Origin of the sequence: Pseudidiomarina sp. (genome assembly GCF_048267825.1) — a bacterium.
Lineage (GTDB): Bacteria > Pseudomonadota > Gammaproteobacteria > Enterobacterales > Alteromonadaceae > Pseudidiomarina.
The window spans coordinates 1-57,671 of record NZ_JBLWWR010000010.1 but is presented as its reverse complement, the minus strand read 5'-3'; the positions used below and the strand labels follow the sequence as shown (position 1 = coordinate 57,671).

At 49.1% G+C, this 57,671-nt stretch carries 46 protein-coding genes and 5 tRNA genes (1 of these 51 running past the window's edge); 13 read left to right on the top strand and 38 right to left on the bottom strand.

Translation table 11 applies throughout. From position 1 onward, the window contains the following. On the top strand, positions 1–2,534 hold the 3' portion of the coding sequence (locus tag ACN0UN_RS08965; protein WP_417659680.1) for an insulinase family protein. 226 nt of this gene lie to the left of the window's left edge; the window shows 2,534 of its 2,760 coding nt (coding positions 227–2,760); its start codon lies off the left edge, out of view; its stop codon occupies positions 2,532–2,534. A 71-nt stretch (positions 2,535–2,605) separates the two neighbouring features. Further along, positions 2,606–5,203: an EAL domain-containing protein gene (locus ACN0UN_RS08960; RefSeq protein WP_417659679.1), complete on the top strand. Its 2,598-nt coding sequence runs from the start codon at positions 2,606–2,608 to the stop codon at positions 5,201–5,203. A 205-nt stretch (positions 5,204–5,408) separates the two neighbouring features. Here ACN0UN_RS08960 and fadJ read toward each other — a convergent pair whose 3' ends face one another. Beyond that, positions 5,409–7,532, bottom strand: coding sequence for a fatty acid oxidation complex subunit alpha FadJ (gene fadJ, locus ACN0UN_RS08955; RefSeq protein ID WP_417659678.1), 2,124 nt, complete (start codon positions 7,530–7,532; stop codon positions 5,409–5,411). Then, entirely contained in the window at positions 7,532–8,842 is a 1,311-nt protein-coding gene (gene fadI, locus ACN0UN_RS08950) for an acetyl-CoA C-acyltransferase FadI (protein ID WP_417659677.1), read from the bottom strand. Before fadI ends, fadJ begins: the two co-directional genes overlap by 1 nt. A 172-nt stretch (positions 8,843–9,014) precedes the next feature. On the opposite strand from fadI, the gene ACN0UN_RS08945 reads away from it, so the two are divergent. From ACN0UN_RS08945 to ACN0UN_RS08920, 6 genes are read left to right on the top strand one after another with little or no spacing between them, the layout of a single operon-like run. Next, positions 9,015–9,971 carry an AAA family ATPase gene (locus ACN0UN_RS08945; protein WP_417659676.1) on the top strand — a complete coding sequence of 319 codons (957 nt, stop codon included), beginning with the start codon at positions 9,015–9,017 and terminating at the stop codon, positions 9,969–9,971. Beyond that, positions 9,972–10,940 (top strand): DUF58 domain-containing protein, encoded by a 969-nt coding sequence (locus ACN0UN_RS08940; RefSeq protein ID WP_417659675.1) that lies wholly within the window; start codon positions 9,972–9,974, stop codon positions 10,938–10,940. Then, positions 10,937–11,443 (top strand): DUF4381 domain-containing protein, encoded by a 507-nt coding sequence (locus ACN0UN_RS08935; RefSeq protein ID WP_417659674.1) that lies wholly within the window; start codon positions 10,937–10,939, stop codon positions 11,441–11,443. Before ACN0UN_RS08940 ends, ACN0UN_RS08935 begins: the two co-directional genes overlap by 4 nt. Next, positions 11,436–12,422 carry a vWA domain-containing protein gene (locus ACN0UN_RS08930; protein WP_417659673.1) on the top strand — a complete coding sequence of 329 codons (987 nt, stop codon included), beginning with the start codon at positions 11,436–11,438 and terminating at the stop codon, positions 12,420–12,422. Before ACN0UN_RS08935 ends, ACN0UN_RS08930 begins: the two co-directional genes overlap by 8 nt. Then, complete coding sequence (locus ACN0UN_RS08925) at positions 12,415–14,199, top strand: VWA domain-containing protein (protein ID WP_417659672.1); 1,785 nt, start codon at positions 12,415–12,417, stop codon at positions 14,197–14,199. Before ACN0UN_RS08930 ends, ACN0UN_RS08925 begins: the two co-directional genes overlap by 8 nt. Positions 14,200–14,204: 5 nt before the next feature. After that, positions 14,205–15,914 (top strand): BatD family protein, encoded by a 1,710-nt coding sequence (locus ACN0UN_RS08920; RefSeq protein ID WP_417659671.1) that lies wholly within the window; start codon positions 14,205–14,207, stop codon positions 15,912–15,914. An 83-nt stretch (positions 15,915–15,997) separates the two neighbouring features. Here ACN0UN_RS08920 and ppiD read toward each other — a convergent pair whose 3' ends face one another. The 12 genes from ppiD to ACN0UN_RS08860 form a co-directional block, all read right to left on the bottom strand. After that, entirely contained in the window at positions 15,998–17,890 is a 1,893-nt protein-coding gene (ppiD, locus tag ACN0UN_RS08915; protein ID WP_417659670.1) for a peptidylprolyl isomerase, read from the bottom strand. A 106-nt stretch (positions 17,891–17,996) separates the two neighbouring features. Next, positions 17,997–18,073: transfer RNA gene (locus ACN0UN_RS08910), tRNA-Asp, on the bottom strand. A 7-nt stretch (positions 18,074–18,080) separates the two neighbouring features. Beyond that, the gene (hupB, locus tag ACN0UN_RS08905; RefSeq protein WP_055438316.1) at positions 18,081–18,353 is read right to left on the bottom strand and encodes a nucleoid-associated protein HU-beta; all 273 of its coding nucleotides are present in this window, start codon (positions 18,351–18,353) and stop codon (positions 18,081–18,083) included. A 314-nt stretch (positions 18,354–18,667) separates the two neighbouring features. Further along, a complete protein-coding gene (gene lon, locus ACN0UN_RS08900) occupies positions 18,668–21,016 on the bottom strand; it encodes an endopeptidase La (RefSeq protein WP_417659669.1) in 2,349 nt (782 codons plus the stop codon). Between the two features lie 144 nt (positions 21,017–21,160). Beyond that, positions 21,161–22,447 carry an ATP-dependent protease ATP-binding subunit ClpX gene (gene clpX / locus ACN0UN_RS08895; RefSeq protein WP_417659668.1) on the bottom strand — a complete coding sequence of 429 codons (1,287 nt, stop codon included), beginning with the start codon at positions 22,445–22,447 and terminating at the stop codon, positions 21,161–21,163. Position 22,448: 1 nt separating this feature from the next. Then, entirely contained in the window at positions 22,449–23,066 is a 618-nt protein-coding gene (clpP, locus tag ACN0UN_RS08890) for an ATP-dependent Clp endopeptidase proteolytic subunit ClpP (RefSeq protein WP_417659667.1), read from the bottom strand. A 107-nt stretch (positions 23,067–23,173) separates the two neighbouring features. Next, positions 23,174–24,472, bottom strand: coding sequence for a trigger factor (tig, locus tag ACN0UN_RS08885; protein WP_417659666.1), 1,299 nt, complete (start codon positions 24,470–24,472; stop codon positions 23,174–23,176). A gap of 154 nt (positions 24,473–24,626) precedes the next feature. Continuing rightward, a complete protein-coding gene (locus tag ACN0UN_RS08880) occupies positions 24,627–25,757 on the bottom strand; it encodes a diguanylate cyclase (RefSeq protein ID WP_417659665.1) in 1,131 nt (376 codons plus the stop codon). Positions 25,758–25,876: 119 nt separating this feature from the next. Beyond that, positions 25,877–25,953 (bottom strand) — tRNA-Pro (locus ACN0UN_RS08875). 41 nt (positions 25,954–25,994) lie between these two features. Further along, positions 25,995–26,070 (bottom strand) — tRNA-His (locus ACN0UN_RS08870). Positions 26,071–26,102: 32 nt separating this feature from the next. Beyond that, a tRNA-Arg gene (locus ACN0UN_RS08865) sits at positions 26,103–26,179 on the bottom strand. Between the two features lie 20 nt (positions 26,180–26,199). Beyond that, positions 26,200–26,276, bottom strand: a tRNA-Pro gene (locus ACN0UN_RS08860). 253 nt (positions 26,277–26,529) lie between these two features. Between ACN0UN_RS08860 and folD the strand changes: the two genes are divergently transcribed. Next, complete coding sequence (gene folD, locus ACN0UN_RS08855; RefSeq protein WP_417659664.1) at positions 26,530–27,393, top strand: bifunctional methylenetetrahydrofolate dehydrogenase/methenyltetrahydrofolate cyclohydrolase FolD; 864 nt, start codon at positions 26,530–26,532, stop codon at positions 27,391–27,393. A gap of 9 nt (positions 27,394–27,402) precedes the next feature. Here folD and ACN0UN_RS08850 read toward each other — a convergent pair whose 3' ends face one another. From ACN0UN_RS08850 to topA, 11 genes are all read right to left on the bottom strand, one after another. Further along, positions 27,403–28,125 (bottom strand): TadE/TadG family type IV pilus assembly protein, encoded by a 723-nt coding sequence (locus tag ACN0UN_RS08850; RefSeq protein WP_417659663.1) that lies wholly within the window; start codon positions 28,123–28,125, stop codon positions 27,403–27,405. Continuing rightward, positions 28,116–28,832: a type II secretion system protein gene (locus ACN0UN_RS08845; protein WP_417659662.1), complete on the bottom strand. Its 717-nt coding sequence runs from the start codon at positions 28,830–28,832 to the stop codon at positions 28,116–28,118. Before ACN0UN_RS08845 ends, ACN0UN_RS08850 begins: the two co-directional genes overlap by 10 nt. A gap of 21 nt (positions 28,833–28,853) precedes the next feature. Next, positions 28,854–29,093: a hypothetical protein gene (locus ACN0UN_RS08840; RefSeq protein WP_417659661.1), complete on the bottom strand. Its 240-nt coding sequence runs from the start codon at positions 29,091–29,093 to the stop codon at positions 28,854–28,856. 18 nt (positions 29,094–29,111) lie between these two features. Beyond that, on the bottom strand, positions 29,112–29,552 hold the full coding sequence (locus ACN0UN_RS08835; protein WP_417659660.1) for a type II secretion system protein: 441 nt from the start codon (positions 29,550–29,552) through the stop codon (positions 29,112–29,114). 61 nt (positions 29,553–29,613) lie between these two features. Continuing rightward, entirely contained in the window at positions 29,614–30,636 is a 1,023-nt protein-coding gene (locus ACN0UN_RS08830; protein ID WP_417659659.1) for a type II secretion system F family protein, read from the bottom strand. Next, complete coding sequence (locus tag ACN0UN_RS08825; RefSeq protein ID WP_417659658.1) at positions 30,627–32,015, bottom strand: GspE/PulE family protein; 1,389 nt, start codon at positions 32,013–32,015, stop codon at positions 30,627–30,629. Before ACN0UN_RS08825 ends, ACN0UN_RS08830 begins: the two co-directional genes overlap by 10 nt. 2 nt (positions 32,016–32,017) lie before the next feature. After that, the gene (locus ACN0UN_RS08820) at positions 32,018–32,431 is read right to left on the bottom strand and encodes a hypothetical protein (RefSeq protein WP_417659657.1); all 414 of its coding nucleotides are present in this window, start codon (positions 32,429–32,431) and stop codon (positions 32,018–32,020) included. Next, positions 32,428–33,576 (bottom strand): hypothetical protein, encoded by a 1,149-nt coding sequence (locus ACN0UN_RS08815; protein ID WP_417659656.1) that lies wholly within the window; start codon positions 33,574–33,576, stop codon positions 32,428–32,430. The genes ACN0UN_RS08820 and ACN0UN_RS08815 overlap by 4 nt, the downstream gene beginning before the upstream one ends. Beyond that, positions 33,573–35,054 (bottom strand): hypothetical protein, encoded by a 1,482-nt coding sequence (locus ACN0UN_RS08810; RefSeq protein WP_417659655.1) that lies wholly within the window; start codon positions 35,052–35,054, stop codon positions 33,573–33,575. The genes ACN0UN_RS08815 and ACN0UN_RS08810 overlap by 4 nt, the downstream gene beginning before the upstream one ends. Then, a complete protein-coding gene (locus ACN0UN_RS08805) occupies positions 35,051–35,476 on the bottom strand; it encodes a hypothetical protein (RefSeq protein ID WP_417659654.1) in 426 nt (141 codons plus the stop codon). Before ACN0UN_RS08805 ends, ACN0UN_RS08810 begins: the two co-directional genes overlap by 4 nt. A gap of 107 nt (positions 35,477–35,583) precedes the next feature. After that, on the bottom strand, positions 35,584–38,214 hold the full coding sequence (topA, locus tag ACN0UN_RS08800; RefSeq protein ID WP_417659653.1) for a type I DNA topoisomerase: 2,631 nt from the start codon (positions 38,212–38,214) through the stop codon (positions 35,584–35,586). 240 nt (positions 38,215–38,454) lie between these two features. Here topA and astB point away from each other — a divergent pair, with 240 nt between their 5' ends. Beyond that, the gene (gene astB / locus ACN0UN_RS08795) at positions 38,455–39,798 is read left to right on the top strand and encodes an N-succinylarginine dihydrolase (protein WP_417659652.1); all 1,344 of its coding nucleotides are present in this window, start codon (positions 38,455–38,457) and stop codon (positions 39,796–39,798) included. 37 nt (positions 39,799–39,835) lie between these two features. Here the strand turns inward: astB and purF are convergent, their stop codons facing one another. From purF to fabB, 10 genes are all read right to left on the bottom strand, one after another. Further along, on the bottom strand, positions 39,836–41,353 hold the full coding sequence (gene purF, locus ACN0UN_RS08790) for an amidophosphoribosyltransferase (protein WP_417659651.1): 1,518 nt from the start codon (positions 41,351–41,353) through the stop codon (positions 39,836–39,838). A gap of 15 nt (positions 41,354–41,368) precedes the next feature. Further along, complete coding sequence (locus ACN0UN_RS08785; RefSeq protein WP_417659650.1) at positions 41,369–41,860, bottom strand: CvpA family protein; 492 nt, start codon at positions 41,858–41,860, stop codon at positions 41,369–41,371. 73 nt (positions 41,861–41,933) lie between these two features. Beyond that, positions 41,934–42,470: an SPOR domain-containing protein gene (locus ACN0UN_RS08780; protein ID WP_417659649.1), complete on the bottom strand. Its 537-nt coding sequence runs from the start codon at positions 42,468–42,470 to the stop codon at positions 41,934–41,936. A 3-nt stretch (positions 42,471–42,473) separates the two neighbouring features. Next, positions 42,474–43,757 (bottom strand): bifunctional tetrahydrofolate synthase/dihydrofolate synthase, encoded by a 1,284-nt coding sequence (gene folC, locus ACN0UN_RS08775; RefSeq protein WP_417659648.1) that lies wholly within the window; start codon positions 43,755–43,757, stop codon positions 42,474–42,476. A gap of 3 nt (positions 43,758–43,760) precedes the next feature. After that, on the bottom strand, positions 43,761–44,624 hold the full coding sequence (accD, locus tag ACN0UN_RS08770; protein WP_417659647.1) for an acetyl-CoA carboxylase, carboxyltransferase subunit beta: 864 nt from the start codon (positions 44,622–44,624) through the stop codon (positions 43,761–43,763). Positions 44,625–44,723: 99 nt separating this feature from the next. Beyond that, on the bottom strand, positions 44,724–45,521 hold the full coding sequence (gene truA / locus ACN0UN_RS08765; RefSeq protein ID WP_417659646.1) for a tRNA pseudouridine(38-40) synthase TruA: 798 nt from the start codon (positions 45,519–45,521) through the stop codon (positions 44,724–44,726). After that, the gene (locus ACN0UN_RS08760; RefSeq protein ID WP_417659645.1) at positions 45,521–47,533 is read right to left on the bottom strand and encodes a FimV/HubP family polar landmark protein; all 2,013 of its coding nucleotides are present in this window, start codon (positions 47,531–47,533) and stop codon (positions 45,521–45,523) included. Before ACN0UN_RS08760 ends, truA begins: the two co-directional genes overlap by 1 nt. A 63-nt stretch (positions 47,534–47,596) precedes the next feature. After that, entirely contained in the window at positions 47,597–48,613 is a 1,017-nt protein-coding gene (locus ACN0UN_RS08755; protein ID WP_417659644.1) for an aspartate-semialdehyde dehydrogenase, read from the bottom strand. Continuing rightward, positions 48,613–49,800, bottom strand: coding sequence for a 4-phosphoerythronate dehydrogenase (locus ACN0UN_RS08750; protein WP_417659643.1), 1,188 nt, complete (start codon positions 49,798–49,800; stop codon positions 48,613–48,615). The genes ACN0UN_RS08755 and ACN0UN_RS08750 overlap by 1 nt, the downstream gene beginning before the upstream one ends. 111 nt (positions 49,801–49,911) lie before the next feature. Further along, complete coding sequence (gene fabB, locus ACN0UN_RS08745; RefSeq protein WP_417659642.1) at positions 49,912–51,123, bottom strand: beta-ketoacyl-ACP synthase I; 1,212 nt, start codon at positions 51,121–51,123, stop codon at positions 49,912–49,914. 134 nt (positions 51,124–51,257) lie between these two features. Between fabB and mnmC the strand changes: the two genes are divergently transcribed. After that, on the top strand, positions 51,258–53,114 hold the full coding sequence (mnmC, locus tag ACN0UN_RS08740) for a bifunctional tRNA (5-methylaminomethyl-2-thiouridine)(34)-methyltransferase MnmD/FAD-dependent 5-carboxymethylaminomethyl-2-thiouridine(34) oxidoreductase MnmC (RefSeq protein WP_417659641.1): 1,857 nt from the start codon (positions 51,258–51,260) through the stop codon (positions 53,112–53,114). Here mnmC and ACN0UN_RS08735 read toward each other — a convergent pair. Next, complete coding sequence (locus ACN0UN_RS08735) at positions 53,071–53,358, bottom strand: YfcL family protein (protein ID WP_417659640.1); 288 nt, start codon at positions 53,356–53,358, stop codon at positions 53,071–53,073. The genes mnmC and ACN0UN_RS08735 overlap by 44 nt on opposite strands. Positions 53,359–53,480: 122 nt before the next feature. Here ACN0UN_RS08735 and fldB point away from each other — a divergent pair, with 122 nt between their 5' ends. Further along, positions 53,481–54,014: a flavodoxin FldB gene (gene fldB / locus ACN0UN_RS08730; RefSeq protein ID WP_417659639.1), complete on the top strand. Its 534-nt coding sequence runs from the start codon at positions 53,481–53,483 to the stop codon at positions 54,012–54,014. Here the strand turns inward: fldB and ACN0UN_RS08725 are convergent. Beyond that, positions 53,989–54,462 carry an HIT domain-containing protein gene (locus ACN0UN_RS08725; protein WP_417659638.1) on the bottom strand — a complete coding sequence of 158 codons (474 nt, stop codon included), beginning with the start codon at positions 54,460–54,462 and terminating at the stop codon, positions 53,989–53,991. The two genes, fldB and ACN0UN_RS08725, sit on opposite strands and share 26 nt — an antisense overlap. A 32-nt stretch (positions 54,463–54,494) precedes the next feature. On the opposite strand from ACN0UN_RS08725, the gene ACN0UN_RS08720 reads away from it, so the two are divergent. After that, on the top strand, positions 54,495–56,882 hold the full coding sequence (locus tag ACN0UN_RS08720; RefSeq protein ID WP_417659637.1) for a zinc-dependent metalloprotease: 2,388 nt from the start codon (positions 54,495–54,497) through the stop codon (positions 56,880–56,882). A 92-nt stretch (positions 56,883–56,974) separates the two neighbouring features. Here ACN0UN_RS08720 and ACN0UN_RS08715 read toward each other — a convergent pair. Then, the coding region (locus ACN0UN_RS08715; protein WP_417659636.1) for a M20/M25/M40 family metallo-hydrolase at positions 56,975–57,671 on the bottom strand (697 nt) is incomplete at its 5' end.

Sequence of the window (57,671 nt, the reverse complement as noted above, 5' to 3'; positions counted from 1 at the left end):
TCCTAGAGCACATGTTGTTTTTGGGCACAGAAAAATACCCCGATGCAAACAGTTACCAAGCCTTTATTAGTGGCCATGGTGGCAATCACAACGCGTGGACTGGTACTGAATTCAGCAATTACTATTTCACTGTAGACGCGGCTTATTTTGACCAGGCACTCGACCGTTTCATGCGTTTCTTTTACCAGCCCCTGTTTGACGCAAAATGGGTAGAAAAGGAACTGCAATCGATTGAATCCGAATTTCAATTGAAACGCCAGGATGAATTACGTCGGCTTTACCAGGTGCACAAGGCCACTTCGAACCCAATGCATCCGTTTAGCAAGTTTTCAGTTGGCAACCTCTCGACACTAAAAGATTCACCGCAAGCGACCTTGCAGCAGCAATTGCAGCAATTTTTCCAGCGCTGGTATTGCGCACGTCGCATGACCTTGGTGTTAGTCGGCCCGCAATCACTTGAGCAGCTTGCTGAAATTGCCCAGCGTCATGCCCAGTCGATACAAAGTGGTTGTGCTGATATGTTGTATCTCAACGCCCCCCTGTATTTACCTGAACAACTTGGGGTTGAGCTTCATGTGAAGCCACTGAAAGATGCGCGGCGACTTATTGTAACATTCGCACTGCCCGGTATTGATGACGATTACGCCAATAAAACCACCAGCTACATTGCCCACCTGTTAGGGTACGAAGGCCCTGGCAGTTTGTACGGCTACCTGCGTGACCAACATTGGATCAACTCGTTAGCTGCCGGGGGCGGCATCAGTGGCAGTAACTTTAAAGACTTTAATATCAACATGCAGTTAACCGATCAAGGCATGGCCAATCGGGATGCAATAATTGCAGCAATTTATAGTTACATTCAAACCATACGCGAATCCGGTGTAACTCCCTGGCGTTACGATGAGCGGCGCGTTAGCGTTATGAACGCATTTCACTTTCAGGAACAACCGCGCGCGAGCGACCTTGCACCGCAACTTGCGATTAACCTGCACCACTATTTGGCTGAAGATATTATCTTTGGCGATTATCGCATGGACGGGCTGTTTGAACCCAAGCTCCGCCAATTCTTAGACTGCATGCAACCGGATAATATGCGCGTAACGGTTATCCATAAGGCGTTGGAAACAGACCAGGTCGAGCCGATTTATGGCACCCATTACGCCATACAACCGATTAGCGCAGAACGTCAAAAAGCTTACTTGAAACACCACCCCATACCGGCAAGTTTGCCGGAAGCCAATATTTATTTAAAAGTTCCGTGGCAGTTACAGACCATTGCACCAAACGAGGCCACTGAGTTTCCAGCACAACGTCTGGTCACGCCGGGATTAGAAAGCTGGCACCTGCATGATCTAGATTTTCGCCAGCCGAAAGCACACCTTTATTTAGGCCTGCAACTGCCTAAAGTTATCGCTACGCCCGCGAGCTTTGCGCAAGCGCGATTATGGTGTGAACTGATGCTCGATAAACTCAATGAGCAATGCTACGACGCGGAAATTGCTGGGTTGCATTTCAATCTCTATCCGCAGCAGCAAGGTATTACGCTGCACGTTTCGGGGCCAGCATATTACGTACCGCAGTTAGCTGAGACGCTAATTCACAGCATGACCGCGCCGAAATTTTGCCAGCAGCGTTGGATGGACTTACGCCAACGTCTGTTAACCAATTGGCGCCAAGCTCTCTTGCATAAACCATTAAACTTCTTGTTTTCATACTTGAATGTGCAACTGCAGCCACACACGTTTTCGGTACTGCAACTTGCTGACGAGCTCGAGCAGATGGACTTTGCCGTATTTAACCAAACCAGCGGGACATTATTCCAACAGGCAACAGCCAAAATGTTCGCCCATGGCGATTTACATGATTCTCAGCTCGAACCGGTGCACAGCGCACTGACTGACTGGCTGGGGCTGACCGAGCAAAGATCTGTGGCCGATTTGACCCCCGCACCATTGTCGAAGCTCCCGCAACCGTTAAGAATTCAAACACAGCACCCAGACCATGCTGTGATTGCCGTGGTGCAATCTCTCGATACAAGCACCGCCAATCAGGGCTTATTTATGCTGATGAACTATGTTTTGCAGCCGCGGTTTTTCGCCCAGCTACGCACAGAGCAGCAGTTAGGCTACTTAGTCGGCACCACGTATTTGCCCATGCAAGAACACCCTCACCTGCTATTTTATGTGCAATCGTCGCGAGTCGACGGCGACATGATTGAATCTGCCATTCGCGAGTTTTTCGGTGCAATGAATAAGACAATGGCTGAAATATCTGAAGAAGAATTCCACAAAGCGCAGCAGAGCTTAACGCAACAACTGACCGAAAAAGACTCAAGTTTACGCTCGCGAAGCCAGCGTTTGTGGAGTGCCATCACGCAACAAGATTTTGATTTTTCGCGCTTAAATCGTATCTCCGATGACATTGAACAGATGACATTTGAACACTTCTCAATAAGCGTAAAACAATTATTCAACAATAACTCAAGCCAAATGTTTCTCTCCGCAAGCCCCATGAACTTTGACAGATCCCGCTAAATTGTTTAATTTGATGAATAACATAACAAATAGAAGAGCTGTACAAAAAACAGCCTCATTTGGGGACGACCGTGTCGCTTTTGCAACAGCATTATTACAGTTTACGCAACGTAATCATGACAATTGTTATTGTCTGCGTGGTTGCTATTCTCGTTCCGACAGCTCAGGCCCAAGACTGGCAAGTCGAATTGATCAATTTACGGCTCGCCAATCAACCCGTAAGTGCCCAACAGCTCGACCCCAGAAACCGACCTCAGCTCTATAATACTGAAGTTCTTTACGTTCCAGCCATTCAAGACCCATTTAGCATTGAATTTGGTGCGCCCTATGCGCCCAACGCACGCATGCTTTACTACCGATACCAGTTAGAAGGCTTTGACCGCGGCTGGGTGTACACCGATACCGAATACCGCCGCGCCACATACACCAACCTAAGTTATGGTAACTATGTGTTTAAGGTTGAGGCCTCATATGACGGTAAAACATGGACCGGCACGCGGCAAATTATGTTGGACGTTGCTGCACCCGGCTGGCTATCGCCATGGGCAATAGCGCTCTATGCACTTATTTTCTTGGCAGCTATGGTTGCGGTGTTTTTTGTAATACGGGCGCGCCATCTTGCCATTGTTGAATTACGTAACAGTGAAGAACGCCTTAAACTTAGTCTTTGGGGAAGTGGTGATCAGCTGTGGGACTGGGATATCCCTCACGGCACCATTCATCGACATAACAGTTGGCGTAATCTCAACGAATTCCCGATTGACCATATTCGCTCCGGTAAGCGCGGCACTGCAACCAATATCCATCCGCTTGATATACGTAAAGTGCAGCAAAATTTACGCAAGCATTTAGACGGTAGCACCAACTACTTTGAGATGACCTACCGTGTGAAATCAGACCAAGGTTGGATGTCAATTTTAGATCGTGGCAAAGTGGTCGAGCGCGATGAACACCATCAACCCATTCGTATGACCGGTACCCTAAAAGACATCACCCCATTGGTTGCCGCTGAAGAGCGGCTGAAAATGCTAGCAACGTCCATCACGAATATTTCAGACGGTGTATGTATTTATGATGCCAGTTTCAACGTTATTGAAACCAATGCATCCGTGGCGAAAATAACCGGTTATTCGCGTGAAGATATGCTCGGTAGACCACTCGCACTGCAACTTTATAGCCCTGAATATATTGAACAGATAAAACGTTTATTGAATCAGCATGGCAGTTGGCGTGGCGAGGTGGAAGATTTACGCAAAGACGGCAGCTTGTATCAGGTTGAATTAACCTTAGATGCTATTCGTGATGACAGCGACCGCGTATCGCATTATGTTGCAACCTTTGCCGATATTACCGAACGTAAAGCTGCCGAACGTGAACTGCGCAGGTTATCAAATACAGATACCCTGACCGGCTTGCCCAATCGTTCTTACTTTCAGGTGAGCCATGCCAATTTGGTGCGTAAACGCATTCAACATGCGCTGCTGTTATTCGATTTAGACGACTTTAAGAAAATTAACGACTCACTCGGTCATGATATAGGTGATCAGCTCTTGCTTCAGGTTGCTGAGCGCATTGCTGAAGTGGGCCGGCCGCAAGACACATTCTTCCGCTTAGGGGGAGATGAGTTTGTTCTGATGCTTGAAGATACCAGCGATTTGAGTGTGATTACCGATGTGGCCACCCAAATCCTCGCCCATGTTGGTGAGTCATTCCATATCAATGACAACGATATTGTGGTGGGCAGTTCAATCGGTATTGTGGTTTACCCGAGTGACGGCGCATCGTCTCAAGAACTGTTGCAGAATGCTGATACGGCCATGTACCACGCGAAAAATCGCGGTGGTCACAGCTATCAGTTCTTCAATGACTCCATGAATAAAAATGCGGTGCGACGGTTACAGGTAGAAAATCAATTACGTCAGGCATTGCGCAATAAGCACATTCAAGTTATGTATCAGCCCAAGGTGTCGTTACGCACATACGAGTTCGTCGGTTTAGAGGCTCTGGTGCGCTTAAACATACCTGGCACTGGCGTTATCAATCCGAGCGAATTCATCCCGTTGGCGGAAGAAACTGGGCTCATTATTGAAATGGGTGAACAAGTATTGCGCCAAACCTGTCGTGATATGTGCTTATGGGTCAAACAAGGCATGGTGCAAGGTCGCGTCGCGGTCAATTTATCGGCCAAACAATTTATCCAGCCTGATTTAACACAACGTATCATGACTATATTACGGGAAGAAAAGCTGTCGCCCGAATACCTCGAACTTGAGATTACTGAAGGCGTGGTGATGGAAGACCCTGAGCGCGCCATCGAAATCATGACTGAGTTAAATAATTGCGGCATCCATTTAGCGCTGGATGACTTTGGTACGGGGTATTCGTCACTCGCCTACTTAAAACGCTTCCCTATTCAAACACTGAAAATCGATAAAGCCTTTGTCGATGACATCAATGGTGCCGATCGTGACCGCAATATGGTTGCGTCGATTGTAGCGATGGCGCATAACATGGGGCTGGATGTGGTTGCCGAAGGGGTTGTTAATACAGCTCAAGCGGCTACATTAAGCCGCCTGGACTGTGAATTTGCGCAAGGTTACCTATTTGCCGAGCCACTCAGTAGTGACGCATTTTTAGCGCACATTAGCGTACCAGCATCGATACACTAGTTTGACCCTGAGCTTTCAGCAGGCGCATGCGCTTGTGTGTGAAGAACATCGGCAGAATAAAGGGCCCAAAGAGCAACCCTAGAACACCCCACCGTTTCGCACCCATCGCATGGGTTAAAGCTTGAATGTATAACATCAGCGCAGACAGCAAACAACACAGCGCAATAAACATTGTAACTCCAGATATGTTTTAACTTACGAGCGCTTAATAAAAGCGCTCGTTATTCTCGACCATTTTTAGCAACAACGGTGCTGGCGTGTAACGATCGCCATGTTGTTGTTGGTAATCCTGTAAACGGCTTACTACTTCTTTAATGCCCAAAGCATCCATGTAACGGAATGGACCGCCGCGGAACGGCGGAAAGCCAATACCAAAGATAGCTCCGATATCACCATCGCGAGGGCTACGAATAATACCTTCGTCCAAACAATATACCGCCTCATTCAACATCAGCAATACAGCGCGCTGGGCTATTTCCTCTGCGCCGAGCTTCGCTGCAGGCGTAATGCCAAGCAAACCATAAACTGAATCATCCACTTGTTTACCTGGTTTCTTACCCGAGTAATTGTAAAAGCCCTTCTTGTTCTTTTTGCCCTTGCGATCGTCACCCAATAATTTATCAAATGCATCTGGGGCGCGGAATCGGTCACCCAGCTCATCCGCCATTATTGGTGCAACTTTCGCAGCAACATCAATACCCACTTCATCCATCAATTTCATCGGGCCAACCGGGAAGCCAAACTTAACCAAGGCATTATCAACCGCTTCAATAGGTTCGCCAGCCAGCACCAACCGTGCCGCTTCGTTCATGTAAGGCGCTAAAATACGATTCACATAAAAGCCCGCGCCATCGGTGACCACAATTGGCGTTTTGCCTTGTTTCTTGGCAAGCGCGACCGTCGTGGCAATGGTTTCATCCGAGGTACCCTTGTGGGTAATGATTTCAGCCAAAGGCATTTTATCAACCGGCGAAAAATAATGTAATCCGATGACATTTTCCGGACGTTGTGCGGTCGCAGCTATTTTTGTGATCGGTAAACTCGACGTATTGGTCGCAAAAATAGTGTTCTCACTTGCCACAGATTCGATATCTGCCACCATTTGTTGCTTCAACTTGAGATCTTCAAATACCGCTTCAATGACAACATCCACGCGGTCAAAGCCGCTATAGTCCAAACTGCCACTCAAGCGCAACATGGTTGCTTCAAGTTCAGTGCGCGTCATGTGTTTACGCTTCACTTTTTTGTTCAGTAAGTCATAGCTGTATTTCAGCGCATGCACGATGCCTGTTTCAGAAATGTCTTTGATGCGTGCAGTAAGACCTGCCTTGGCAGCGGTTACATAGGCAATACCGCCCCCCATTAAACCACCACCGAGTACCCCAACGCGCTCAACCTTGCGTGGTTTGGTATCCCCTGCACCGGTTTCTTTTTTCATCGCTGTTGTGGCAAAGAAAATGTTTCGCAGCTGTTTCGACTCAGGCGTCATTGCCAACTCGCCGAACGCACGAGCTTCAAATTCCAGCCCTGCTTCGAAGCCTTTATCAGCACCATAAGCAATCGTATCGATAATCTTATCCAACGCTGGATAGTTGCCTTTAGCCTTTGCTTGAGCCTGCTCGCGCGCCTTGCTAAAGATAATTCCGCGACCCACACTGGTGCCTTCAAGCACCTTATTTAACCACGAGTGCTTCACCTTTTTTACTCGCGCCTTACTGGCCAACGCCAGTTCAATCGCAGCTTCAAGCAGAATGCTCGACGGTACAACATCATCAACAATCCCGAGTTTCTTCGCCTGCTTTGCGCGCAACTGTTTACCCGTGAGAATTAATGGTAGCGCCTTTTGAATGCCAATTAAGCGCGGTAGACGCTGCGTACCACCTGAGCCTGGTAATAAACCAAGCTGAACTTCCGGTAAGCCAATAATGGTCTTGTTACTGTCGGTTGCAATACGATGGTGACAGGCTAACGCAAGCTCTAAACCACCGCCTAAACAAGCCCCATCAATTGCTGCCACAACGGGCACCTTCAGCGCTTCAATACGATCGAACATGGCTTGCCCCTGGCGTGCCAAGCTTTCAGTATCCGCTGCGTTTTCACACGCATCAATCATACTGATATCGGCACCGGCGACAAATGATCCTGGTTTGTCGCTAATCACCACCACGCCTTTCAAGTCGCTTTGATGTTCGAGCTGATTCAGCACCTGTGCCACTTCTTCGGCAAAAGATGCTTTTAAGGTATTCATTGATTCGCCTGGCACATCAATGTGAATGACCGCCACGTGATCGTCGCGTAACTCTAGCGTAAAGGCTTTTTGTTCGCTCATTATTCAGTCTCCACAATCATTGCTGCACCTAAACCACCGGCAGCACAGGCAGTCGTTAAGCCTACCCCACCGCCGCGGCGTTTCAGTTCATTTAAAGTTTGCGTAATCAAACGTGCACCGGTCGCTGCAAACGGATGGCCATAAGCCAGTGAACCGCCCATCACGTTAAATTTATCCATATCAATTTCACCAATGGCTTCATTGCGTCTCAGCTTGTCCTGTGCAAATTTCTTACTGGCGAACATCTTCATGTTCGCGAGCGTTTGTGCAGCAAAAGCTTCATGCATTTCAATCACCGTTAAGTCACTTAACTTCATGCCAGCGCGATCAAGTGCAATTGGCGTTGCGTACGATGGGCCCATTAACATGTCTTCCCACACGTCAATGGCGCTAAACGCATAGCTACGAATGTAACCCAGCACCTCATAACCTAACGCTTTGGCCTTGCTTTCAGTCATCAATAAGATGGCGCTTGCACCATCGGTTAATGCGGTGCTGTTGGCGGCGGTAACAGTGCCGTGCTTCTTATCAAATACAGGGCGTAATTTGGCGTAACCATCCAATTTCGAGTCGCTACGTACCGTGTTATCACGCTTAAGAAAATCGTTGTAGGGTTCAGCATAGGCCGTCATCACTTCGCCATCTAACTTACCGGCTTCCCACGACTCATGTGCCAAGCTATGCGAGCGATGTGCCAGCGCATCTTGATCGGCACGACTGATATTATGCGTTTTCGCCATTTGCTCCGCAGTATCGCCCATGGTTAAGCCAGTGCTGTACTCGGCAATAGCTGGTGGCACCGGCAATAAATCTTTGAAACGTAACTGTTTCAGAATTGACCAGCGCCGACCTAGCGTGCGGGCCTTGTTCAAATCAACCAAGGCATGCGCCAATGAGCGCGAAACACCAATCGGCAATACCGACGAAGAATCAGCCCCGCCCGCAATCCCCACTGAGATATTGCCAACCATCATGCTTTCTAACACGTTTACCGTAGTTTGGAAGCTGGTGGCACAAGCGCGTGATACACTGTACGCATCCGTTGTAACCGGTAAACTTGTACCCAAAACAATTTCGCGAGCAATGTTAGGTGCTTTTGGCATTTGAACCACTTGCCCGTACACCAATTGCTCAACCTCACGAGGGTCTAAGCTGTAACGATTGAGCAGCTCTTGTACAACCATTTTGCCCATATCCAAGGCAGGAACGCCATGAAAATAGGTCGCCTGCTTGGCAAACGGTGTACGCAAGCCTGCCACAATCGCAATGCGATCGCCTGAAGCAGTGGTCAGATTCTGACGTGCGGCCATAGATTTTTCCTCTGTTGTTTTGTTATGGTCATTCCTTAATCTGGTCTGACCTCATAGATAGTTACAAATTTTAACGGGTCTTTGGCGAGAATTAAACCGTTGTTTTCGGTAAAGTGCGAACTTAGAGTATAACGATAGTATAGCGGTATTATACAAACAGCAGAGGATTCTGATGGCAGCTGAACAGTTTCAAGCATTACGCAACTACCTTGACAGTCAAGTACTGGGGCAACCTGATTTCACTGAAAGCCTGCTCATCGCGCTGCTTGCCGATGGCCATTTACTGGTGGAAGGCCCTCCGGGATTAGCCAAAACGCGTGCCGTAAATGCGCTGGCCAAAGGCGTTGAAGGCAGCTTTCATCGCGTGCAATTCACCCCTGACTTATTACCTGCTGATTTAACCGGTACCGATATTTACCGTCCTGAAACTGGCGAGTTCGTATTCCAGCAGGGCCCGCTGTTCCATAACATTGTGCTGGCCGACGAAATCAACCGTGCCCCTGCTAAAGTTCAGTCGGCGTTGCTTGAGGCCATGGCTGAGCGACAAATTACGGTCGGACAAAAAACCTACCCTTTGCCGCCACTGTTTATGGTGCTCGCAACCCAAAACCCACTTGAGCAAGAAGGCACGTACCCACTGCCGGAAGCTCAGCTTGACCGTTTTGTCATGCATTTAAGCCTTGGGTATCCGAATGCCGAAACTGAGCGTGACATTTTGCGCCTAACCCGTGGTGAAGAGTTACAGGGCCAGGCAGCAATGCCGAAGCCACTAAAGCAGCAGGATATTTTCAATGCCCGCAAAGAGGTGTTGAGTATTTATATGGACGAAGCGGTGGAAAACTATCTGGTGCAGTTAGTGATTGCCTCGCGCGAACCCAGTTTTTATAGCAGTGATTTAGCCCGCTGGATTAGTTATGGCGCCAGTCCACGTGCGACCATTGCGCTTGATCGCTGTGCACGGGCGCGCGCATGGCTGCAACAGCGTGATTTCGTGACACCTGATGACATTCATGCGGTGTATGCCAAGGTGCTACGCCACCGCATCATTCTCAGCTATCAAGCCGAAGCTGACGGAATAAACGCAGATCACGTGCTGGATCAGATTATTCAACTTGTTCCAGCGCCGTAAATGACCATGCTTTCCCCTGCTAACGTGTCCCAATGGCTCAATACCTGGCGCAGCGACGGTGTGCATGTTACCAGTCACGAGCTGATGTATTACCGCAGCAAGGTCAATGCCTTTGCGCGGTTTCGTCGACTGAATCCACCGCCCGGCCGCACTGGCGCGTTATTGAGCAAATTTAAAGGCCGCGGTATGGAGTTTGACGAGTTTCGTCATTACCAGGCCGGTGACGATATTCGTGCCATTGATTGGCGCGTAACCGCTCGCACCGGTACGCCGCATACCAAGCTGTTTCGCGAAGAGCGTGAGCGGCCGGTATTTGTGGTGGTCGATTTAAGCGACAGCATGCAGTTTGGCAGCCAGTTACTGTTTAAATCTGTGCAAGCCTGTCATCTGGCGAGTGCATTGGCTTGGCTTGCTGCAGCCCGTAACGATCGCATCGGTGCAGTCATCACCAGTGGCCAAGGTCACGCCGAAATCAAACCCCAAGGCCGACATCATGGGGTACTGAATGTTATCCATCACTTAATTGAGCAACAGCAACTCGCCGTAGAACACTGGCAACAACAGCGTGGCACAAGCAACGTCTTTGCAGCTGCGCTTGAACGTATCCAGCATGTGGCGCGACCGGGCAGCCTTATTTACCTGATTAGTGATTGGCTAAGCGATGATCCTGCAATCTGGCAACATTGCTTAGCTTTGCAGCGGCATTGTCAACTGCTGCCATTTCAAACTATCGATCCGTTGGAACTCAAGCTACCTGACCATGCAGCCCATCAACAGTTGGCAATGACTGATGGCGAGCAACACCTGCTCGTTGACCCGGCTGACCAACATCAACGTCATGCCTATGCGCATGCGCAGCAACAGCGGCAAGCGCGTTTGGTGCAACAATGGCAGCAACTGGGTGCCGAGCTGCGTCAATTCAGTGCGGCCGATGCACTTGAAAGCCAATGGCCGGGAGTGGTGCTATGATCATGCTCGACAGCATCGTTCAATTGCACGACATTGTTGCAGCACCAGCAGCTAACTGGTGGCCGCTAGCCATGGGTTGGTATGTCGTTATCATTAGTGGCGCAGTGCTGTTAGTAACCAGCCTATTCGCAATACGACGCGCATACCGTATCCGCCATGCACGCCGCCTGGCACTTAGCCAATTACAGCAGCATCCACCGCAGTCGCTGGCAGCAGTATCGCTATTGCTCAAGCAAGCTGCGCTCGCCTACTTCCCGGCGCACCATGTGAGTAGCCAAAGCCAACAACAATGGTGGCATTTCTTGTTGCAACAGCTGTCGGCAAAACAACGGCAGCGCTTTGCTACCCTCGCGGAGTCTGTTAGCCAGGCTAGTTACCAGCCTGCCCTGCAGCAACAGCAGTGGTTAAGCGCCTATATCGAATTCGCTGACTATTGGTTGCGGCAAGCTTTACCGCCTTCACGCAAAAATTTACAGGCTTTGCAGGAGTCAACCGATGATTGATTTCGCATGGTTCTGGGCCATCCTTGCATGGCCGCTACCGCTCATTTACTGGCGCCTTCGCAAAGCCTATAAACAGCCTGTGCAGCCATTGCAGGTAACTTATTTACCAACCATGGCTTCCGCTTCGAGCCAACCTACCAGTGGTCGTCTGTCGCGCTATCTGGGGGTATTCATTTGGACGCTATTGGTGGTAGCTCTCATGCGTCCTCAATGGCTTGGTGAGCCGGTTGCAGCAAAAAATGAAGCACGCGAAATGATGATCGCAGTCGACTTATCCGGCAGTATGGAAATTGCTGATATGACTATTGCTGGCGAACAAGTTGACCGACTAAGTATGCTAAAGCACGTGATGCGTGATTTTATTGAGCGGCGCGTTGGCGACCGATTAGGTTTGGTGCTATTTGCGGATACTGCGTATGTGCAGGCGCCGATGACCTTTGATCGTGAAACCGTGAAAGATATGCTCGATGAAACGGTGTTGCGGCTAATCGGTGAACGCACGGCTATCGGTGATGCGATTGCTTTGAGTGTTAAGCGTTTTGCCGAACGCGAGCAAAGTAACAAGATTCTGGTACTGGTCACTGACGGTCAGAATACTGCTGGAAACGTGTCACCTGAGCAGGCTTTACAGCTTGCTAAATATTACGACGTCAAAATTTACACCATTGGTGTTGGTGCCGAAGAAATCATTGTCGATGGCTTTTTTGGCCAACGCCGCGTTAACCCCAGTCGCGATCTGGACGAAGGCATGTTGCGTCAACTGGCCACTGAAACCGGTGGTGAATATTTTCGCGCGCGCAGCACTGAAGAACTCGAGCGCATCTATACTCAACTGGACAGTTACGAACCGGTACAAGGTGAAAATCAGTTACGCCGCCCGCAAACTGCACTCTATTATTGGCCACTTGGGGCAACGTGGCTGGTTCTGATGCTCGCTTTATTCGCAAGAATACGAACCATTCGGAGGCAACATGGCTGATTTCCATCTATTGCGCCCGTGGTGGTTATTAACACTGATCCCTATTATGGTATTGGCGATAATCGTTTGGCGTAACGCCGGTCAGCAAACCGGTTGGTCACGATTGCTGCCACCCCATTTGAAACCTTTGTTACTGCCCGAAAGCGGGGGCCGCGCTGCGCGCTGGCCACTGCTGTTGGTCAATGCAGCCTTAGCGGTAACCGCTGTGGCCTTAGCTGGGCCGACGTGGCAACGATTGCCGCAACCAGTGTTTCAGTTGCAAGCAGGTTCAGTGGTTATTATGGACATGTCATTGTCCGTTTACAGTACCGACCTTGCCCCCAACCGGCTTACCCAAATGCGGTACAAAGCGACTGACCTTGTACGCGATAAACTGGACGGCGAGATTGGTTTGATCGCTTATGCCGGCGATGCCTTTACCATTAGCCCACTAACCGGCGATGGCGGGAACCTGACCAATCTGATCCGAGCCCTAAGCCCAGACATTATGCCAACCCCAGGCAGCTACCCGATTCGCGCATTAAACCTTGCCGATCAACTGTTGCAAGATGCCGGGTACCCGCAAGGCGATATTTATTGGTTCACCGACGGCATTGATAGCCGTGACCAGCAAGATATCAATGATTTCCTAAACCGCACGCAGCACCGGCTTAGTGTACTTGCCGTAGGCACCGCAGAAGGCGCACCAATAACGTTGCCAGATGGCCGTTTGTTGCGTGACGCAAGCAATAATGTGGTCATCCCACAATTGCAACCAGGTGCACTGCAAACGCTGGCTGCACGTAGTGGTGGTCGGTATAGTGAAATCCGCTCTGATCAACAAGATCTCGAATATTTATCGAATCAGCCGCCGCTGCAACGTGAAGGCGAAGCCAGCGCCATGCAAGCAGGCGACCAATGGCAGGATCAGGGCCCATGGCTAATACCTATTATTATGCTGTTATTGCTGCCGTTGGCGCGGCGCGGTGCGTTGCCTGTATTCGTTTGTTTCGTGCTTAGTAGCAGTTTTTGGTTACCGGCTCACGCCAATGAACGCGAGCCGTTATCATGGCAGGACAAGCTGTGGCAAACGCCTTATCAGCAAGCCGATAAGGCCTTGCGCCTCGGTGATAACGAACGCGCCGCTCAAATAGCGGAAGATGCATGGCAACGCGGCACCGCCAATTATCGTGCTGGTAATTATGATCAGGCCTTGGTTGACTTTTCTCAGCTCGACAGTGCAGAAGGCTTCTATAATCAAGGCAATACCTTGATGCAAATGGAGCGCTATGACGAGGCTAAAAACGCCTATGCTGCAGCGCTGGAGCGACGCCCCAATTGGCTGCAAGCGCAAGACAATATGGACCTCGCCGAACAACTCGCTGAGCAAAAACAGCAACAATCTGAAAATAATCAGCAAGGCGATGCACAAAATAATCATTCGCAAAATCAACAAGGCGAGCAAGGTGAGCAGCAGTCTGGTGAGCAACAACAATCCGAACCTGAACAAAACGACCAGCAAGCTGGCCAACAAGAGCAGCAACAGCAACAAAAGCAAGAGTCGAACGAACAAAGTGACGCATCGGAGCAGCAGCAAGCCGCACCTGAAGGTGAGCAAGAAAAGCCTCTGCAAAGTGAGTTCGGTGATGCCTCGGAAGAAGAATTGCAGCAGCAAATGCAGCAATGGTTGAATAGGATTGAGGATGATCCAGCCGTATTATTGCGCAATAAAATGCGTTATGAAGCGCAACAGCGCAGACGTCAAAGTCCGCCGCCAGGAGTTGAAAAACAGTGGTAAATTGTATGGTTAGAACAATTTTATTTTCGGTCTTATTAATTCTTGTAAGCCCGCTAGCCGCCGCACAAACTGCGGAAGTGATTGCTAGTGTCGATAAAAACCCGGTAATTCAAGGCGAACCCTTTACACTCACAGTCACCATCAATGACGATGTCAGCCAAGCGGCTTGGCAGCCCGAAGAGCAGTTGCGGGATTTTCGCGTGCTTAATGTTCGCTCATCGCGGCGTACCAGTGTAATCAATGGCGAAACCTCACGCACCACTTCGTTCATCGTAAACCTGCAGGCTCCTGACATGGCTGGTATTGTGCGTATTCCGCCATTGCAAATAGGCAACGCCAGTAGCAACGCGATTGAACTCACTATCTTAGACGCTGCCACATCGGCCAATGAACTTGAGCAACGCCCCGCGTTTATTCGTACGTCATTAGAATCAAACCAAGTGTATGTGCAACAGCAGTTTAAATTGGTCGCACGACTTTACCTGAGTGCTAATTTACACAGCGGCAATCTCGTCGCGCCCGAGCTCGATGACGCCGAAGTGAGCCAGTTTGGCCAAGACGAAGAGTCCTATGAAATTATCAACGGCAAGCGCTATCAAGTATTTCAACGCACCTATTTAGTCACCCCGCTGCGTTCTGGGGAATTAACGATTCGCGGCCCTATCTTTGAAGGACAAATAAGTCGCGAATCAGGGCGCTCGGTATTTTCATCAATTGCCACCACTCAACCTGTTAGCGCCGCGGCTGCATCTAAATCAATTAACGTACTTGCGCGTCCTGATAACTGGACGGGTCATTGGCTGCCGTCAGAGCTCGTCAGCTTGAGCGTCGAGCGGGCGAACCCCGAGGCACCTGTTGAAGTGGGTCAGCCAATAACTCTAACGTATCGGCTCACCGCCATCGGCGTAAGCCCCGAGCAGTTGCCTGAGCTTAACTTCGACGGCCTGACAGATGTATCGGTTTATCCCGAAGCTGCAGAATTTGCGAGTACAACCCGAAATGGGCGTGTCATTGCTCAACGCAGCCAAACGGTCGCGATTATCCCGCGCAGCAGCGGCGAACTCACACTGCCCGCTATCGATGTTGCCTGGTTTAATACGCGTCTACGACAAAAACAATTAGCGAGTTCGCAGCCGATAGTTGTCAACGTACAGCCGGCACCAAATGCGTCATATGAGGTTGAGCAGCAAACAGCGGAACCGAACACCGCTGTCAGTACCGACAACACAACTTCCGCTGAACACGATACAACAGCCGCATTGGCACCTCTGCAGTCACCCTACTTCATTTTGGCTGCCGTTTTCGCCGGGCTTTGGTTATTAACCTTAATCGTCTGGGCTTGGTGGTGGTTGCGCCAACAACGTAATCCGTCTGTCGGCGTACAAGCAGAGCAAGCCCATAAACCCAATCATGCATGGCAACAGTTGCAGCAAGCAGCCTTAGCAAATGACGCCGTCGCCACCGAGCAAGCGTTACGTGATTGGGCACACCAACAGCTTAGCTTACCCATGCATGATCTACGCGAGATTGCTGAGCATTTTAAGCATCAACCATTGCACAGCCAAATCGACCATTTACAGCGTTGTCGCTATGCCAGTGCGGATAAGTCATGGTTAGAAGGAAAAGCACTACTACGTGCGCTAAAGGCGGCACAAAAACATTTAAAGCAACAACCTAAAGCGAAGCCCCGTCTATCGCCGCTTTATCCTAACTAGCCACTAACTGTCGTGACCCATAAAAAAATCCCGGAGCAAGCTCCGGGATTTTTGTTTTAACAGTCATAGACAGTTATTAAAGGTTACTCTTGTTCGCGAATGTTACCGCTTGAATCAAGGCGTACTTCAATATCCGCTTGCTCACGCAACGCCTCAATGAACGCACCGTAACTTTGTTGCGTGTAGCTATTGATCAATTGATCAGCCATCTGCGCTTGCATCGTCTCGTCAACTTCGCCGTCCATAACATCAGTTAATTGCACAATGGCCAAATCACCATTGGCTAACTCAGTCACGGCAACTTGCACGGCGTCTGCAGCAGGTACTGCTTGCTCAAATAAGCTTTGCAATACTGCACGCGGAATGTCGCTTGCACGACGGTCAACCGCTTCAATAGCTGTCAATTCTACCTGCACAGGCTCACCAGCACGCAGTTTGGCTGCAATCGCTTCAGCATCATCACGCGCAGCCGCTTGAGCTTTTTCAGTGCGCAGATTATCCAATACTTGTGCACGAACGTCTTCAAGTGGCTTGGTCGAAGCCGCTTTAAAGTCAACCACACGCACCACAACGGCCTGCTTATCATTCACTTCAATCAAGTCGCTATTCAAGCGTTCATCAATGAATTCACGGTTGAATACCAGTTGTAAGGCAGCTGGATGATTCAGTGCAGATGGCGCATTGTTGCGGCTAAACCAGTCGCTTTCGCGTGCAGTCAGACCTGTTTCTTCAGCCACCGGCTTCAACGTATCAGGAATATCAAATGCTAACGCAGACACCTGTTGCTGCAGCTCGTAATAAGCTTGCTTGACACGGTCTTCACGCATATCAGCAACAATTTCGTCACGCACTTCTTCAAATGAGGTAGACGAACCGGCTTCAAAATCAGTTAGCTTAATAATGTGATAACCAAAAGAGGTGCTTACCACACCCGTCATTTCACCAACTTCTTTGAGCGCAAAAGCAGCTTCATCAAAAGCAGGATCCATAGTGCCCTGCTCGATAAAATCTAAATCACCACCCGCTTCAGCGGTAAAAATATCATCCGAATACTGGGCTGCCATTTCGGCAAAATCCGCGCCTTCAGTCAGCTTTGCCAGCACTTCTTGCGCTTCTTGTTGGGCAGCTTCGTCTTCGCCTTCAATTAAGATGTGCGCAAAACGATAGCGGTCTGGCGTTTCGTAATTTGCTTGGTTGTTGTCGTACCACTCACGAACGACGCTTTCATCAATTTCAACTGATTCAGCAACGGCATCGGCGTCGAGCGCGACAAACTCAACCTTAACTTGCTCTGGCACTGCAAACGCCTGTTGGTTGTTCTGATACCATTGTTCAATTTCAGCATCGGTAACTTCAACGGTGTTCAGATACTGCTCAAGTGGCATACTGGCATAAGAACCACTGCGCTTCTGATTCACTAAACGCTGCACTGCTGCGGTTTCGCTTGGCAATGCAAACTCAGAATTAACCATGGCTTGTAACAGTTGCGTGCGGGCTAAATCGCGACGCATAAGTTCGGCGAAACCGTCAGGGGTATAACCCAAACCGTTCAGAGTCATTTGATAACTGGTGTTATCAAATTGGCCTGCTACTTGAAACGCACCAATCTCGCGAATGGCGGCTTTAACTTGGTCATCAGAAACGCGTAGGCCCGCTTCGCGAGCAAATAACTCAACAAGCTTCTGGTTGACCAAATCATCTAATACTTGGCTACGCAAACGTTGGTTAAACGCTGGGTCGGCCGCTAGGGTGTCATAAAAATCACCGAATTGTTCTTTTTGACGCGAACGCTCATTCTCGACGGCGCGGTCAAATTCAACCCTGCTAATTTCTTCACCATTTACTACAGCCACCGATGGCTCTGGCTGGTTCGTGATGTATCCACCAATCCCCGCCAACGCAAAGGTAAGCGCTATCAATACTAGAATCGCTTTCACGATTAAGCTTTGCGACCCTTCTCGAATCCTGTCCAACATAATCCACTAAACCTCAATTGTTCCCATTCGTTGGGCGGGTATTATATCTGCTTCTGCAGAAAAAAAATAACCCGAAGACAAGCTTCGGGTTATTTTCAGCAAATGCTGGCGGAACGGACGGGATTCGAACCCGCGACCCCCGGCGTGACAGGCCGGTATTCTAACCAGCTGAACTACCGCTCCGCTTTTATTAGTTTACTGAATCTTTCAGTGCTTTACCGGCTTTGAAAGAAGGTACTTTAGCTGCTGCGATTTGGATAGTTTGGCCAGTTTGTGGGTTACGACCAGTACGAGCTGAACGCTCACGAACACTGAAAGTACCAAAACCAACTAACGCTACTTGATCACCTTTTTTCAAAGCATCTGTTACTGCTTCGATGAAAGAATCAAGAGCACGTCCAGCCGCAGCTTTAGAAATTTCTGCTCCGTCTGCAATTTTATCAACTAACTGAGACTTATTCACAGTATCATCCCCTTAGATTGTTATTATCAGATTTGCATGGTTCCATTGCGTTCTGTTTGTTTCAATGGGCCAGCGAAGGTTATAACAAGCTTAAACTTACGGTTCAAGCAGTAGTGATAGATTAGCAGACATCTTCCTTATTAATCCATCACGCAAGTGGCACGCCAGATTCTTCTTTTGTTTGAGTCTGACTAATCACTTTGACTCTAGGCTACCACAAGATTTCGGATTGAGAACCCTTTTTAACAATTTTTTTGACGAAAGAATGCGGCCTGTAGGCCAGTTATGGCCTCGCAGCCCGCATTTTTGCGTTTTTAAGCCGTCTTTTCCAAGCTTTTCGGTGCGGATTCGAGCGCAACGGCGAGTACTTCATCAATCCATTTAACCGGTTGAATCTTAAGATCACCCTTTACTTCGTCGCTAATTTCTTTCAAATCACGCTCGTTTTCTTTCGGAATCAACACATGTTTGATGCCACCACGATGCGCCGCCAAAAGTTTTTCTTTCAGCCCACCAATTGCTAACACCTCACCGCGTAGGGTTATCTCGCCAGTCATCGCAACATCGGCGCGCACTGGAATACCCGTCAACGAGCTCACTAATGCGGTTACCATAGCGATACCTGCACTCGGGCCATCTTTTGGCGTAGCACCTTCAGGTACGTGCACATGAATATCACGCTTCTCATGAAAGTCTTCCGGAATGCCCAGCATGTTTGCACGGCTGCGCACCACGGTCAGTGCTGTCTGAATCGATTCCTGCATGACGTCGCCAAGCGAACCCGTTGAAGTAATCTTGCCTTTACCCGCAACATTCGTTGCTTCAATGGTTAGCAAGTCACCGCCTACTTCGGTCCACGCCAGACCGGTTACTTGGCCTACTTGGTTATTCTCTTCCGCCTTACCATAGTCAAAGCGCTGCACACCCAAGAAGTCAGATAAGTTATCACCTGTGATTTCAACATGCTTGATACGCTTATCCAGCACAATTTTCTTCACTGCTTTACGGCATAAGCGAGAAATTTCACGTTCTAGATTACGCACACCGGCTTCGCGGGTGTAGTACCGGATAATTCCAATAATGGCATCGTCCGTTACGTTGATTTCTTTGGCCTTCAAACCATTGCGCTCTATTTGCTTGTTCAACAAATGACGCTTCGCAATATTAAGCTTCTCTTCTTCCGTGTAACCGGACAAGCGAATCACTTCCATACGGTCAAGCAGCGGCCCTGGAATATTCATGCTGTTAGACGTCGCTACAAACATCACATCCGACAAATCATAATCCACTTCAAGATAATGGTCGTTGAAATTGACGTTCTGTTCAGGGTCCAATACTTCAAGCAATGCGGAAGCTGGATCGCCGCGCATATCCGAAGCCATTTTGTCAATTTCATCTAACAAAAACAGCGGATTACGCACACCAACTTTTGCCATTTTCTGAATCAGCTTGCCCGGCATTGAACCAATATAGGTACGACGGTGACCACGAATCTCAGCTTCATCACGCACACCACCAAGCGCCATACGCACATACTTACGGCCGGTTGCTTTTGCAATCGATTGGCCAAGCGAGGTTTTACCAACCCCTGGCGGCCCTACTAAGCATAAAATGGCGCCACGCACCTTGCTGGTACGCTGTTGCACGGCAAGGTACTCAAGAATGCGTTCTTTAACTTTTTCCAGACCATAATGGTCGGCATCAAGTATTTTTTCAGCATTCGCGAGGTCTTTCTTAATGCGTGAACGCTTCTTCCACGGCACCGATACCATCCAATCGATGTAACCACGAACTACAGTCGCTTCCGCAGACATCGGCGACATCATTTTTAACTTCTGTAATTCGGCACGCGTTTTCTTTTCAGCCTCTGCAGGCATTTTCGCTTCGTCGATTTTGTGTTCAAGCGCTTCAAACTCATCTGGGCCATCTTCCATTTCACCCAGTTCTTTTTGAATCGCCTTCATTTGCTCATTCAGATAGTATTCACGCTGACTCTTTTCCATCTGCTTTTTAACGCGCGAGCGAATACGCTTCTCTACCTGAAGCAGGTCAATCTCACCTTCCATCAGTGCCATCAAATACTCAAGGCGCTCACGTACGTCGGTTATTTCCAATACCTTTTGCTTATCATTAAGCTTTAACGGCATGTGCGCCGCCATGGTATCGGCCAAACGATCCGCCTCTTCAATACCTGACAAGCTGGTCAACACTTCCGGTGGAATCTTCTTGTTCAGTTTCACGTAGCCTTCAAACTGGTTGATGGCCGAGCGAATCATCACCTCTTCTTCTTTCTCGTCCATCGTGTCTGAATCGAGGTAATGCACCTGCGCCCGAAAGAAGCCCTCTTCCGGTTCAAACTGTTCAATTTCGGCGCGTTGACTACCCTCAACCAGCACTTTTACCGTGCCATCAGGTAGTTTCAATAACTGCAAAATGGTTGCAACAGTACCTATGCGATGAATGTCATCTTGCTCGGGTTCATCAACCGATGCGTCTTGTTGCGCTGACAAAAATATTTGTTTGTTTTTATCCATCGCTGCTTCTAAGCAACGAATAGACTTTTCACGCCCGACAAATAACGGAATAACCATGTGGGGGTAAACCACAACATCACGTAGCGGCAACACCGGTATGCTCAAGCGTTCAATCCGTTCTTCACTCATAAACTTCTCCAGGTAACGGGTTCGTGATTCGAATCACTCTATCTTACCTCTTAATATGAGGCTCTCCAGCGAAAGTTCAATGTTTTGCATAAAAAAAGGGCCGTAAAGGCCCTTTTTGCACAAACTTCATGCTAAACAACAGAGTTATTCACCTGATGCGTGCTTTTCTTCTTGTTGGTTGGCATAAATCAAAATAGGTGCAGATTCGCCTTTAATAACTGACTCGTCGATAACAACTTTGACCACATTCTCAATAGTCGGCAAGTCGTACATGGTATCGAGCAGCACAGCTTCAACAATTGACCGCAGGCCACGCGCACCTGTTTTACGTGTCATTGCTTTACGAGCAATTGCTCGAAGTGCATCTTCACGGAACTCAAGCTCAACATCTTCCATCAAGAATAATTTACCGTATTGCTTGGTCAATGCATTCTTTGGCTGACGTAAAATTTGTACCAACGCGTCTTCATCAAGCTCAGTCAACGTCGCTAATACAGGTAGCCGCCCAATAAATTCAGGAATCAAACCATATTTAACGAGATCTTCAGGCTCAACACTGGCAAGCGTCAGTCCTTCGGCTTTAGGTTCTTTACTTTTCACCTGCGCACCAAAACCGATACCGCTGCCAACGCTAATGCGTTGCTCAATAACTTTATCAAGCCCGGCAAATGCACCGCCGGCAATAAACAGAATCTTTGAGGTATCAACCTGCAAAAATTCTTGTTGCGGGTGTTTACGCCCACCTTGCGGTGGCACCGCCGCAACCGTTCCTTCAATAAGCTTCAGCAAAGCTTGCTGTACGCCTTCGCCCGACACATCGCGCGTAATTGATGGGTTGTCAGACTTGCGCGAAATTTTGTCAATTTCATCAATATAGACAATACCGCGCTGTGCTTTTTCAACATCGTAGTCGCACTTTTGCAGTAATTTCTGAATGATGTTCTCGACATCTTCACCAACATAACCGGCTTCAGTTAACGTGGTCGCATCGGCCATGGTAAAGGGCACATCTAAATAGCGCGCAAGCGTTTCAGCTAAATACGTTTTACCACTACCCGTTGGACCAATAAGCAGGATATTACTTTTACCAAGTTCAATCTGCTCTTCGTCTTTGTTGGTGGTTTCGTTGTTATACAAACGCTTGTAGTGATTATAAACGGCAACCGCGAGTACCTTTTTAGCCATCTCTTGGCCAATCACGTATTCGTCTAAATGCGCGCGAATTTCATGGGGGTTCGGTAGCTTCTTCTGCTCTTCTTGTGGTGCAATATTTTGAATTTCTTCTTCCAAAATATCGTTACACAAGTCAACGCATTCATCACAAATAAATACCGACGGCCCGGCAATTAACTTGCGAACCTCATGCTGACTTTTTCCGCAGAAGGTACAAAACAACGGCTTTCCGCCGTTACCTTCAGTTTTATCAGTCATTCTATTCTCCGCCTCTTTGCGTCAACACCTTATCAACTACACCGTAGTCTACAGCTTCTTGCGCAGACATAAAGTAATCGCGGTCAGTATCTTTTGCCACTTGTTCGATGTTCTTGCCGGTATTTTCGGCCAACATACGGTTAAGCTTGTCTTTAATATCAAGAATTTGGCGCGCATGAATTTCAAAGTCAGACGCCTGCCCCTGGAACCCGCCTAATGGCTGGTGAATCATGACGCGTGAATTTGGCAAACAAAAACGCTTACCTTGCGCGCCACCCGCTAATAAAAACGCGCCCATGCTGGCCGCTTGGCCCATACACACAGTGCTTACGTCAGGTTTAATAAAGCGCATGGTGTCATAAATCGCCATACCGGCAGTCACTGCACCACCTGGTGAGTTGATGTACAAATAAATGTCTTTATCCGGATTGTCTGATTCTAAAAATAGCAGTTGCGCGACAATCAGGTTAGCCATGTGGTCTTCAACTTGACCGCAGCAAAAAATCACGCGCTCTTTAAGCAGGCGCGAGTAGATATCATACGAGCGCTCTCCTTTTGCAGTTTGTTCCACTACCATCGGCACCAATTGTGCCATTGGGTCTAGCGCCATATCCGACATAATTTACGACTCCTGAAATAAAAATGGCCCGTATAAGGTTATACGAGCCATTAAACCAAGTTGTTATGGACGCCGTCAACGATGTTGTGACAGTTCCACCAACTGTTTTACTTTTTAGGGTTCATCAACTCGTCAAAGCTGGTTTTCTTAGCTTTAACTTTTGCGTTCTCAAGGATGAACTCAATTGCTTGTTCTTCTAATGCAACGTTACGAATCTGCTGCATCATTTCTTCGTTACCTTTGTAATACGCGATAACTTCAGCTGGATCTTCGTACGCAGATGCGTTGTTCTCGATGATCTCGTCAACTTTCTTCTCGTCAACTTTCAGCTCGTTGCCACGGATAACTTCACCCAGTAACAAACCAACTTTTACGCGCTCTTTTGCTTGTTCTTCAAACAAATCAGCTGGTAATTGCGGCATTTGTGCTTGGTTACCACCGAAACGCTGCATGGCTTGACGACGCAGAACGTCTACTTCCTGGTCAATCATTGCTTTCGGCAAGTTCACGTCGTTGTTTTCAACAAGACCTTTCAGTACTTGTTCTTTCACTTTGCTTTGCACTGCGTTTTTCAATTCGCGTTGCATGTTCTTACGAACTTCAGCTTTAAGCGCTTCAACGCCGCCTTCCTGAATACCAAACTGAGTCACGAACTCGTCACTTAGCTCTGGCAATTCACGTTCTTCAACCTTCTTCGCAACCACAACGAATTGTGCTTCTTTGCCTTTCAGGTTTTCAGCATGATAGTCGTCTGGGAAAGTTACCTTAATGGTTTTTTCTTCACCAGCTTTCATGCCAATAATTTCGTCTTCGAAACCTGGAATCATGCGGCCTTCGCCAAGCTCAAGTGCGAAATCAGTCGCTTTACCACCTTCGAACTCTTCACCGTCAATTGAACCGGTGAAATCGATAGTGATACGCTCACCTTTTTTCGACTTACGCTTAATTTCTTTCCAAGTTGCGTGTTGCTTGCGCAATGTATCAAGCATGTTGTCAACGTCTTTGTCAGTAACTTCAACGTCTGGCTTCTCAACATTCAGCTTGTCTAATGCTGCAACTTTAACTTCTGGATACACTTCGAACGTAGCAACGAATTCAAGGTCTTTACCTTCTTCGTTAACTTTCGGCTCAATCGCAGGCATACCCACTGGGTTGATTTTTTCCTGCATCATGGCTTCAAAGTATTTGCTTTGCATCAGGTTCGACGCGGCACGCGCACGCGCTTCTTTACCATACAATTTCTGCAAAACATTAGGTGGAACTTTGCCTTTACGGAAACCGTTGATACGGCGGTTACGGTACTCGTCTTTTAACAGACGCTTGACTTCGTTTTCGATAACGTCAGCTGGCACGGTGATCGTGGCGCGACGCTCTAATCCTTGGGTTGTCTCTACAGAAACCTGCATTGCTTTGTTACCTCGGCTTCACTATTGGCCTGAGCCCACTACCAACGGGGCCCTTCAAAATGACGCCGCATTATAGCGAAGCCACGGGCTCACGTCGAGTGTCAACGGGTACTTTTGCACCGATTAAGCTACAGACTGCTTAGATGTCGCTCTATTAGTCAGTTGAAAATTGTGGATTTAATTCCATACGATTGCGTCCGGATTGCTTCGCTAAATAAACAGCTTCATCCACTTCACGCATTAAATCATCGGTGTTCGTCGTTGTTTCTGGAATACTCGATGTAACACCGATGCTTACAGTTACTGGTGTACCGAGCTTTCCTTTTAATTGCTGAACTTCAGTTAATACCTTCTTTGCCTGTACAGTCAGTTCTGTGAGCTCCGTTTGCGGGCAGACAATCATAAATTCATCGCCACCGAAACGGGCCACATATTCGCCCGTGCGTTTAAAGTTTCTTTGTAAAATATCTGCCACCGACTTTAATACTTCGTCACCATGCAAATGGCCATGCTCGTCATTCAACCGTTTAAAATAGTCCACATCAACCATGAGTAACGTAAGCGGATGTTTGGCGCGAACGGCCCGGCGAAGTTCAAGTTCAAGGCACTCATCTAAACCACGGCGGTTAATTAAGTCGGTTAAGCTGTCTTGCCGTGCAAGTTGCGCCAGCTTCGCATTGGCTTGCAACAGCTCTTCTTCAGTAGCACGCAAGCGCGATTCGGTTTGATGGCGCGAAATGGTATTGGCAATCATGTCGGCAACAAGGCGCATTTGTCGAATATCGCGTTCCACCCAGTTGGTTTGGCGATTCACCAAATCACAGCCGACAAAGCCAACCAGCTTGCCTTCCAAAAACATACCAACAGCCATCATTGAGCGAATGTTTTCACGTAATAATTCGTCGCGAAAGCCACCCGTTGAATCGCTTAGCTGACAGGAGTCATCCACCAGTACCTGTCCGTCTTCAAGCATACGCTCGAAAAAATACGGCATGGTTTCCGCAGGAATGTTTTGTAGTTCGTCTTTATGAGGCGTGATACCGTCGTTGGTCCACTCATAGGTGTTTGACATTTCTGAATAATCATTTGAAAACTCAAAAACATAACAACGATCTTTGCTACCGCCGCGCCCTAGCAAGGCTAACGCATGCTCAATATGGGTTTGACTTTGGTCGGGTGTGGAGTTTATCAGCTGCATGCTAATTACCGAGATCACCAACCCAAACCCTTCATCTGTTGAAGTAGAGTGCACAGCATCATACTGGTTTGGCGTTGTCTCTAACATAAATCACGCTCTTATAATTGTTATAACGTGTTGCACAAATGAAAGTTAGTGCTCAAATTATACGCATATAGAGCTATAAATCTACGGAAAATAACCAGAAAAGAAAATTAGAGAGAGAATGGTCGGCGAGACTGGATTCGAACCAGCGACCCCTTGTACCCAAAACAAGTGCGCTACCAAGCTGCGCTACTCGCCGACATTATTATTTTTTGAGATAGTGCTGAACAGCGAAGAAAATGGGGTGGCTGATGGGACTTGAACCCACGACAACCGGAATCACAATCCGGGGCTCTACCAACTGAGCTACAGCCACCACTTCACAACATTGTTTTGCCAGGGCTAAATTGGCGCACCCGGCAGGATTCGAACCTGCGACCGACGGCTTAGAAGGCCGTTGCTCTATCCAGCTGAGCTACGGGCGCATATCTTACCTGCTTTAAAATGGTCGGCGAGACTGGATTCGAACCAGCGACCCCTTGTACCCAAAACAAGTGCGCTACCAAGCTGCGCTACTCGCCGACAAATTCTAAAAACCGGTGCAGGACGCGGCCTGACAACGGGGGCGAATATTACCTGTTGGGCAGTAAGCCGTCAAACACTTTTTTGCCCGAATTGTCTGACTGCTGAAAATACCAACAGCGTGCCGGAAATTTGTTCATTACGCTTATTCAGGGCATCAACATTAGATGCTACAACCTTAGCAAAAAACATGCGAAAATAGCACTTCTTGAAATCACTATTCTAGCGATCAATCTAAAGGGTGCTCCCAGCAATGACTGCGCAACGTATCGATGGTAAACAAGTAGCTCAACAAGTTCGTGATCAAGTAAAACAGGCCGTTGCCAAGCGCCTTGCCGCTGGTGCTCGTGCACCGGGGTTAGCGGTGGTATTGGTCGGCAGCGACCCCGCTTCGCAGGTATACGTAGGTAGCAAACGCCGTGCTTGTGAAGAGGTAGGCATTACCTCTCAAGCATTCGACTTACCGGCAAGCACAACGCAAGCCGAGCTTGAAGCACTTATCGATACACTTAACGCAGACACCAGCATTGACGGCATCTTGGTGCAACTGCCGTTGCCTGAGGGGCTTGACGCACAGGCCATACTGGAACGCATTCACCCGTTTAAAGACGTTGATGGCTTCCACCCGTTTAACATGGGCCGACTTGCCCAACGTAACCCAGCCCTGCGCCCTTGCACCCCGCGCGGCGTAATTACCTTATTTGATTCCATCGGCTTAGACTTGCACGGCAAAAATGCCGTGGTTGTTGGCGCTTCAAACATTGTCGGCCGCCCCATGAGCCTTGAGCTGTTGTTGGCCGGCGCTACAACTACCGTATGCCATCGCTTCACCAGTGACCTCAAAGAACACGTACAACGTGCCGATGTGCTGGTGGTTGCTGTTGGCAAACCGAACTTTATTCCTGGCGAATGGGTAAAACCAGGCGCTGTGGTCATTGATGTGGGCATTAACCGTTTACCATCAGGCCAACTGGTGGGCGACATTGAATTTGCCGCCGCCGAGCAACGCGCGTCTTACATTACCCCAGTACCAGGCGGCGTAGGCCCCATGACCGTAGCCACATTGATGCAAAACACCTTGCAGGCTTGTGATACGTGGCATGCACCCCTTAAGTAATCGTTTGATTTAATTGTGTTTATTAGGTTGCTTATCGGCGCGAAAACCTGACAACATTGGCCCTGTGCGCCGCGAAATAAGTGGCCACATTGGCTCACCAACTAACGCTTCCCGTAAACGACAAAAGCGCTGTGCCGGACTGTCAAAAAGCTGTCGCCAAGTTTGTAATACTGGAGCGACTAACGGCACTTGCAGCGGCATACACCACCAGATTTCAATATCTAACTGTCGTGCAGCCAGCCAGTTATCCGTAACATCCATGTTTGCAGTTCTCGCCAGTGCATGATCAATGGCTATTTCAGTCACCCACTGCTGCTTACGCAAATCATAACGCTGCTCATTAAATTGCTCTTGGGCTTTAACCGTCGGGCTATGCAGTTGAATGGTTGATGCTAGCCGCGCATGCAGTAATGTGGCTACAGTCGCTCGCCACGCGCCCTCTCGTAAATTAGCTGCCTCAGATTCATCCTCTTGATCAACGTTCCACTGTAATTGAGTGCTTGCCATACCTGTTGCTAACACGTTGCGCATAGCCGACAAATCACCATGTTGCAGTTGACCTGCGCGCAGCACGTAGTGACTGGTGTTGTGCAACAAATGTTGCGCCCAGAATAGCCAAATTAATTGCAGTGCCGCCAACAGCATCCAAAAAATAAGTGGCGTAAGTAGCATCGCTTCAATGGTTGCTACGCCTCGCTGATGGCTACCAAGACAACGAGGGACTATTTGCATAATCCCTGCAACTGACAGTTGCGCCATAGCTGGGCGTATTCATCAACGCGAGTGCGCAGCTCCGTCATGCTTGTAGCTGGAGTAATTACATCCAGAGCATAGACAGTTTGCACTGTTAGCTCACTGGCTTTCAGTGCTATCACTTCAAGTTCCTGAGCTATTAGCGTTTTCGCCTCTATCGTTTGTGCGTCTAGAGCGCTGACGGCAGTGATATCAAACTCAGCCATATCGAGATCGGTTGCCATACTGTTTAGGTGCTCTTGATCCATCATGGGTAAGCGATGTAAATATTGCTCGCCTGCTGAGGCTATTGTTGGCGGCCATATAATAAGAATAAATTCAGTACCGCGTGACATCGAGCCTGGAACCTGGCCCGATAGCCAATCGGCTTTTGCACGAGTTGGCGCTTGGAGCGTCAACTCAAGCCAGTTTTCATATTCTATAAACGACCATGATTGCTGCCAGGGGTAATTAAGATAAGCGATATCTTCAGGTGCCAATAAGTCATCAACTGCCGTTGGTGGTGTAAGATGCTTTGCCCAATAGATTGTTGCTGCGTCACGTATCATCTCCGTATCATCAATCCATTTTTGACGTTCCTGTTGCTGTTGATGAATTTGCCGCGCTTGGGTCGCTATCATTAATAATCCACTCATAATTACCACTGCGGTGATAATTTCGAGCAACACAAAACCTCGGGCTCGCATGATTAACTTCCTTGTTTAGGCTTAATGTTGCTGAAGAAAACGCTGGTGCCGCTGCAACTGTCGCTCAAGGCGAATATTTTGTCGCTGCAGTTCACGGTCAAAGAACTTTTCGCGCTGCTGCTCACTAAGCTTTGCTGTGGCCACTAAAAGTGTCGATACTGCAACGGCGGCACTAGCGAGAACGGCCAAACCGATAACCCACTCCAGCACCAAAAAACCGCGGTTATTCGACATTTTTTGATTCTCTGAACCAGCTTTCATGGATTTGTCCTGAATCGATTAACCTTGAAATTTGAGCGTCAAGGTGTCCCCAGAAAAACTACTCTCAATGGCATAGTCCGTAAAATCATAAGCCAGTCGAGCCCCCTCGGCCGTTTGTTCAATGCCACTGACCGTAATGACATATAGCGAAGTATCGGTTCCATCAACCGCGATACTAATGTCGCCACCCCACGGATTAATACGAGTACCCGCTCCCCAAACTTCAGGCACGGCGGCGATACTCGACATGGCTGACATACTTATTCCGGTCAGATCACCGGTTCGAGGTCGCCATAGCTGAGCTCCGGACTGAATTGTAATGATTTGGCTCTTTGCTTCACTCACGCGCGAATTGCCCACCGCCCAGTCTCGTAAGGCGAGCGACCCAATGGTCGCCAGTGCGATAATGGATAACACCGTCAACACTTCGATAAACGTAAATCCTTTTTGAGATTGCATAATTAACACTCCATTGTTGAAAAAAAAGATTGGTGTCGAGTAACAGCCATAATTGGACTGTCTAAACGATACTCTGCTGCGTTATCGCCATTAACATGCTTCCCATACCGCCAAGCATGACGATCAACAAGACAAAAATCATTCCATAGCAGAACCCTTGGAGGACTGCTCTCAGCCGCGCCAGCGCTTGCACTGCATCATGCGCTGCATAACTTGCCACGCGCTTCAATGTGCCGTGTTCAGTGGCATTTCTACTGCCATTACCGAGTCGAAATAGCATGCGGGCAGACAATAATCCGCTATCAAATATACGTTCCAAGCGTCGCTCGCCATCAGCCAGCTTTGCGCGCATTCCAGCGATATGTGCATTCAACGAGTTACCGCCATAACGTTGCATGGTTGCCAGTGAACGATCGAGATTAATGCCAGCTTGCAACAAAACCGTGGACGTTTGCAGCAACAGCACTGCGCTAAAATAACGGTGAATAAGAAAAGCGCCCTTACCTGCGAGTAACTGACACCAGTGCCATTTAAAGTTAACCAAACCTGGGGGGCCCCAGCTCAACATAAATACCGTCACAACTACCAATAACAAGCCTGGTAACATGAGGCTGTGCGTGAGCGCTAGCAACCATTCACTTAATTGCGGCCACTGCGACTCCGGCAACGACTGCGCGAGCTTAGGCATTACACCCCGCCCGATAAAAAATGTTGCAGCAAAAGCCAGCGCTAACATAACCACAGGGTAGAGCAATGGCTTCCAAAACTGGCGCCAGGCTTCGCGTCGTTGCTGCTCAAACCGTTGGTGCTGTGATAAAATTTGCTCAAGAATTCCACTATGTTCGCCAACAGCAACCAGCATCACTAGATCTTCAGAGAACCAATGATGCAGTGATGGTCCCAACGCCCGACCATGATTTAATTGTTTAATCAACTGCACAGCAACCTCTTGCTCGAGTTTTAGATTGAGGTGTCGCGCATTTTCCAGCAGTTCATGACAGCAGGTTAATGGGCTTAACCCATCACCAAGTCCCAACGCCAAATCTTCTAAGAAAGCTAATTGACGAGCTCTTGTTAAACGCATGACAAATGACTTTGTAATTGTGGCTCAAGTGCCTGCCATCCCGCCGCAATGAGTCGCTCTCGACAAGCTTCCAAACTTCCCTCCCGGATAGCTTTGCGTACACATTCATCAATTTCTAACAGCTCCGCCACTAAGCGACGTCCAATCACGCCCGAACCTTTGCACCTCGGACAGCCCCTATCGGTACCTTCGCAGTCCTCGCAAATTCGACTCACTAGTCTTTGGGCAAGTATCCCGCGAAGTACGCCCATTTGTGACAGGGATTCTGCACTCAACCCTAAATCCAGTAGTCGCTGGATAACCCCAAAGGTGTCGTGCGCATGCACTGTTGCGGTTACCAGATGGCCGGTCAAGCCAGCCGTATATGCTGCACGTGCGGTAGCGGCATCACGAATTTCACTGATGGAAATGACATCTGGATCTTCGCGCAACGCAACACGTACCATGTTGGCAAAATTCAATTCTTCATGGTCCGCTATCACTGGCTTTTGTTCGATATATGGTTGAATAATTTCGATTGGATCTTCAAGCGAAATCACTTTAGCGGTACGAGGTATATGCCAATTTATGGCCGCCAACGTGGTTGTTTTACCTTGACCGGTTGGCCCTGCAACAATGATTATTCCTGCCGGTTTTCCTAACATAGCCAACAGGCTATCTAAGTGCTCAGGGATCAACCCAATACCACTTAACTCTAACGCTTTCTGCTGTTCTGATTGCATCCGCATCGTTACTGCAAAGCCGTTTCGCGTCGGCGACTTTTGAACTCTTAATCGCATGCGGTTTATTTGGTTATTGTGCATAACGGAAAGCGAAATACTTGCACTCGACAGCCGCTGCTCATCAAATAATTCATGGAAGTCTTCAGAGCGTGTATTGAGTGCCGCAGCTATTGCCGCCGCCATGGTTTCGCGATTACGTTCTACCTGCCCGACCAACCGCCCATGCACCCGAAACGCTAACGAAGCGTGCGATGGTAAAAATAATAAATGAATGTCAGATGCTTCCAATACCAATGCTTGAAGCACGAGGTCTTCCAGCGCCTGCTGTGCGCGGGTGTGGTCAAGTTCCACTGGCGCGCGTTGATGCAGGTGTTCTCGTCGCGCAGCAGCATCATGAAGTTGACTGCGAATGGCTCGCGCATCCGCCACAAACCATGCGCGTGATTGCTTACCAAATAGTTGCGCTTGTGCGCAAATCGTAAGCAATTCCAACAGATGTTGTCGCCATGTTTGCTCACTTGCAATTAGCGCACCATCGTCGCCAATCAACACAGCAACGTTATCTTGCGGATATTGCTCGGATAAACACAAACACGGGTCAACCAGGTTACGATTTACTTCAACACGTGCAACATTTTCGTCGGTCATAATCAGCATCGTTACCACCGCTCCGTTAAGGGTAAATCACGAAAGTGTCCAAAGCGTTTTAAGCGCACGCGCCCAGGTTCAACTTCAGCGGTCAGCTCCATCGGCCCCGCGATGCCGCTTAGCAATCGAATTAGTTCATCGCCATAACGCAAGACCACGTGCGTTTTGTCCCCCGTTGCGACAATACCAACCAACTTATATCGCAATAGCTCCGAGGCAACCTCGGATGAACCGGACGGCTTACCTTCTAAGCCATCAATCGCATGACGTGCCTTGGCAATCTGAAGCTCTAACTGCAATCGTTTGGCTTCCGTTTGTGCAAGCCTCTCCGATAGCTCGCTCGCGCGAAGCTGCTGAATGGTCGTATTCGGCGCATCGAGCGTAATCGCGCCACCTAGAATAATTGGTAGAGTCCAAATCATCATGGTCGGGTTCCTTGAGAAGTATCTTTGATTGATATCTGCAGTTGCCAAATAAGATCGCTCGCAACCGCTTTCGCAGCGATTAGTCGTGCACTAGGGTGATTTACCGTCAGCCAGCTCAGAAACTGCCGCCACAACTCTGCATTATTTGGGTCAAATAAATCATGTTTGATTAACAGTGCCTGGCCATTCGGTGTCACCGAAAAGCCAAGGCGTTTCAGAGCATCGCGTGATGGACTTGGCGAAGTGGAACTTGCCTCATCAACCTTATGGTTGTCTTTCAGCGCACGCACCAACCGGCGTTCACCATTATCATTTTGATAATCCCAATTACTATCGGCTAATTGCCCCAGCAACTCACTCACGCGCCCATAGGTTGGTTGCACGATGAGTCTCTCCCCCTCAGTCGTCAATTCCCAACGCCGCACCTGCCACCCAGCTAAATAATTGACCTGCGACAAAAGCTCGTTTACATGAGCGATTTGATTTGGATGCCAACCAACTTTAGGCTGCTTGAGCACAGATAGAGCTTGCGCCGGTTTGGCTAATGGCTGAGCCTCTGGAACCGGCCAAAACCACCATGTAAACCCGATAAAAAATGTCATCGCGGTGATGGTACTTAACGCTAAGACACGACGACGTAACCATGCTGGAGGTTGCCGCAATGACCTGAATCGAGCCAGCTTATTCGGCACTTCTGGAAGTCGTATATTTAAATAATGAACGTTTGCATGCGCAGTTACATGACATGCCAATAATTCTTTCGCTTGATTGCCTGCGATAAAAAGTGCGCACCCCATCTTTTCTGGAGCCAACCAATCGTGTGCGACGAATAATAAATTCAGTACGCCTGTGTGGTCAGCACTGAAACCACAAGCACCGAGCAGAACATCTTCACGCCATGCCACACACACCAGTTGTTGCTGCCACACGTGCACCACCACCGCTGCGCGCTCATCAATGCTTTGTCGCAGCTCTATAGCGGCATCGTAATCGGCCATTTCGCTGCAACAAAGCCAGTACTGAGCGCCACATTTCCACAAGCTATAACGTTCAAACCCAAGCTGTTTCGCTTCTGTTAACCATGCCAGTATCTTGTCGCGGTCATGAGACTGGTGGCGCCAACCTTCAAAACACCAAGCAGTCATAAATTTAGCTCCCGAGTAATGATATGTGGCGTTAGCAGGACAATGGTTTCACTGCGCCTTTGTTGTGACATATCACCACCACCAAGCATCTTACTGAACCAACTTTGTTGACGTTGCGTGAAGCTACGTTCGTTTTTCAACCCACTCATCAGTAATGTTTGACCATTCGCAACCATCGCTTTCATAAAGAATTTTTTGCGATTGGTGTGCGGCGTTTGAATCATTTGCTCACCCGATCGTACTTCATCAATGCGCTCCAGATCGGAAACCTCCGTTGACAGTTGCAAGATGACTTCCCCTTTGCGGATACTGGGCAATAAGTAGAGTTCAAAACCGGTGGTTACAACACCTGGTTGTAGCACGTCTGCGCGGCCAACATTCGCGGTTGCAGCAGACCCGGCTGCGGCTAAGTAAGTCGCATTATCTTCAAGGACTATTTTTGCGATTTGATTATTAAGGCTTACCACACGTGGATGGTTACTGGTTTGCACCAGGCCCTGCTGCGCCAGTGCATCAATCAATACTTGTGACCCTTGCGCTTTACCTTGTTGCTGCTGCCAAAATATTTCGCCACCGTTCATACGGTTTAACTGCGCGGAAGCGAATCCCAGCACGCCCTCGCCGCCTGCTGTTTTGACAATGGCATCCCAGTCAATTGAAAATTGCTCGTCATCAGTAAAGGTAACTTCCAAGATTTGCACATCAATCGCGACCTGACGTGTAAAGCGTTCATTCTGCTGGGCTAAATATGCTTTCACTTGCGCCACATGTTGGGGGTAATCACGAACCAATACCGAAGTAGAACTTTGGTTAACAGTTAGCTTACCCTCTGCTGATAACAACATACTCAAGGCATGTTCTAAATCTTGCCAAACCGAAAGCGACTCGCTACTGAAATTTAAATATTGCTCGCTACTGGTGTTCATGCTGGTTGCCTGCAGGGCATCACCACCAAAGCTTTGACTTTGTTGCTGCTGATCGCGGTTGCCGAGAAAATAACTGGTATCGCCAGCAATGAACGCCACATCAAATTCAGCCACCTCAAACTCATGAATGGAAACCAAATTATCATCCCATTCAAGGTGCCATCGATAACGGCTAGCTATCTGCTGTAGAAAATCTGCCAGACTGCCATGAAACTGCATATGAACCGATAAATTGGATAGTTTTTCACTATTGAAATACGGCGTTACGTGGTGTGGTTCTAATACACGCGTAAGCAATGTTCCAGCCGCTAATCCTTGTGCAGAAACCTTTACGGCTTGCGCACTCCATGCAGGTAATTTCTTTCTTAATTCAGCCAGTGGAGGAATATAAAATGCATCGTCATACAACACTGAACCACTGGGCTTGTGCGTGTCCTGAAGAACCGCTAAGCGTTCATTTGCCTGTGTATACTGGCGCTGCAACGACTCCTGGCCCGAACTCGAACAGCCACTTATCCAGACCAAGATAAGCAGCGTCCAATAGCGTTTCATAACGCCTCCAACGAACTGTAGCGGTAGCTTACAACAGCGGAACGATTTGCATAGAAGGTCACAACGAACTGATAAGGGGTAAGAAGGCGCTCAAGCGCTTCTTGCGCATTGGGTGCCTGTACGGTGAAGGATGCTGGCCACTGATAGTGCGGTGATACGCGCCAATCAATCGTGTCTACTGGAAATTGTGTGGTTATGAATGCTTCTAACTGAGGCTGCAAAAGCCCTTTTTCGAGTTCCAGAATCACCGCATCAGTTCCGCGATTTGGCGCGCTTAAAGTGGCACCCTGCATGACGGTTTCGGAGAACTTATAAACGGGACATGTCCGGGCAAGAATTGACGTCGACCACAAGCAGCTCAGCGCTAAGCTGCTTGCGATGACGCACTGTTGGACCATGGTCCGGCATGGTTGATAAACCATAAAACCTCCTTGTTAGCATGGCACTGCAATCCGTTGCAGTACCTATTTAATCTAGCCCAGCCACGGGCCGCTAACAAGGCGGTAATCGAGCATAAAACGGCGGTTTTTTACTTACGTTTTTTGCTCTCTTGTACTTCCCATTTACCATCGCGATACAGCGCTTGCCAACCGGTGGCCTTGCCATTCACTTCGGTAATGACGTACTGTTCTTTGTTTTTACGGCTGTAACGCACAATGGCTTCGTTGCCATCGTCGTCTTTTTCCGGCGCTTCGGTTAAGTAATGGAACTTCGCTGGAATCCGATCTTTAAAGCGTTTCAGCTCGCTTACTTTCACCGCACGGGTTTCACGTGAACGCGGGAAAGTGTTAGCCGACAAGAACACACCTGAAGCTCCGTCACGCAACACGTAATGCGCATTGGAATCTTCACAGGGTAACTCTGGGAACGGTACGGGGTCTTCTTTTGGCGGTGCCGGCTGACCACTTTTCAACAGTTTACGGGTGTTCTTACATTCGCTGTTGGTGCAGTCAAAATACTTACCAAAACGCCCTGTTTTCAGCTGCATGTCACTGCCACAACGGTCACATTCAAGTACTGGCCCGTCGTAGCCTTTAATGCGGAATTCGCCCTGCTCAACCACAAAGCCATCACAGGCCGGGTTATTACCACACACATGCAGTTTGCGTTTTTCGTCAATCAGGTAGCTGTCCATGGCAGTGCCACACTTCGGACAACGCTTTTTCGCGCGCAACGCAAGCGTTTCAGCTTCGTCGTCATCGTCCTTCACGCGCACCGCTTCTTCCCCTGGCAACAGGTTCATGGTTTGTGTGCAGCGTTCTTTCGGCGGTAACTCATAGCCTGAACAACCAAGGAACACGCCGGTAGATGCGGTACGAATACCCATCGGGCGCCCACATTTCGGGCATTTAATATCGGTGAGCACCATTTGATTCGGGCGCATACCGCCTTCTTCCGGCGTCATTTCCGCTTGTGCTAACTTCTTGCTGAATTCTTCGTAGAATTGATCCAGCATGGCTTTCCAGTTGCGTTTACCTTCTGCAACGTCATCCAGTGCTTGTTCCATTTCTGCAGTGAAGCTGTAGTTCAATAACCGTGGGAAATTGTCGACCAAGCGGTCGTTAACAATTTCGCCCATTTTTTCTGCGTAGAAACGACGGTTCTCAACCCGCACATAACCACGGTCTTGAATGGTTGAGATAATGGATGCGTAGGTTGATGGGCGGCCAATGCCGCGCTTTTCTAGCTCTTTTACCAAAGACGCTTCGCTGAAGCGCGCTGGCGGCTTGGTAAAGTGTTGTTGCGGATCTAACTGCTGCAGGCTCAGCACTTCGCCCTTTTTCACATCAGGCAGCGTTGCATCTTCATTTTTTGAACCCGCGGGTGGCTGCACTTTCGTCCAACCGGCGAAGCGCATCACACGGCCGCGTGCACGCAGCTCATAATCGCCAGCCTGCACGGAAATGGTACTGGCATCGTATTGGGCGGGTGTCATCTGACATGCGACAAATTGACGCCAAATCAACTCGTACAACCGCTGTGCGTCACGTTCCATTTCGCGTAACTGTTCAGATTTCACACCAACACTGGAAGGGCGAATCGCTTCGTGCGCTTCTTGTGCATTTTGCTTCGAGCCATAAACATTCGGCTTCGGCGGCAAATAATCATTGCCAAAATTCTTACCGATATAGTCACGGCAGGTGGCAACCGCTTCTTGGCTCAAGTTGGTTGAGTCGGTACGCATATAGGTAATATGCCCCGCTTCGTACAACCGTTGTGCCAACATCATGGTTTTCTTTACGCCAAAACCTAAACGGGTGCTAGCCGCTTGTTGCAGCGTTGATGTAATAAACGGAGCCGATGGGCGGCTGCTGGTGGGCTTATCTTCCCGATCAATGACTTTGTACTGGGCTGACTGCAATGCGGCCACTGCGGCCTCGGCAGCGCCCTTATCGCCTGCTTTGAATGCCTTGCCGAGATGCTTTTGCACCTGCATGCGCAATTCAGCTTTGGCTTGGGTACTTAAATCAGCGAAAATGTCCCAGTATTCTTCTGGCACAAACGCTTTAATTTCGCGCTCACGTTCAACCACCAAACGCACTGCTACTGACTGCACCCGACCGGCGGACAAGCCACGGGCAATTTTCTTCCACAGCAGTGGCGACACCATAAAGCCAACAACGCGATCAAGGAAGCGTCGGGTTTGCTGCGCGTTCACCCGATCGATATTGAGTTCGGCTGGGCGCGAAAACGCTTCCTGAATGGCTTTTTTGGTGATTTCGTTAAACACCACGCGCTGAAAGCGACTGTCGTCACCACCTATGAGTTCGCGTAAATGCCACGCGATGGCTTCTCCTTCGCGGTCCAAATCCGTCGCGAGGTAAATAGCGTCGGCCTTCGCTGCTAACTTTTGTAGCTCAGCGACAACCTTTTCTTTGCCGGGCAGCACTTCGTAGTGCGCTTCCCAGCCATGTTGAGGGTCAATGCCCATGCGTGCGACCAGCTTCTGGAACTCACGCTCTTGGCGGTAAGCTTCCTTTGCTTCTGGCGACATCTTACGAACTTCCGCGGGCGGCTTGGTTTTGACGGTGGCTGTCGACCGTGTTGGCAAGTCACGAACGTGCCCCACGCTAGACTTCACCACGAAATCATTCCCTAAATATTTATTAATTGTCTTCGCCTTGGCGGGCGACTCGACAATAACTAACGCTTTTGCCATGCGACTCTCTTTTTATCCGTAAGGTGTGGGATTCTTTTTTTAGATATATCTGTTATGCGGCTGCGAAACAACCACCGAACGCAAAAATCATAAAAATACGATTTCGCCTCATATCCATGCATAGTTTCATATGTCGACTTATCAGACCAATAAAATCAAGGCGTTCAGGCCTTACGCCGAGGCCTAGTTGTGGGTATAATAGCCAACAATTAAACGCTTGCAACTGCAATGGAGGTTTGTTTGAGCACCCATCACTATGAAGTCAATTTCGATGGCCTTGTTGGCCCAACCCACAATTATGCCGGGCTGTCGTTCGGAAACGTTGCTTCATTAAGCAATGCTAAGTCAAGCTCAAGCCCCAAATCTGCTGCCAAGCAAGGTTTAGCAAAAATGAAAGCGCTGCATGACATGGGCATGGTACAAGGCGTTTTAGCGCCGCACGAACGCCCTGACATTGCAACGTTACGTCGCCTCGGTTTCAACGGATCAGATGGCGACGTGCTTAGTAAAGCCGCCCAGCAAGCGCCAGAAATTTTTCAAGCGGTCTGCTCGGCATCAAGCATGTGGACAGCGAACGCGGCAACGGTGTCGCCCGGTGCTGACACTGCCGACGGCAAAGTACACTTTACCCCGGCCAACTTGACGAATAAGTTTCACCGCTCGTTAGAGCCGCTTACCAGCGGACGCATTTTGCAAGCTATGTTCAATAATAGCCGCTATTTTGAGCACCACCTGCATTTACCAGACAACGAACATTTTGGTGACGAAGGCGCTGCGAACCACACGCGCTTGTGCAGCAATTATGGGCATGCAGGTATAGAAGTGTTTACCTTTGGTCGCTACGCGTTCGATAGCACCAAGCCCGCACCATCAAAATATCCAGCCCGACAAACGTTTGAAGCTTCACAAGCGATTGCTCGGTCGCACGGCTTAACCGAAGATAACACCATATTTATCCAGCAAAATCCTGACGTGATTGACCAGGGTGTTTTCCACAACGACGTTATCGCCGTTGGCAACCAAAACGTGCTGTTCTATCACGAGCAAGCCTTTTTAGACACGCCAGCCAAACTCGCTGAAATGCAGCAAAAATTTGGTGACGAAAAATTGCATTTTATCGAAGTAAAAACCGCAGAAGTTTCGGTGGCCGATGCTGTGCAAACGTACTTATTTAATACCCAGCTGTTAACCTTAAAAGACGGCAGCATGGCGATTATTGCACCAACAGAGTGTCAGGAAAATCCGCGTGTGGCTGCTTATCTGGCCGAATTAGTTACCCGTGACACGCCGATTCGTCAGGTGCATTATTTCGATGTGAAACAAAGCATGCGCAATGGCGGTGGCCCTGCCTGCTTGCGTTTACGCGTTGCGCTGAATGACACTGAATTGGAAGCAGTAAACCCAGCCGTTATCATGAACGATAAGCTATTTGCCCGTCTTAATCGTTGGGTTGATAAACATTATCGTGATGAACTGAGTGTTGCTGATTTGCGCGATCCACAGCTATTGAATGAATCTCGCACTGCACTTGATGAATTGACCCAAATTCTAAAACTTGGGTCAGTTTACCCGTTCCAGCTCTAGTCAAACGAACACGTATGACCCGGCATACACTGCCGGGTTATTCATCTTCGTTGTGAACTTCCAGATTTGCATCTTCGCTGCTGCTATCCGCGCCATGACGAGCCACATCATTTCGCGCAGCGTCTAAACGGTCTAGATAACTTTGATTGATATCGCCGGTAATATACTCGCCATTAAATACCGACGTTTCAAAGCGTTTAATCTCTTTGTTTTCTTGTTGCACGGCAGCAATCAAATCATCAAGTTCTTGATAGATAAGTCCATCAGCTTTGATTAAATCGTTAATCTCAGCGGCTTCACGGCCATGACCTATCAATTCATTAGCACTTGGCATGTCGATGCCATACACATTCGGAAAACGAATCTCTGGTGCTGCAGAAGCAAAATACACTTTCTTCGCACCCGCTTCGCGTGCCATCTCGATAATTTGCTCAGAGGTGGTGCCGCGAACAATAGAGTCATCCACTAACAGTACGTTTTTACCTCGGAATTCGGCACTGATGGCGTTCAGTTTACGGCGCACTGATTTCCGACGTTGGGTCTGCCCCGGCATAATAAAGGTGCGACCAATATAGCGATTTTTTACGAACCCTTGGCGATACGGCAACTCAAGTATATTCGCCATTTCGAGTGCGATATCGCAACTGGTTTCAGGGATTGGTATCACCACATCAATGTCTAAATCAGCGTAGTCACGTTTTACTTTTTCGCCGAGCTTACGGCCCATATTAACGCGTGATGCGTACACCGAGATTTTGTCGATAAACGAATCTGGGCGCGCAAAGTAAACATACTCAAAAATGCATGGGCAATGTTGCGGGTTGTCCGCGCACTGACGTGAATACAGCTCGCCGTCTTCAGAAATGTAAATTGCCTCGCCGGGCTCAACATCGCGCACATATTTAAAACCAGTGCCGTCGACTGCCACGCTTTCAGAAGCAACGATATACTCATTGCCTTTCGGCGTTTCACGCATACCTAAAACCAGAGGGCGAATACCCCACGGGTCACGGAATGCGACAACACCATGGCCGATTATCATTGCGACCACGGCGTAAGCACCACGAATTTGGCGATGCACGCGCGAAACTGTCGCGAATACGTCATCCGGCGTTAAGTGCAGGCTTTCTTGCTGATACAGCTCGTGAGCAAAAATATTAAGCAGAATTTCAGAATCTGAGGTGGTATTGATATGCCGGCGTGCTTTCGCAAACAATTGCTCCTGCAGTTCGCTGGCGTTGGTCAAGTTACCATTGTGTGCCATCGCAATACCAAACGGCGAATTCACATAAAACGGCTGTGCTTCTGCTGAGCTTGAACTACCTGCGGTAGGATAACGCACATGACCGATGCCCACGCGCCCTTGTAGACGATGCATATGGCGCGTTTGAAACACATCGCGCACCAATCCGTTGGCTTTGCGTAAACGTAGCGTACCGTTATCGACTGTCATGATGCCTGCTGCATCTTGGCCGCGATGCTGGAGCATCGTTAAACCGTCATATAACGCTTGATTGACTGGGTCTTTACCTACAATTCCAACAATGCCACACATGCAACTACAACCTCATTAAACATTTTTTGGTAAGAAACTTGACGTATTCTGCAAGTATTCAAAGAACCATTGAATTACCACACCGAAGTGCGGAATCAACTGCGACTCTTGCCACCAGGCTTCACTCGGTAGCCCGGTAAAAGAGTCCATAAAAAACAGTAAAGCAGCGACAATTAAAACACCGCGTAGTGCGCCAAAAATGCCGCCTAAAAGACGATCGGTACCGGTTAACCCAGTTGTTTCTACCAATCGTCCAATTAAATAATTGATGAGCGCGCCAACAATAAGGGTTGCCACAAACAGCGCTGCTACAGCAGCAGCATTGCGCAACATTTCGTCACTGATGCCGGTGAAGTACACAGCCAGGTCGAGATAAAAGAATTTAGCGATAAAAAAAGCGGCTACCCAGATAGCAAGGGATAACGCCTCTTTGACAAACCCACGGGTTAAACTGATTAGCGTTGATAAGCCAATCACGACAATAATCGCTATATCAATCCAGACCATAGTTAGCATTCCGTAGCCGGTTTAAAATTCGCGCGAATTGTAACAGAAAGCCTTTCGATTTGCGTCAAAAAACTTATGGCTCATAACGCATGACTCGACCGTTTAACTCGGTCAGTTCTTTCAGTTTAGGCAGGTCAGCTTCAAGCTCAGCCTTGACGAGGCCCGGCCCCACTAGCAGCTTGTTACGTGGGCCTTGAGCGGTTTGCACAACTTCACGGTAAGCAGGATAGCCAGCGGCGCGCAATTCTTTTACCAGGCGCTCAACCGACTCTTGATTGCGAAACACGCCCAACTGAATAATCCAGCCCGGTTGCTGAATTTCCGCAGTGCTGGGGGCTTCATTTGTTTTTGCGGTAGGTTTCTTGATTTGTGGCGCGTCATCGGCATCAAGTTCAAGCGTCTCAATACGATCAAGTGATTGTGGCAGCTCACGTTCAGGCACAGATTGAGCCGGAACTTCAGCCACTTCAACGTCGGGTTGGAGTGGAATTGTTTCAAACGATTCCTGTTTTTTCTGCGGCTTGCCGTCAAATAACTCAGGTAAAATAATCACTGCAAGAGCAATTAAAATAACGCTTCCGACAATTCGATTCTGCAGCTTCGACGCCATGCACTACTCCGTGGTTGGTATTTTCCCTACAGTGTAAAACGACCCGCACACCAATACCAGCGGTTGTGTATCTTGCATGGTTAAGGCGTCCTGTAACGCGTGCTGATACGCTTGCTCAACACTGGCAAAACAACCTGCCACAGTTGCTTCAGCAGGTGCCTGTTCTGCCAGTTGCTCCGCCGCTGCCCCGCGTACTTCGCTCAAGCTGGCAAAGTACCATTGCTTTATCGCTGGCGCCAGCGCAGCCAAGGTACCACGAATGTCCTTGTCTTGCAGCATGCCCACCACAGCGTAAATAGGCCGTTGGGGGAAGCGACTCAACAAAGCTTGCACTAAATAATTCGCTGCATGCGGGTTGTGTGCCACGTCCAGCAGGGTATCAACGGGGTGCTTTGCTGATGCTTCAAGCAACTGCAGTCGGCCCGGCTCGCGCGCTTTTTCCAGCCCGGCTCGAATCGCTTTATCAGAGATGGGTAAGTTGCTGGCGGCCAGTGCGGCTATTGCTGTTGCGGCATTTGGTAAGGGTAATTGAGGTAACGGCAGATTGTTTAAAACGGTATCTTGATTATGACAGTGCCACACGCCAGCACCCGCCATACGGTAATGGAAATCAATACCAACCTGTTGCAATAACACCCCATTTTGTAATGCTGCGTCAGCGACTTCTTGCGGAAACTCAGGTTCACCACAAATAGCGGGACGCCCGGCTCGAAATATACCTGCTTTTTCGCGCGCAATACCGGTTCGGTCATCACCTAAGAAGCCAATGTGATCAATACCAATACTTGTTAATAACGCAACATCCGCATCCACAATATTGACAGCATCTAAGCGTCCACCCAAACCAACTTCTAATATCCATGCATCGAGAGGCTGCTGCTTCATCAACCACAAAGCGGCCAAGGTGCCAAACTCGAAATACGTCAATGAAACATCACCACGAGCGGCCTCTATGGCCGCAAATGCCTGCACATGCTCGGCTTCGCTCAGTTGCTTGGTGTTGATTCGAACGCGCTCGGCGTAATGGTGCAAGTGCGGAGAAATGTAAACGCCAGTGGTGTACCCATCTTCTTGTAAAATGGTTTCCAGATAGCGCACCGTTGAGCCTTTACCATTGGTGCCTGCTACGGTAAATACTTGCGCTGAGGTCGTGGTAAGGTCAAGTCGGTTCGCAACCTGCTTGATTCGGTCTAGCCCCATGTCGATGGCGCTATGGTGCAGGTGCTCTAAATAATTCAGCCAGGCATTTAGCCCGGCTGAAGAGGATGGTTTCGCGACGTTATTCATAACTTAATATTCGTCAGCAACAGCCGGTAAATGTTGGAACTTCGCCAACAATGCGGCGATACGGTTTCGCATTTGGCGACGGTCGATGATCATATCCACCGCACCGTGATCAAGCAAAAACTCAGCCCGTTGGAAGCCCTCTGGCAATGTTTCACGTACCGTTTGTTCAATAACACGCGGGCCAGCAAAGCCGATCAATGCTTTCGGCTCAGCAATATTAATGTCGCCCAGCATCGCTAAGCTTGCCGAAACACCACCCATGGTAGGGTCAGTTAGCACGGATATATACGGAATACCTTCTTCGCTCATGCGCGCTAACGCAGCTGACGTTTTTGCCATCTGCATCAAAGACATCAAGGCTTCCTGCATCCGGGCGCCACCTGAAGCTGAAAAGCAAATAAGTGGGATACGCTCTCTTAAACAAACTTCTGCTGCTTTGACAAAGCGCGCACCAACAACTGACGCCATTGAACCGCCCATAAATTCGAATTCAAATGCAACGGCCACTACCGGCATGCCTTTGAGTCGACCTTTTTGGGCAATCAATGCGTCTTTTTCACCAGTAGCCTTCTGGGCTGCGGCAATGCGGTCTTTGTATTTTTTCGAATCACGGAATTTAAGAATGTCTTTTGGTTCTAAATCAGCCCCAATTTCATCGCCTTTTCCGTCATCTAAAAAATGCGCGAGGCGCACCCGCGCAGAAACGCGCATGTGGTGATCGCACTTCGGACAAACATTTAAGCTGCGCTCAAGGTCGGCACTGTAAAGAATGGCATCACAACTTGTACACTTCGCCCACACCCCTTCCGGGATGTTGCGGCGTTTGTTGCTCTTCGGTTTTGCAAGAATTCGCTCAATCCAGCTCATAAGATTCCGTTATTAACTCGTTCGTTAGTATGACCAGTAAGCCATAAATATGCCTCTATTAAAGCATATTCAAGGTAATCAGTTTAGCAAAAAGTGGTCTTAACAGTCAGGTAACCACAAAGGCCCTGGCGGCAATATGGGTAATTTAAATTCACTTGGATAGTCCACTTGAACCAAATACAGACCTTCGGCCTTTGCAGTTGCAGCCGATAGCTTACGGTCGCGACCATCCAGCAGCGTAGCTAACCAGTCCAGCGGCTGCTCGCCTTTGCCCACTTCCAGCAGACTGCCGACAATGTTTCGAACCATGTGGTGCAAAAAAGCATTGGCGGCGATATCCACCACCACAAAATTACCTTGGCGACTCACATCGATGCGGGTAACGCAGCGATGTGGAGAGTGCGATTGGCATTGAGCTGCCCGAAAAGCACTGAAGTCATGTTCGCCAAGCAAGTGTTGCGCCGCGTCATGCATGCGCTGCACATCCAAAGGTTGATGATAGTGGCTTAAACCACGCCCAAGTATACCTGGGCGCATTTTTTGATTGGCAATAATATAACGATAGCGACGTCCGGTTGCGCTGAAGCGTGCGCTAAAGTCACTGGGCACTTCGCTCGCCCAGCGCACCGCCACCGAGTCCGGCAGGTTACTGTTCACACCCATCGTCCAAGCAGGCATAGCGCGCTCATTCACCGTGTCAAAGTGCACAACTTGACCCGTTGCATGCACACCAGCGTCGGTACGCCCCGCACAGGTTACTTCAACCGGATGATTCGCAACTTTACTTAACGCCCGTTCCAATACTTCCTGCACGCACACAACTTCACGCTGCCGTTGCCATCCAAAATATTGACTGCCATCATATTCAATTCCAAGCGCGATGCGCGTACTACTCATTAATGACCCTGTTCTTCAATTTTCTGTAACAACATTGCGGCTTCACGTTTAGCATCTTCATCGTCAGAGGCTGCAACTTTTTCCAGTTCTTCACGCGCTAATTCGTACTCGTCCATGTCCATGTAGGCACGGGCGAGGTCTAAAATCCCTGATGGCGTTTCTTCGCTATCATCAACTTGACCCGCTTCACGTTCAAAGCGCGGGCTGTCAAAGTCGGAGTCCTCAGATTCAGCCTCTTGCAACAATGCATCGATCTCGAGGAATTCATCGCTGGCATCTTCATCAAGTGTCAGCTCAGTCTCTGCTTTACTGTCACTGTCATCGCTCGGTTCTTCAGCACTTAGGCCTTCTAAGTCAATGTCATCAAGGCTGATATCTTCAAACTGTTCCAGTTCGACATCAACGTCGGCGGGTTCGGTTTTTTTGTTAACTGGCTCGTCGTCAATATGAAAATCCAAACTCATATCATCGTCGCTGCTAGCCTCAACTTTACCTTTATCGTCTTCCTCTGGCTCAACTGCTGGCTCCAGTTCAACGTCTGGCTCTGGCTCAACGTCTGGCTCTGGCTCAACTTCTGGCTCTGGCTCAACTTCTGACAATGTTTCGAACTCGGGCTCAGACTCTACGTCAGCTTCTTCTGCGCTCTCTTCCTGATCGAAACTTGATGCCAATAGACTATCTAAGTCGGTATCTTCGTCATTGTCAGTTTGCTGCTCAGTTTTAGGTGCCGCAGCATCTTCGTCCAGTGCCGCAAGCTCATCATCAAGCTGTGTCGCTTCATCGTCCACATCGTCTTCGAGCTGCGCATAGTCATCATCCAAACGCTCAAATTCCGGCATCTCAGCCGCTTCTTCCGCGGCTGCGGCTTGCTCAGCTTCTTCAAAGGCGCTAAGTTTTTCAGTTGATTCGTCTTTGCCTTGCTCTTTTTCTTTCGCAGCGGCCTGCATAGCGCCGTTGTACGGCCCTAAATGTTCACGGTTAAGCCGACGCACATAAAGCATGTACCAAATAATTGCTGCCAATAACAATGGAATCAAAATCGCCAAAGTTAACTGGAATGGTTGTAATAACCACTCTAAGAAGGCTTCATAGTCTGATGGCTTCTTGCGCGTTGCGGGTTTCGGTGTCGCAGCAGGTTCAGGTTTAACTTCTGGCTCAGACTTAACTTCTGGCTCAGGCTTAACTTCTGCCTGAGTTGTAACGTCGGCACCAGGTTCTTCCGTTAAAGCTGCGGCTGCCGTTGTGGGCTGCTCTTCAGCAGCAATCTCGGTGGTAGTCTCCGCCTTCGCTGCCTCGGTTGTATCCGTTGCATCAGCTTCTTCCTGCTGAGTTGCAGCCAATTCAGCCTCAATTTGTCGCTGTAAATCCGACTCTGCCCGCTGCTCAGCATTCATTTTCAACTGCATTTGCTCAAGCTGCGCTGTCACGCTGTCCAGCCGCTCCTGCAACGCATTGTTTTCGCTATTTAAGCGTTCAATCAAATCAATTGACTCAGCCAACTGATTGCGTAATTGGCTCAGCTCTTGCACGTCATACTGAACGGTAGCCGTTGCCGATTCAGTATTATCGGCCGCCGGGGCTTCTGTCACCGCGCCTGGCGAAGCGGGTTTAACCGCTTCATCGGTGCGCGCAGTTTCAGCCGGTTCGTCAGTAACCACAGGCGCTGATTGCGCACGTTGACCTTGCGCCGCTGGTGGAACTTTCAAATAGTAACCGTCCATCATGCGATCAGCACGACCGTTAATAAACGCTTCAGGATTCAACTCAATGAATAAATCCATCATTTCATACACCGACAAATCGGTTTTATCGCCGTAATACATGGCAATAGACCAAAGTGTGTCGGATGAAACTATTGGACCAAACCGATCAGCTTGCCACCGCGAGGTCGCCTGCCCCTGCAGCATCACAACTGCACTTGTATTCACAAAGCTAGCGTCTGCGGTTACCACCGTCGACGAGCCGAGTGCCAGTGCTATACCGGCTGCAACTGCCAAGGTATTCCGTTTCATTGAGCTGGTTCCCTCTTTTGTAATCGTTGTAATTATCGGTACCGCATTGAAAGATGGATAGTTTTACATATAGTCGCGAATTAAGTGTTCTGCAATCTGAATACTGTTTGTCGCGGCGCCTTTACGCACATTATCTGCTACAACCCACAAATTTAAACCCTGTGGATGTGAAATATCATTGCGCACGCGACCTACAAAAACTTCATCGTGTCCTGCTGCGTTACCTACTTGTGTCGGAAAATCGTCATTGTTATCGAACAAGTGCACACCCGGTGCATTGCGTAATAATTCTTTCGCCTGCACTGCATCAAGCGGCTGCAAGGTTTCTATGTGAATCGCTTCCGCATGCCCGAAAAATACTGGCACACGTACAGCTGTCGCATTAACCCGAATGCTTTCATCACCAAAAATCTTTTGCGTTTCCCACACCATTTTCATTTCTTCTTTGGTGTAGTCGTTATCCATAAACACATCAATTTGTGGAATACAATTAAACGCTATTTGACGGCTAAAGCAGTCAACCTCAACTGGGCGGCCATTCAACAAAGCTGCCGTTTGTTGCGCTAATTCATCCATCGCCTCTTTACCTGCGCCTGAAGTGGACTGGTACGTTGCCACGTTAATACGGTCAATACCCACGGCATCGTGGATAGGCTTTAATGCCACTAACATTTGAATGGTCGAGCAATTAGGGTTGGCAACAATGTTGCGATTGCGAAAATCAGCTAACGCGTGCGCATTAACTTCCGGCACCACCAAAGGGATATCCGGCTCGTAGCGAAACTCAGAGGTGTTATCGATAACAATGCAGCCAGCATCCGCGGCTTGCGGCGCATACATACGCGAAATTGCTCCGCCCGCTGAGAAAAAGCCAAGTTCAACCTGACTCCAATCAAAGGTGTCTGCATCGAGCACGGTAATTTCTTCACCACGAAAGGTAACGCTTGACCCCGCCGAACGGCTGCTCGCCAGGGGAAATAACTGAGCGACAGGAAAGTCGCGAGCTTCTAAAATTTCAATCATGTGCTGACCGACAAGGCCAGTCGCTCCAAGTACCGCAACATTATAAGCGCGTGACATTACTGCTCCTGTATAAATTTGAATGAAAAGGTGAGCTGAGCAAGTCGTTCTTGCCACTCACTCTGCGCCAACCAGTCGTTGCCATGAACTTCACCACAGGATAACTCTGCGCGCGCTGCATAATTGCGGCGCAAGCGATCAAAGTCAGCCTCGGTAAACACGTTCTGACGCAATAACTGGTCGTCGTTTCGTATATCATAAATGTCACGCACCCAAGATGCTAGCATTTGCCATGTCGGTGTCTGTAAAGTCTGCCACTGCCGTTTGCGCGTTGCTTCAGGCCAATGTTCCAGTAGCTGCGAAAGCTGCGGCAAACGAACCCGCTGCTGCGGCACCAGCAAGGTTTCACAAACATGCTCAAACAGTCGTAAAGTACCTACTACTTTACCCGCTACGCTGTGGCCTGCAATATGCGGAGTTGCATAGAGCAACCAGGGCATTAAGTCAGCAGCAATGGTTGGTTCGTGCTCCCACACATCCAGCACCACATGCAAGGCCTGTTGCGCTTGCATTGCTTGCCGCAAACCTTGTTCCTCTACCACCGCACCGCGGCTTGCATTAATGAGCAAGCAACCTGCGGGCAAAGCGGCTATCGCGGCGCTATCGAATAAATGATAGGTAGCGTGCGTACCTGTTTGCGTCAAGGGCACATGACAACTAATAACGCCACTATTCAGCACGCGCTGCCAATCGGCGTGAACGCCTTTAACACCTTGCTCTGCCAGCGGTGGATCGTAATAGTGCACAGCGCAACCAAGCCCACGGAGGCGTTGCCCAGCAGCCCGTCCGGTATGGCCAGCACCAATGATAGCAACCTCACCCGAGGGCAGTTGCTGGCACTGCAAAGCAAAATTGCTGACTGCACTTGCCACATAATCGCCAACTGCGTTTGCATTCACACCAGGCGTCGACACGAAGACAACCCCTGCGGCTTTGCACGCTTCAGTATCTACATGCTCGGTGCCTATGGTAGCCGTACCCAACCACCGCAACTTTGGAGCCTGCGCCAATAATTGCGAATCAACCTTAGTGATCGACCGAATCATCAGCGCATCAGCTTGCGCTAACTGCTCTGGTTGCGGCTGTCGCCCTTGAAATGTGGTCAGGGTTAAACGCACTCCCTGAGCCATTAATGCATCAGCGAGTTCGTTAACCAAAGGCATCGAGGCATCCGCCAATACATGCATTGACCAGACCTTCTAAAATTTAGCGATGGATGAATTGTTAAAGAGCATACAACAAAAAGGTGCGCCAATGCGCACCTTTTTACCATCGTCTATTAGATGAAGATGTTAATTTTATTGATATTTACGCAAAACTAACGTTGCGTTAGTTCCACCGAAACCGAAACTGTTCGACATCACGGTTGTCAGAGCAGTTTGCTTAGGTTCACGAACAATATTCATGTCGCCTGCAGCAGGGTCCAAATTCTCAATGTTAATTGAAGGAGCTACAAAACTATGCTTCATCATTAATAATGAATAAATGGCTTCATGCACACCCGCGGCACCCAATGAATGACCGGTCATAGCTTTGGTTGCACTGATAAATGGTGATGCGTCACCAAACACTTCACGAATCGCTTCCAGTTCTTTGGTATCACCAACTGGTGTTGAAGTTCCGTGCGTGTTCAGGTAGTCAATTGGTGTATCAACTGTTTCCATCGCCATCTTCATGCAACGTACTGCACCTTCACCAGAAGGCGCAACCATGTCATAGCCATCCGATGTTGCGCCATACCCCACAATTTCTGCGTAGATATGAGCACCACGTGCAAGTGCGGTCTCTAACTCTTCAACGACAACAATGCCGCCGCCGCCAGCAGGAACAAACCCATCGCGATCAGCATCGTAAGTACGTGATGCTTTCGTTGGCTCATTATTGTACTTAGTACTCAACGCACCCATGGCATCAAATTCCATGCCGAGCGTCCAATGCAGTTCTTCACCACCGCCTGCGAACACGCGGTCTTGTTTGCCTAATTGGATCAATTCAAGTGCATGCCCAATACAATGTGCTGACGTGGCACAAGCTGAACTAATCGAATAGTTCACCCCTTTAATTTTGAATGGCGTTGCTAAACATGCAGAGGTTGTTGATGCCATGCAACGCGGAACCATATATGGCCCAACACGCTTCACACCTTTTTCACGTAAGGTATCTGCGGCACCCACCTGATGCTCACCAGAAGCGCCACCGGAACCTACCACCAACCCCGTACGAGGGTTCGAGATTTGCTCTTCTGTTAAAGCTGCGTCTTCAATAGCTTGCGCCATAGCCATATAGGCATAAGCGGCTGAGTTGCCCATAAAGCGAAACGCTTTACGATCAATATGGTCAGCCGGGTTGGTCCGAACTGGCCCCCATACCTGGCAACGCAGACCCATATCTGCAAACTCTTGAGAAAATTCGATGCCCGAGCGTCCTTGTTGCAACGACTCCAACACCTCTTGTTTGTTCACGCCGATACTTGACACAATGCCAAGGCCGGTAATCACTGCTCTTCTCATTCTCATATCCTGTCTTGCTGAGCGCTCGTGTATGTTAGCCCACTTCTGGAAAAAAGTGGTCTGCTTTCCGCATTTTTACCCAAATATTGTTAAACTAATACGCATGTTTAACCGAATGTTGTGAGTTTTCACTCGTGAATCATCCGTCAGCTGATCGTCCGTCACCCGCAAAAGTTACCTACAACGCGTTTGGGTTGCCTGTTTCCACTGAATTTGACGATATCTATTTTAGCAACGAAAACGGTTTGGCTGAAAGCCATTACGTATTCATTCAGCATAACGATCTAGAAAAGCGCTGGCAAACGCATTCTTATACAACCTTTACTATTGCCGAAACTGGGTTTGGTACCGGGCTGAATTTTCTCGCCTGTTGGGCCGCGTTTCAAAAGCATGCGCCACCGCAACTTCGGCTGCACTTTATTTCATTTGAAAAACACCCTTTAACGGCGGCCGACCTGGAGCTTGCATTAAATCATTTTCCGGAACTTGCCGATGAAGCTGCTGCGCTCTTACATGCATACCCTGCTCCACACTATGGTTGTCACCGTATGCAATTTTGCCAAGGTCTAGTGGTCCTAGATTTATGGTTCGGTGATATACATCAACAATTGCCGCAGTGGCTGCCACATGCACAACAAACCGTTGATGCTTGGTTTCTTGATGGTTTCGCCCCCGACAAAAACCCACAAATGTGGCAACCGACTATTTATACCGCAATGGCAGAAAGTTGCCGCAACAACGCCACCTTTGCTACTTTTACCGCTGCCGGTGCAGTGCGCCGTGATTTGCAGGCTGCTGGCTTTACCGTTAACAAAGCCAAAGGCTTTCGCCATAAACGTGAAATGCTCTATGGCCACAGGCTCGCACCCAATAAAGCAACCCAAGCCACTGATAAGCACGTTACCATTATTGGTGGCGGTATTGCTGCAGCGTGCACCGCATGGTCATTAAGTCGACGCGGGTATCGCGTTGAGTTGTTCACCACAGGGATTGCCGACGGCGCGTCTGGGAATGCGCAAGGTGCTGTTTATCCATTGCTGCACGCTGAGCTTAGCCCATTAACACAATTTTTCCTTAGTGCTTTTGATCATGCCCGCCAATTTTATCAGCAGGTAGCACCTGCCCAATGGCATGAAACAGGCGTCGTGCAATTGGCTTTTAATTCTGCGCGCGAGCAGCGCCATGAAAAAATTATTGCCGCTGATATATATAGCCCAGCAACGGTTCAAGGATTAAGCCCCGATGATACGCAACAGCTTTGGTCGCATTTACCCGCGATGCCGTCTTTATATTATCCAAAGGCCGGTTGGGTGCCGCCCCAGCAGTTAGTGGAGCAAATACTGGCCGCATGCGCCGACAAAGTCACGCTAACGGTTATTGACCCAATAACCGACATTCAGGCGCATGCCGATGGCTGGCAACTCAACACCACCGCCGGCCAACAGCTTCATGCCACCACCCTGATTGTTGCTGCTGGAGCTGGCTTAGAGAAGTTACTTAAACCGTGGCAAATGACATTTCAAAATGTCCGCGGGCAGGTCACTCAGGTGAAAGCAAATGACGTCAGTGAACAGTGCCCGGTAGTGGTGTGTTACAAAGGTTATTTCACCCCCGCACGAGAGGGTACGCATTGTGTCGGCGCCACCTATGCGAGAGAATTTGACATTGAACAATTTTCACAACCGACTGCGCAAGATACTGCCGAAAATTTGGCCACATTACAGGATAATCTGGACAGCAACTGGACTGAGCAACTTGAGCCCGTAGCTGATAGAGCCTCGTTGCGCAATACCACACGTGATCACTTGCCCGCTTGTGGCTGGCTCACACCGTCATTGGGCGTGTTAGGTGGTTTAGGGTCGCGCGGGTTCACCAGTGCTCCGCTGTGCGCGGAGCTGCTGGTTGGGCAGTGGCTGCAGGAGCCCTTGCCAATAAGTGCGGAATTGATTAATCGGCTCGCGCCGCAGCGGCTTCAAGCCGATCGAGCATAGCTTGAATGTGGGTCATGTCTGCGGGGGCCAGCTCATGCTTGGCTTTATCCACCGATGCTTGTACTGCGGGCAATACCGCATCAGTACGGGCAGCATCATTCAATTCGAGCTGCGCCACCACTAAGTCAAAATGGCCTCGCAAATAACCACTGGCAAATAGTTCATCATCAGTACCATCTGTTACTGCCTGATCAAACACGGTTTCAAGCGATTGCACGAAATGATCAAATGCTGCGGATGCCATAATTGCGATACCTCTAAAAAGCGAATGTATGTCGGATGATTTAGGCGGCGAAGCATATCATAAACCGATGATTTTCTGATACACTAATACCTCATTCATTGACGCTATCCATACGAGATACTATGGCTTTACGTATTGGTTTATTTTATGGCTCAACCACTTGTTTTACGGAAATTGCAGCTGAAAAAATTCAAGCTCAGTTTGCCGAAGGCGAAGTTGAGTTGTTCAACATAAAAGATGTGCCGTTGCAGCAAGCTGAAGACTTTGACGTCATCATTTTTGGCTTATCAACCTGGGACTTTGGCGAAATTCAAGAAGATTGGGAAAGTCACTGGAGTGATATTGCCGACCTTCAACTCAATAACAAAGTGGTTGCGTTGTTCGGCATGGGTGATCAGGTTGGCTACACCGACTGGTTTCAGGATGCCTTGGGTATGTTGCACGACGAACTTGCAGCGAACCCCGGCACGCAAGGCTGTGTGCGCATCGGTTTTTGGCCAAATCAAGGCTATGACTTCGCTGCATCCAAAGCGCTCACCGCCGGTGACGAGTTTTTTGTTGGTTTAGCGCTGGATGAAGACAGCCAATATGAGCTGAGCGAGGCACGTATTCAACAATGGTGCGCGCAGCTTAAAGAAGAGCTTGCCAGCGTTTAAGCTCCGTAGCGCGCTCCGCATCAGTGAATCGTTGCGCTGGCGAATGCCCCCACACCGGACCCGGCCAAGCTGGGTCCTGATCATCGCGCAGCACCAGATGAATATGCAACTGACTCACCACGTTCCCCAGCGCGCCAATATTTAACTTTTCTCCCCGCCCATGGTGTTTCAACAATAACGAGGCTTGGCGAATTTCGGTCGCCAATTGCTGTTGTTGCGACTCTGAGAGCTCGGTAAATTCGACGCAGTTAGCCACCCGCGGCACCAACATCAACCAATCATAGCGCACGTCGTCGAAACGTCTTAACTCACATAATTGCCACTGCGCCAGCAGAAAACTGTCATGACCCAAGCGCTGATCTAACGTAAATAATTGGCCGTCAGCCGCTTGTGTCGGATTCGTGTGGTTACTTTGGGCAGCGAGTTTGCTATAACGGTTTTTTATCATTGTTCAATCCATCAAATTTCTGGGTCAAAAGCATGCTACGCATCGTTTTCATTATTGCTCTAACTCTTGCCGTTAGCCTGAGTCTATCACCGGCCACGGCGGCACCAACACCGCAAGCGAAGGCGCAGCCGTCTTCCGCTGTCACTCAGTTTACTGCTGAGTTAACCGAGCATGAAGGTTTTTTTACCTTCTACCATGACCAAGCAAAAGGGAAAATTTATCTGCAGGTTCCGCGTCAGGCACCGCAGTTCATCTTCCAAACCAGTTTACCATGGGGTTTTGGCTCAAACGATATTGGTCTCGACCGGGGGCAGCTTGGCGCCACGCGCTTAGCCAGCTTCTACATTGAAGGTAACAAGGCCTTGCTGTTGCAACACAACACGCAATTTCGTGCCAATACTGACAATGCCGCAGAGCGTGCCAGCATCAATGAAGCTTTTGCCGACTCGGTGATTGCTGGCTTTGACATTGTAGCGGCAGATGCCCGCGCAGTTATCATTGATTACACCCCATTTTTATTGAGTGACACGCACGGGGTTGTGAACCGCTTACGCGACACTAAGCAAGGGCAATTCAAATTAAGTGCTGACAAGTCAGTCATTTATCCGGCTAGCAGCAAAGCGTTTCCGGATAATACTGAATTAGAAGCCAAAATAACCTTCAGTGGCGAAGGCACAGGGCAATATGTGCGCAGTGTGGCTGCCGATCCAAACCACATCACCCTGCATTTACATCACTCGTTTATTCGCCTTCCTGACGATAATTATGTAACCCGTGAATTTCATCCCGAAAGCGGCTTCTGGGCTGAAACCCATAGTGATTATGCTGCACCGCTGGGCCAATCCACCAAGGTGCAACACATTCCACGCCACCGCTTGAGCAAAGACGAGCCCATCATCTACTACCTTGACCCTGGCGTGCCGGAACCTGTTCGTACCGCTTTACTTGAGGGTGGCCGCTGGTGGGCTGAAGCTTTTGCGGCAATTGATTATCCGAATGGTTTTCAGGTGCGTGAATTACCCGCAGGTGCTGATCCAATGGATGTGCGTTACAACGTGATTCAATGGGTACACCGCGCTACCCGCGGTTGGTCGTACGGCTCATCGATTATCGACCCGCGAACCGGTGAGATTATTAAAGGGCACGTCACCTTAGGTTCACTCCGTGTGCGTCAAGACATGTTAATTGCGCAAGGGCTGTTGGCTCCTTTTGCCGCGGACACGCCAGAACAACAACAAGAGCTGCTCGATAAGATTGAAGCAATGGCTTTGGCCCGAATTCGACAACTTTCGGCGCATGAAATTGGCCATACGTTAGGTATCGCCCATAATTTCGCTGCCAGCGCCAACGACCGCGCCTCGGTGATGGATTATCCGCATCCGCTGATTAGCATCGACACGGCCTCTGGCGGCTTAACGTTAGCCGGTGCATACACTGAAGGCTTAGGCATTTGGGATATGCAAGTTGTTGCCTATGGCTATGGCAACGGCGATTTAGATAACGTGTTAGCGCAAAATAAGCGCCTTGGACTGCAATTTATATCAGACCGCGATGCCCGTGCGGCAGGCGGTGCACACCCTGATGCCCACTTGTGGGATAACGGCAGTGATGCGGTGACTGAGCTGGAACGCGTTTTGGCGGTACGAAAAACTGCCCTGCAACGCTTCGGCTTGGGCAATTTAGCTGCAGGTCGCCCATTAAGTGAACTCAATAATGTGTTGGTGCCAATGTATCTGTTGCACCGCTACCAAGTTGAGGCTGCGGTGAAGATGGTTGCTGGCCTGCATTACAGCTACGCCGTTAAAGGCGAAGAAGCTGCCGATATTCGTCCAGTAAATGCCTCACAACAGCATCGTGCCTTGCAGGTGATTAGCCAAACACTAACAGCTAACACACTCGCTCTACCCGAACATATAATTTCTTTACTGGCACCGTCTGCCTATGGTGAAGGTTATGATCGTGAACGCTTTAGTGGCTTGACCGGTCTTGTCGCTGATACCGATACCATGGCGGCCAGCAGTGCCCGCTTTGTACTCGATCTGTTATTGCATCCACAGCGCTTAGAGCGTTTGCAACAGCAACATAGCCGTGTTGCTGCGATTCCTGATGTCACTGCGGTATTGAGCCAGGTTGCTGAAGCGGCGATTGCGCCTGCTCAAGCACCCACGGCAAATACTGTAACCCAGCGTTTAGCGTTTGAAAGCCTGGACGCAATAGTGCGCGCTTATCAGAACGAGCAACTCAGTGCGGCGGTCAAAGCGCCATTGTTTAGCTTCTTGCAGAGCCAGTTACAACAATGGCAACAAGCCCCCGCATCGGCCCACCGTGACTATGCGGTGTATGCGCTCACGCAATGGCAGGCCGGAAAACCTTGGCCATTGAAACCGGCGCCAGCACTACCTCCGGGTTCACCTATCTAATTAAAAATTAGGTCGCACCCATAAAAAAACCACCAACTGAGGTTGGTGGTTTTTTATTTTTAGTCGCCTAAATTGCGTTGCTAACTTCTGTATTAGTCCAGCTGCGAAAAGAAGCTTTCCTCTAACCAACGTGGGCGTTCTGCTTGATTGCCAATTTCTTGACCAATCGCATAGTTAATATTGGTAAACGTAACGCCAGCTTCGTAGTTAATCGGTAAATCTGGCTGGTCGCTTGGGCGGTGATAATGCTCAGCAAAGAATGTACCCCACACTTCGCCGCCGTCTTCACCTTCAGTTTTTGATGTAAAGCCAGTCATCAAGAATACTGCCGGAACACCTTTCTTAACGAATGGGTAATGGTCTGAGCGCGTGAAAATAGCCTGTTCTGGCATTGGGTCGTCACTCAGCTCAATACCAAATTGACCCGCAGCACGCGAAACACTGTCACCTAACGTAGAATGCGTAGAACCAAACGCAATAACGTCGGCAAAGTCATACAACAATACCGGCATATCCAGATTAACGTTAGCAACGATCTGACCTAATGGTACGGTCGGGTGATGTGCAAAATAGTCAGCACCCAATAAACCACGCTCTTCTGCAGTAACCGACAAGAACATAATTGAACGCTTCGGTTGTTGCCCTGCTTCGGTAAACATCCGTGCAGTTTCCAGCATTACTGACACGCCAGAAGCGTTATCCATAGCACCATTGTTGATGTGATCGTCTTGGCTTAAGTCTTTCGTGACACCAATGTGATCAGAATGCGCGGTATACAGCACATACTCG

Coding starts and splice junctions, on each gene's coding strand:
- ACN0UN_RS08735 (WP_417659640.1), bottom strand. CDS start 53,358: ATGGCATCCGCAGCATTTGATCATTTCGTGCAATCGCTTGAAACCGTG.
- fldB (WP_417659639.1), top strand. CDS start 53,481: ATGGCTTTACGTATTGGTTTATTTTATGGCTCAACCACTTGTTTTACG.
- accD (WP_417659647.1), bottom strand. CDS start 44,624: ATGAGCTGGATTGAGCGAATTCTTGCAAAACCGAAGAGCAACAAACGC.
- fabB (WP_417659642.1), bottom strand. CDS start 51,123: ATGAGAAGAGCAGTGATTACCGGCCTTGGCATTGTGTCAAGTATCGGC.
- ACN0UN_RS08925 (WP_417659672.1), top strand. CDS start 12,415: ATGGCTGATTTCCATCTATTGCGCCCGTGGTGGTTATTAACACTGATC.
- ACN0UN_RS08830 (WP_417659659.1), bottom strand. CDS start 30,636: ATGCGTTTAACAAGAGCTCGTCAATTAGCTTTCTTAGAAGATTTGGCG.
- fadJ (WP_417659678.1), bottom strand. CDS start 7,532: ATGAGCGAACAAAAAGCCTTTACGCTAGAGTTACGCGACGATCACGTG.
- ACN0UN_RS08850 (WP_417659663.1), bottom strand. CDS start 28,125: ATGCAAATAGTCCCTCGTTGTCTTGGTAGCCATCAGCGAGGCGTAGCA.
- ACN0UN_RS08755 (WP_417659644.1), bottom strand. CDS start 48,613: ATGTCACGCGCTTATAATGTTGCGGTACTTGGAGCGACTGGCCTTGTC.
- ACN0UN_RS08935 (WP_417659674.1), top strand. CDS start 10,937: ATGATCATGCTCGACAGCATCGTTCAATTGCACGACATTGTTGCAGCA.
- ACN0UN_RS08945 (WP_417659676.1), top strand. CDS start 9,015: ATGGCAGCTGAACAGTTTCAAGCATTACGCAACTACCTTGACAGTCAA.
- lon (WP_417659669.1), bottom strand. CDS start 21,016: ATGAGTGAAGAACGGATTGAACGCTTGAGCATACCGGTGTTGCCGCTA.
- topA (WP_417659653.1), bottom strand. CDS start 38,214: ATGGCAAAAGCGTTAGTTATTGTCGAGTCGCCCGCCAAGGCGAAGACA.
- ACN0UN_RS08785 (WP_417659650.1), bottom strand. CDS start 41,860: ATGGTCTGGATTGATATAGCGATTATTGTCGTGATTGGCTTATCAACG.
- ACN0UN_RS08820 (WP_417659657.1), bottom strand. CDS start 32,431: ATGATGATTTGGACTCTACCAATTATTCTAGGTGGCGCGATTACGCTC.
- ACN0UN_RS08840 (WP_417659661.1), bottom strand. CDS start 29,093: ATGAAAGCTGGTTCAGAGAATCAAAAAATGTCGAATAACCGCGGTTTT.
- purF (WP_417659651.1), bottom strand. CDS start 41,353: ATGTGTGGCATTGTTGGAATTGTAGGTAAAGACCCAGTCAATCAAGCG.
- ACN0UN_RS08880 (WP_417659665.1), bottom strand. CDS start 25,757: ATGTTAGAGACAACGCCAAACCAGTATGATGCTGTGCACTCTACTTCA.
- ACN0UN_RS08825 (WP_417659658.1), bottom strand. CDS start 32,015: ATGCTGATTATGACCGACGAAAATGTTGCACGTGTTGAAGTAAATCGT.
- ACN0UN_RS08725 (WP_417659638.1), bottom strand. CDS start 54,462: ATGATAAAAAACCGTTATAGCAAACTCGCTGCCCAAAGTAACCACACG.
- folD (WP_417659664.1), top strand. CDS start 26,530: ATGACTGCGCAACGTATCGATGGTAAACAAGTAGCTCAACAAGTTCGT.
- ACN0UN_RS08815 (WP_417659656.1), bottom strand. CDS start 33,576: ATGACTGCTTGGTGTTTTGAAGGTTGGCGCCACCAGTCTCATGACCGC.
- ACN0UN_RS08750 (WP_417659643.1), bottom strand. CDS start 49,800: ATGCATGTATTGGCGGATGCCTCGATGCCTTTGGTTAACGAACTCGCT.
- ACN0UN_RS08920 (WP_417659671.1), top strand. CDS start 14,205: ATGGTTAGAACAATTTTATTTTCGGTCTTATTAATTCTTGTAAGCCCG.
- ACN0UN_RS08940 (WP_417659675.1), top strand. CDS start 9,972: ATGACCATGCTTTCCCCTGCTAACGTGTCCCAATGGCTCAATACCTGG.
- fadI (WP_417659677.1), bottom strand. CDS start 8,842: ATGGCCGCACGTCAGAATCTGACCACTGCTTCAGGCGATCGCATTGCG.
- ppiD (WP_417659670.1), bottom strand. CDS start 17,890: ATGTTGGACAGGATTCGAGAAGGGTCGCAAAGCTTAATCGTGAAAGCG.
- truA (WP_417659646.1), bottom strand. CDS start 45,521: ATGAGTAGTACGCGCATCGCGCTTGGAATTGAATATGATGGCAGTCAA.
- folC (WP_417659648.1), bottom strand. CDS start 43,757: ATGAATAACGTCGCGAAACCATCCTCTTCAGCCGGGCTAAATGCCTGG.
- ACN0UN_RS08720 (WP_417659637.1), top strand. CDS start 54,495: ATGCTACGCATCGTTTTCATTATTGCTCTAACTCTTGCCGTTAGCCTG.
- ACN0UN_RS08780 (WP_417659649.1), bottom strand. CDS start 42,470: ATGGCGTCGAAGCTGCAGAATCGAATTGTCGGAAGCGTTATTTTAATT.
- ACN0UN_RS08805 (WP_417659654.1), bottom strand. CDS start 35,476: ATGGTTTATCAACCATGCCGGACCATGGTCCAACAGTGCGTCATCGCA.
- ACN0UN_RS08835 (WP_417659660.1), bottom strand. CDS start 29,552: ATGCAATCTCAAAAAGGATTTACGTTTATCGAAGTGTTGACGGTGTTA.
- clpP (WP_417659667.1), bottom strand. CDS start 23,066: ATGTCGGATATGGCGCTAGACCCAATGGCACAATTGGTGCCGATGGTA.
- clpX (WP_417659668.1), bottom strand. CDS start 22,447: ATGACTGATAAAACTGAAGGTAACGGCGGAAAGCCGTTGTTTTGTACC.
- ACN0UN_RS08760 (WP_417659645.1), bottom strand. CDS start 47,533: ATGAAACGGAATACCTTGGCAGTTGCAGCCGGTATAGCACTGGCACTC.
- ACN0UN_RS08845 (WP_417659662.1), bottom strand. CDS start 28,832: ATGCGAGCCCGAGGTTTTGTGTTGCTCGAAATTATCACCGCAGTGGTA.
- ACN0UN_RS08930 (WP_417659673.1), top strand. CDS start 11,436: ATGATTGATTTCGCATGGTTCTGGGCCATCCTTGCATGGCCGCTACCG.
- ACN0UN_RS08810 (WP_417659655.1), bottom strand. CDS start 35,054: ATGAAACGCTATTGGACGCTGCTTATCTTGGTCTGGATAAGTGGCTGT.
- tig (WP_417659666.1), bottom strand. CDS start 24,472: ATGCAGGTTTCTGTAGAGACAACCCAAGGATTAGAGCGTCGCGCCACG.